Source organism: Cryobacterium sp. AP23 (genome assembly GCF_054075385.1).
In genome coordinates this window covers 2,150,940-2,208,610 of the sequence record NZ_CM133415.1, presented here as the reverse complement: position 1 = coordinate 2,208,610, position 57,671 = coordinate 2,150,940, and the positions used below count along the sequence as shown (strand labels likewise).

44 protein-coding genes and 3 tRNA genes (2 of these 47 cut by a window edge) are annotated in these 57,671 nt (G+C 68.2%); 33 read left to right on the top strand and 14 right to left on the bottom strand.

The window, feature by feature from the left end; all coding sequences use genetic code 11:
* Positions 1 to 2,077 carry the 3' portion of a DEAD/DEAH box helicase gene (locus tag ACU5E9_RS10430; protein WP_456809843.1) on the top strand. The gene continues 122 nt to the left of window position 1, outside the view, so 2,077 of the gene's 2,199 nt are visible here — the last part of the coding sequence; its start codon lies beyond the left edge, outside the window; it ends in the stop codon at positions 2,075 to 2,077.
* A 62-nt stretch (positions 2,078 to 2,139) separates the two neighbouring features.
* Here the strand turns inward: ACU5E9_RS10430 and pstS are convergent, their stop codons facing one another.
* Positions 2,140 to 3,222, bottom strand: a complete 1,083-nt coding sequence (gene pstS / locus ACU5E9_RS10425) for a phosphate ABC transporter substrate-binding protein PstS (protein ID WP_456809842.1) — start codon at positions 3,220 to 3,222, stop codon at positions 2,140 to 2,142.
* A 94-nt stretch (positions 3,223 to 3,316) separates the two neighbouring features.
* Between pstS and ACU5E9_RS10420 the strand changes: the two genes are divergently transcribed.
* The 9 genes from ACU5E9_RS10420 (at position 3,317) to ACU5E9_RS10380 (ending at position 13,622) form a co-directional block, all read left to right on the top strand.
* Positions 3,317 to 3,934, top strand: coding sequence for a hypothetical protein (locus ACU5E9_RS10420; RefSeq protein WP_456809841.1), 618 nt, complete (start codon positions 3,317 to 3,319; stop codon positions 3,932 to 3,934).
* A 120-nt stretch (positions 3,935 to 4,054) separates the two neighbouring features.
* Positions 4,055 to 4,765, top strand: coding sequence for a YcnI family copper-binding membrane protein (locus ACU5E9_RS10415; RefSeq protein WP_456809840.1), 711 nt, complete (start codon positions 4,055 to 4,057; stop codon positions 4,763 to 4,765).
* 8 nt (positions 4,766 to 4,773) lie between these two features.
* Entirely contained in the window at positions 4,774 to 5,412 is a 639-nt protein-coding gene (locus tag ACU5E9_RS10410) for a copper resistance CopC family protein (protein WP_456809839.1), read from the top strand.
* 114 nt (positions 5,413 to 5,526) lie between these two features.
* Entirely contained in the window at positions 5,527 to 7,536 is a 2,010-nt protein-coding gene (gene recQ, locus ACU5E9_RS10405; protein ID WP_456813527.1) for a DNA helicase RecQ, read from the top strand.
* 200 nt (positions 7,537 to 7,736) lie between these two features.
* Positions 7,737 to 9,830, top strand: a complete 2,094-nt coding sequence (locus ACU5E9_RS10400; RefSeq protein WP_456809838.1) for an acyl-CoA dehydrogenase family protein — start codon at positions 7,737 to 7,739, stop codon at positions 9,828 to 9,830.
* 151 nt (positions 9,831 to 9,981) lie between these two features.
* A complete protein-coding gene (locus ACU5E9_RS10395; RefSeq protein ID WP_456809837.1) occupies positions 9,982 to 10,950 on the top strand; it encodes an ABC transporter ATP-binding protein in 969 nt (322 codons plus the stop codon).
* Positions 10,947 to 11,780: an ABC transporter permease subunit gene (locus tag ACU5E9_RS10390; protein ID WP_456809836.1), complete on the top strand. Its 834-nt coding sequence runs from the start codon at positions 10,947 to 10,949 to the stop codon at positions 11,778 to 11,780. Before ACU5E9_RS10395 ends, ACU5E9_RS10390 begins: the two co-directional genes overlap by 4 nt.
* A 64-nt stretch (positions 11,781 to 11,844) precedes the next feature.
* Positions 11,845 to 12,801 (top strand): prolyl aminopeptidase, encoded by a 957-nt coding sequence (gene pip, locus ACU5E9_RS10385; protein WP_456809835.1) that lies wholly within the window; start codon positions 11,845 to 11,847, stop codon positions 12,799 to 12,801.
* Between the two features lie 158 nt (positions 12,802 to 12,959).
* Positions 12,960 to 13,622 (top strand): hypothetical protein, encoded by a 663-nt coding sequence (locus tag ACU5E9_RS10380; RefSeq protein WP_456809834.1) that lies wholly within the window; start codon positions 12,960 to 12,962, stop codon positions 13,620 to 13,622.
* Between the two features lie 10 nt (positions 13,623 to 13,632).
* Here the strand turns inward: ACU5E9_RS10380 and ACU5E9_RS10375 are convergent, their stop codons facing one another.
* From ACU5E9_RS10375 to ACU5E9_RS10365, 3 genes are read right to left on the bottom strand one after another with little or no spacing between them, the layout of a single operon-like run.
* On the bottom strand, positions 13,633 to 14,745 hold the full coding sequence (locus ACU5E9_RS10375; RefSeq protein ID WP_456809833.1) for a glycosyltransferase: 1,113 nt from the start codon (positions 14,743 to 14,745) through the stop codon (positions 13,633 to 13,635).
* Positions 14,745 to 15,989, bottom strand: a complete 1,245-nt coding sequence (locus tag ACU5E9_RS10370) for a glycosyltransferase (RefSeq protein ID WP_456809832.1) — start codon at positions 15,987 to 15,989, stop codon at positions 14,745 to 14,747. The genes ACU5E9_RS10375 and ACU5E9_RS10370 overlap by 1 nt, the downstream gene beginning before the upstream one ends.
* A gap of 1 nt (position 15,990) precedes the next feature.
* The gene (locus ACU5E9_RS10365) at positions 15,991 to 17,598 is read right to left on the bottom strand and encodes a sugar transferase (protein WP_456809831.1); all 1,608 of its coding nucleotides are present in this window, start codon (positions 17,596 to 17,598) and stop codon (positions 15,991 to 15,993) included.
* 468 nt (positions 17,599 to 18,066) lie between these two features.
* On the opposite strand from ACU5E9_RS10365, the gene ACU5E9_RS10360 reads away from it, so the two are divergent.
* The 12 genes from ACU5E9_RS10360 (at position 18,067) to ACU5E9_RS10305 (ending at position 35,133) form a co-directional block, all read left to right on the top strand.
* Positions 18,067 to 19,131, top strand: coding sequence for a Gfo/Idh/MocA family protein (locus ACU5E9_RS10360; RefSeq protein ID WP_456809830.1), 1,065 nt, complete (start codon positions 18,067 to 18,069; stop codon positions 19,129 to 19,131).
* A 157-nt stretch (positions 19,132 to 19,288) separates the two neighbouring features.
* Entirely contained in the window at positions 19,289 to 23,191 is a 3,903-nt protein-coding gene (locus tag ACU5E9_RS10355; protein ID WP_456813526.1) for a DUF4082 domain-containing protein, read from the top strand.
* A gap of 136 nt (positions 23,192 to 23,327) precedes the next feature.
* Positions 23,328 to 24,374, top strand: coding sequence for a dTDP-glucose 4,6-dehydratase (locus tag ACU5E9_RS10350; RefSeq protein ID WP_456809829.1), 1,047 nt, complete (start codon positions 23,328 to 23,330; stop codon positions 24,372 to 24,374).
* Positions 24,374 to 25,522 (top strand): DegT/DnrJ/EryC1/StrS family aminotransferase, encoded by a 1,149-nt coding sequence (locus ACU5E9_RS10345; RefSeq protein WP_456809828.1) that lies wholly within the window; start codon positions 24,374 to 24,376, stop codon positions 25,520 to 25,522. Before ACU5E9_RS10350 ends, ACU5E9_RS10345 begins: the two co-directional genes overlap by 1 nt.
* Positions 25,515 to 26,156 carry a NeuD/PglB/VioB family sugar acetyltransferase gene (locus ACU5E9_RS10340; protein ID WP_456809827.1) on the top strand — a complete coding sequence of 214 codons (642 nt, stop codon included), beginning with the start codon at positions 25,515 to 25,517 and terminating at the stop codon, positions 26,154 to 26,156. The genes ACU5E9_RS10345 and ACU5E9_RS10340 overlap by 8 nt, the downstream gene beginning before the upstream one ends.
* An 8-nt stretch (positions 26,157 to 26,164) precedes the next feature.
* Complete coding sequence (locus ACU5E9_RS10335; protein WP_456809826.1) at positions 26,165 to 27,376, top strand: glycosyltransferase family 4 protein; 1,212 nt, start codon at positions 26,165 to 26,167, stop codon at positions 27,374 to 27,376.
* A complete protein-coding gene (locus tag ACU5E9_RS10330; protein ID WP_456809825.1) occupies positions 27,373 to 28,842 on the top strand; it encodes a lipopolysaccharide biosynthesis protein in 1,470 nt (489 codons plus the stop codon). Before ACU5E9_RS10335 ends, ACU5E9_RS10330 begins: the two co-directional genes overlap by 4 nt.
* Entirely contained in the window at positions 28,839 to 29,951 is a 1,113-nt protein-coding gene (locus ACU5E9_RS10325) for a DegT/DnrJ/EryC1/StrS family aminotransferase (RefSeq protein ID WP_456809824.1), read from the top strand. The genes ACU5E9_RS10330 and ACU5E9_RS10325 overlap by 4 nt, the downstream gene beginning before the upstream one ends.
* A gap of 44 nt (positions 29,952 to 29,995) precedes the next feature.
* Positions 29,996 to 31,084 carry a glycosyltransferase family 2 protein gene (locus tag ACU5E9_RS10320; RefSeq protein ID WP_456809823.1) on the top strand — a complete coding sequence of 363 codons (1,089 nt, stop codon included), beginning with the start codon at positions 29,996 to 29,998 and terminating at the stop codon, positions 31,082 to 31,084.
* Between the two features lie 7 nt (positions 31,085 to 31,091).
* Entirely contained in the window at positions 31,092 to 32,342 is a 1,251-nt protein-coding gene (locus ACU5E9_RS10315; protein WP_456809822.1) for a rhamnosyltransferase WsaF family glycosyltransferase, read from the top strand.
* Positions 32,339 to 33,127 (top strand): hypothetical protein, encoded by a 789-nt coding sequence (locus ACU5E9_RS10310; RefSeq protein ID WP_456809821.1) that lies wholly within the window; start codon positions 32,339 to 32,341, stop codon positions 33,125 to 33,127. Before ACU5E9_RS10315 ends, ACU5E9_RS10310 begins: the two co-directional genes overlap by 4 nt.
* Positions 33,124 to 35,133: an O-antigen ligase family protein gene (locus tag ACU5E9_RS10305; RefSeq protein ID WP_456809820.1), complete on the top strand. Its 2,010-nt coding sequence runs from the start codon at positions 33,124 to 33,126 to the stop codon at positions 35,131 to 35,133. The genes ACU5E9_RS10310 and ACU5E9_RS10305 overlap by 4 nt, the downstream gene beginning before the upstream one ends.
* On the opposite strand, the gene ACU5E9_RS10300 is transcribed toward ACU5E9_RS10305, so the two are convergent.
* Positions 35,123 to 36,283 (bottom strand): glycosyltransferase family 4 protein, encoded by a 1,161-nt coding sequence (locus ACU5E9_RS10300; protein ID WP_456809819.1) that lies wholly within the window; start codon positions 36,281 to 36,283, stop codon positions 35,123 to 35,125. The genes ACU5E9_RS10305 and ACU5E9_RS10300 overlap by 11 nt on opposite strands.
* A 305-nt stretch (positions 36,284 to 36,588) precedes the next feature.
* Between ACU5E9_RS10300 and ACU5E9_RS10295 the strand changes: the two genes are divergently transcribed.
* Entirely contained in the window at positions 36,589 to 38,085 is a 1,497-nt protein-coding gene (locus ACU5E9_RS10295; RefSeq protein ID WP_456809818.1) for a DUF4082 domain-containing protein, read from the top strand.
* A gap of 168 nt (positions 38,086 to 38,253) precedes the next feature.
* Here the strand turns inward: ACU5E9_RS10295 and ACU5E9_RS10290 are convergent, their stop codons facing one another.
* From ACU5E9_RS10290 to ACU5E9_RS10275, 4 genes are read right to left on the bottom strand one after another with little or no spacing between them, the layout of a single operon-like run.
* Positions 38,254 to 40,134: a glycosyltransferase gene (locus ACU5E9_RS10290; protein ID WP_456809817.1), complete on the bottom strand. Its 1,881-nt coding sequence runs from the start codon at positions 40,132 to 40,134 to the stop codon at positions 38,254 to 38,256.
* 7 nt (positions 40,135 to 40,141) lie between these two features.
* Entirely contained in the window at positions 40,142 to 42,016 is a 1,875-nt protein-coding gene (gene asnB, locus ACU5E9_RS10285; protein ID WP_456809816.1) for an asparagine synthase (glutamine-hydrolyzing), read from the bottom strand.
* Positions 42,017 to 42,021: 5 nt separating this feature from the next.
* Entirely contained in the window at positions 42,022 to 43,377 is a 1,356-nt protein-coding gene (locus ACU5E9_RS10280) for a glycosyltransferase family 4 protein (RefSeq protein ID WP_456809815.1), read from the bottom strand.
* A 44-nt stretch (positions 43,378 to 43,421) separates the two neighbouring features.
* Positions 43,422 to 44,006 (bottom strand): acyltransferase, encoded by a 585-nt coding sequence (locus ACU5E9_RS10275; RefSeq protein WP_456809814.1) that lies wholly within the window; start codon positions 44,004 to 44,006, stop codon positions 43,422 to 43,424.
* Between the two features lie 362 nt (positions 44,007 to 44,368).
* Between ACU5E9_RS10275 and ACU5E9_RS10270 the strand changes: the two genes are divergently transcribed.
* From ACU5E9_RS10270 to ACU5E9_RS10260, 3 genes are read left to right on the top strand one after another with little or no spacing between them, the layout of a single operon-like run.
* Positions 44,369 to 45,151, top strand: coding sequence for a hypothetical protein (locus ACU5E9_RS10270; protein ID WP_456809813.1), 783 nt, complete (start codon positions 44,369 to 44,371; stop codon positions 45,149 to 45,151).
* A complete protein-coding gene (locus ACU5E9_RS10265; RefSeq protein WP_456809812.1) occupies positions 45,105 to 46,433 on the top strand; it encodes an MFS transporter in 1,329 nt (442 codons plus the stop codon). Before ACU5E9_RS10270 ends, ACU5E9_RS10265 begins: the two co-directional genes overlap by 47 nt.
* Positions 46,430 to 47,449 (top strand): TolB family protein, encoded by a 1,020-nt coding sequence (locus tag ACU5E9_RS10260; RefSeq protein WP_456809811.1) that lies wholly within the window; start codon positions 46,430 to 46,432, stop codon positions 47,447 to 47,449. Before ACU5E9_RS10265 ends, ACU5E9_RS10260 begins: the two co-directional genes overlap by 4 nt.
* A gap of 24 nt (positions 47,450 to 47,473) precedes the next feature.
* Here the strand turns inward: ACU5E9_RS10260 and ACU5E9_RS10255 are convergent, their stop codons facing one another.
* From ACU5E9_RS10255 to ACU5E9_RS10240, 4 genes are all read right to left on the bottom strand, one after another.
* Positions 47,474 to 48,265 (bottom strand): transglutaminase-like domain-containing protein, encoded by a 792-nt coding sequence (locus ACU5E9_RS10255; RefSeq protein WP_456809810.1) that lies wholly within the window; start codon positions 48,263 to 48,265, stop codon positions 47,474 to 47,476.
* Between the two features lie 132 nt (positions 48,266 to 48,397).
* Positions 48,398 to 48,470 (bottom strand) — tRNA-Phe (locus ACU5E9_RS10250).
* Between the two features lie 67 nt (positions 48,471 to 48,537).
* Positions 48,538 to 48,614, bottom strand: a tRNA-Asp gene (locus ACU5E9_RS10245).
* A gap of 68 nt (positions 48,615 to 48,682) precedes the next feature.
* Positions 48,683 to 48,755, bottom strand: a tRNA-Glu gene (locus ACU5E9_RS10240).
* A 315-nt stretch (positions 48,756 to 49,070) separates the two neighbouring features.
* Here ACU5E9_RS10240 and ACU5E9_RS10235 point away from each other — a divergent pair.
* Together ACU5E9_RS10235 and ACU5E9_RS10230 are read left to right on the top strand one after the other, a co-directional pair.
* On the top strand, positions 49,071 to 50,507 hold the full coding sequence (locus ACU5E9_RS10235; protein WP_456809809.1) for a peptidoglycan DD-metalloendopeptidase family protein: 1,437 nt from the start codon (positions 49,071 to 49,073) through the stop codon (positions 50,505 to 50,507).
* Positions 50,500 to 51,981 (top strand): C40 family peptidase, encoded by a 1,482-nt coding sequence (locus ACU5E9_RS10230; RefSeq protein WP_456809808.1) that lies wholly within the window; start codon positions 50,500 to 50,502, stop codon positions 51,979 to 51,981. The genes ACU5E9_RS10235 and ACU5E9_RS10230 overlap by 8 nt, the downstream gene beginning before the upstream one ends.
* An 89-nt stretch (positions 51,982 to 52,070) precedes the next feature.
* On the opposite strand, the gene ACU5E9_RS10225 is transcribed toward ACU5E9_RS10230, so the two are convergent.
* A complete protein-coding gene (locus tag ACU5E9_RS10225) occupies positions 52,071 to 52,562 on the bottom strand; it encodes an inorganic diphosphatase (protein WP_456809807.1) in 492 nt (163 codons plus the stop codon).
* A 46-nt stretch (positions 52,563 to 52,608) separates the two neighbouring features.
* Between ACU5E9_RS10225 and tilS the strand changes: the two genes are divergently transcribed.
* The 5 genes from tilS to folP all read left to right on the top strand — a co-directional run.
* The gene (gene tilS, locus ACU5E9_RS10220) at positions 52,609 to 53,640 is read left to right on the top strand and encodes a tRNA lysidine(34) synthetase TilS (protein ID WP_456809806.1); all 1,032 of its coding nucleotides are present in this window, start codon (positions 52,609 to 52,611) and stop codon (positions 53,638 to 53,640) included.
* Entirely contained in the window at positions 53,627 to 54,187 is a 561-nt protein-coding gene (gene hpt, locus ACU5E9_RS10215; protein ID WP_441648794.1) for a hypoxanthine phosphoribosyltransferase, read from the top strand. The genes tilS and hpt overlap by 14 nt, the downstream gene beginning before the upstream one ends.
* A gap of 118 nt (positions 54,188 to 54,305) precedes the next feature.
* A complete protein-coding gene (ftsH, locus tag ACU5E9_RS10210; RefSeq protein WP_456809805.1) occupies positions 54,306 to 56,318 on the top strand; it encodes an ATP-dependent zinc metalloprotease FtsH in 2,013 nt (670 codons plus the stop codon).
* A 10-nt stretch (positions 56,319 to 56,328) separates the two neighbouring features.
* Positions 56,329 to 56,898: a GTP cyclohydrolase I gene (gene folE, locus ACU5E9_RS10205; protein WP_456809804.1), complete on the top strand. Its 570-nt coding sequence runs from the start codon at positions 56,329 to 56,331 to the stop codon at positions 56,896 to 56,898.
* Positions 56,899 to 56,911: 13 nt separating this feature from the next.
* Positions 56,912 to 57,671: the 5' portion of a dihydropteroate synthase gene (gene folP, locus ACU5E9_RS10200; RefSeq protein WP_456809803.1), read on the top strand. It continues 47 nt past the right edge of the window; 760 of the gene's 807 nt are visible here — the first part of the coding sequence; its start codon is at positions 56,912 to 56,914; its stop codon lies off the right edge, out of view.

Below are 57,671 nucleotides of genomic sequence, written 5' to 3'. Positions count from 1 at the left end.
CCGCGCTGACGAGGGTGCCCCCAAGAAGCAGCGTTGGAACGCCGACGAGCGCGCCGCGCGTTCGGGGGAGCGCTCCTCCTCCGACCGTCCCGCCTACGGCGACCGTCCCGCGTACGGCAACCGCACCGAGCGTCCGGCCACCGGGCAGCGCTCCGAGCGTCCCGCCTACAACGACCGCGCCCCGCGCGGCGACCGTCCGGCCTACAACAACGACCGCGCCCCGCGCGGCGACCGTCCGGCCTACAACAACGACCGTCCCGCCCGTGGCGGCGACCGTCCCTCGTACGGTGACCGTGCCCCGCGCACCGACCGCCCTGCCTACAATCAGGACCGCAACAACGACCGTCCGTCCTATGACCGTGCCCCGCGCACCGACCGCCCGTCGTACAACAACGACCGTCCGTCCTACGGCGACCGCGCCCCGCGCACGGATCGTCCGGCCTACAACAACGACCGCCCGGCCCGTACCGAGCGTCCGTCGTACGGCGACCGCGCTCCGCGCACGGACCGTCCGGCCTATAACAACGACCGCCCGGCCCGTACCGAGCGTCCGTCGTACGGCGACCGCGCTCCGCGCACGGACCGTCCGGCCTACAACAACGACCGCCCGGCTCGCAGCGAGCGTCCGTCGTACGGCGACCGCGCCCCGCGCACGGATCGTCCGGCCTACAACAACGACCGCCCGGCCCGTACCGAGCGTCCGTCCTACGGCGACCGTCCGGCTCGCACCGAGCGTCCGTCCTACAACGACCGGGGCAGCGACCGTCCGGCCCGCAACGACCGTTCGTACTCCGACGGCGGACACTCCAGTAACTTCTACCCCGACCGCGACTCCAAGCCCAAGTTCGCCGCCGGCGACGACGTGGTGCTCGAGCGCCTCGAGGCCATCGCCACGACGGCAGCGGATGTCGACGGCGTGACCTTCGGCGACCTCGGCCTCGGTGGCAACATCGTGCGCGAGCTCGCCCTGCTCGGCGCCCCGACCCCGTTCCCGATCCAGGCCGCGACCATCCCCGATGTGCTCGCCGGCCGCGACGTGCTCGGCCGTGGCAAGACCGGCTCCGGCAAGACCATCGCCTTCGCCGCCCCCATGATCGAGAAGCTCATGGAGAACAACGGCGCCAAGGACCGAAAGATGGCTCGCAAGCCCCGTGCGCTCATCCTGGCCCCCACCCGTGAGCTCGCGCTGCAGATCGACCGCACCGTGCAGCCCATCGCCCGCAGCGTCGGACTCTTCACCACCCAGATCTACGGCGGCGTTCCGCAGTACCGCCAGGTCAGCGCCCTCCAGCGCGGCGTGGACATCATCATCGGCACCGCCGGTCGCATCGAAGACCTCATCGAACAGGGTCGCCTCGACCTGTCCGAGGTTGTCATCACCGTCCTCGACGAGGCCGACTACATGTGCGACCTGGGCTTCCTCGAGCCGGTGCAGCGCATCCTGCGCGGCACCAAGAAGGGCGGCCAGCGCCTGCTGTTCTCGGCCACGCTCGACAAGGGTGTTGCCTCGCTGGTCAAGGAGTTCCTGACCAACCCGGCCGTGCACGAGGTCGCCGGTGAAGATCAGGCCTCCAGCACGATCGACCACAAGGTTCTCCTCATCGAGCACCGCGACAAGGCCTCCATCATCGGCCAGCTCGTCGACCGTCAGGGCAAGACGCTCATCTTCAGCCGCACCCGTGCGTACGCTGAGCAGCTCGCCGACCAGCTCGAAGACGCCGGCGTCAAGGCCACGAGCCTGCACGGCGACCTGAACCAGGCCCGCCGTACCCGCAACCTGCAGATGCTCACCAGCGGTCGCGTCAACGTTCTCGTTGCCACGGACGTCGCGGCGCGCGGCATCCACGTGGACGACATCGACCTGGTCATCCAGGCCGACATGCCCGACGAGTACAAGACCTACCTGCACCGCGCCGGCCGCACCGGCCGCGCCGGCAAGTCCGGTACCGTCGTGACGCTGATCCCCAAGCAGCGTCGTCGTCGCATGGAGGACCTGCTCGACCGGGCCGAGATCGAGTCCAGCTTCACCACGGCCACGCCCGGTGATTCCTCGATCACCGCTCTGGCCAACCTGTAACACCAGCACGATCCACGAAGGGCACCCGCGCCGCGGGTGCCCTTCTCGTGTTTAACAACCGGTTATCTGATGGTCGCGACGGCGTCGAGGACCTGGGCGGAGAAATCCGCGGAGAGGGGGGCGGAGCCGGCACTCTCGGCGGCGGCGGCCTGGCCCTCGGGGCTGGCGACGTAGCCGAGGTAGGCGGAGACGAGTTCGGCCTGGTCGGCGTCCGCGTATTCCTCGCAGGCGATCAGATAGCTCACCAGCACCAGCGGATACACCCCCGCGGCGGTCGACGTGCGGTCGACGTCGACGACGAGGTCATTGGGGTTCTCCCGCTCCACCAGCGGCGAGGCGTCGATGATGGCGGCAGCGGCCTCGGTGGAGTAGTCGACGAACTCGGTTCCGACCTGCAACGCGGCCACGTCGAGGTCGCCGACGCGGGACGCATCCGCGTAGCCGATCGTGTTGTTGCCGTTGCCGACGGCGCTCACGACGCCGGAGTTGCCCTGCGCGCCCTCACCGGGATACGGGAAGGCGTCTGCGGGTTCGTTCGCCCAGATCTCCGGCACGTTCTGGTACAGGTAGTCGGCGAAGTTCTTCGTCGTGCCGGAGTCATCCGAGCGGTGCACCGCGGAGATCTGTTCGTCCGGCAGGGTGGCGTCCGGGTTGAGCGCCGCGAGGGCGGGGTCGTTCCACCGGGTGATGGCGCCGGAGAAGATTTTGGCGATACTCGCCGGGTCCAACCGCAGATTGTCGACCCCGTCGACGTTGTAGACCAGCACCAGCGGCGACACGTACACCGGCAGGTCGATGGCCGCGGAACCCGGTGTGCAGGCGGCGAACTCGCCGGCGAGCTCCTCGTCGCTGAGGGCGGAGTCCGACCCGGCGAAGTCCACGCCGCCGCCGATGAACTGCTCCCGGCCGGCACCGGAGCCGGTCGGGTCGTAGTTGATGGTGACGCTGCCGTTGGCGCGTTGGAACTGGGACACCCAGACATCCTCGGCCGACGCCTGGGCGCTCGAGCCGGCCCCGTCCAGCGTGCCGGAAAGCGAGCTGGCGCCTTGGCCGGCCTCGTTCGCGGCGCAGCCGGACAGGAGCAGGGCGGCCACCGTGGCTCCGGTGCCCAGGAGTACGGCAGGGTTCCTCTGGATTGCAATCACGTTCCCATTCTGCCTGACGCACGCTCCACGCCCCCGGAAGGAACCCGTCGGCGATGGACTGGTAGATTCGTTGCAGGCTCTGAGAGGGAGAATCATGACGACACGCTGGGCGCGCTTCGCCCGTGGGTGGATCGTCGCGGGGTTCTCGACCTTCGTCGCGGCCCTCTCGCACACCCTGGGTGGCGGTGCCGTGCCCGGCCTGCTCGCCGTGGTCGTGTCCCTGGCCTTCGCCGGCATCGTCTCGATCGCCCTCGCCGGCCGCACTCTTTCTACCTGGCGGCTCACCGTCGCCGTGCTGCTGAGCCAGCTGGTCTTCCACGGGTTGTTCTCCTTCGGTGGTGCGGGCGGGCGCCTGTCTGCCACGGATGTCGGCGGCCACGCCCATGATGCCGGCCAGGCCGTGCTGCTGATGCCGGCCGGCGCCGCGACCGGAGCCATGGCCGGGAACCACGGCGCCCTGATGACGGCCGCCCACGTCCTCGCCGCCGTTGTCACCGTCGTGGCGCTCCGTTTCGGTGAACGCGCCTTCTGGGGCCTGTTCAGCACGGCCGCGATGGCGTGGCGCGCCCTCGTGGCGGTGCCGGCGCCCGTTCCGATCTGGCAGCGCCCGGCCGTCGCGTCGCAGTTCCTCACCCGGGTGCGGCGACCACAGCGCCTCGCCCCGCTCAGCGCCATGCGCCATCGTGGTCCGCCGGTGTGCCCCGTCGCCTGAGAGCCTCCTCTCACCCGCGCTGCACATCCCCTTTATCTTGACCGAGCCTGCCCAGGCGCGCCCGCCCCACGTGGGCCGCGCGCCGCGCATCCGGTCAGCCACCAACCGCAAGGACCCACCATGAAGTTCTCCACGCCCGTCTTCGCCGCCACCACCCTGGCCGGCGCCGCCCTGCTCGCGCTCTCCGCCCCGCTGGCCGCCAGCGCCCACATCGAGGTCGACCCGTCGTCCACCGCCGCCGGCTCGTACAGCCTGCTCACCTTCTCGCTCGGCCACGGCTGCGACGGGTCGGCCACCACCGGCATCACCATCGACATTCCCGAGACGATCACCAGCGTCACTCCCACCGTCAACCCGGGCTGGGACATCAACAAGGTCGCCGTCGACCTGGCCGACGCACCGGACGACAGCGACGACAACGCCCCCGCCACGCGCGTGAGCCAGGTGAGCTACACCGCCCAGGCCCCGCTGGCCGACGGCCTGCGCACCACCTTCGTGCTCAGCCTGCAGATCCCCGAGGACGCCGCGGTCGGCGACACCCTGGCCTTCCCGGTGCTGCAGTCATGCGAGGTCGGCGAAACCGACTGGAGCGAGGCCATCGTCGAGGGCGAAGCCGAGCCGGCCCACCCGGCCCCGTCGCTCACCGTCACCGAGGCGACCGCCGAGTCCGGCCACGGCCACGGCGCCACCGAGGCCGCGGCCGACGACCACGCGACCACCGAGACGGCCACGGATGACGTGGTCGCCCGGGTCCTCGGCATCGGCGGTCTCGTGGTCGGCGCGGTCGGTCTCGTGGTGGCCGTCGCGTCCCGCCGCAAGAACGCGGCCTAGGCATCCCGATGTCAGGCATCCATACCGGTCGCCGCCACCGGGTGTGGGCGCGCTCGGCTCTGGCCGGGCTCGCCCTGGCGGTCGCGAGCCTGGGGCTCTCGGCGGCCCCGGCGTTCGCGCACAATTACGTGGTCAGCACCACCCCGGCGGCCGGCTCGGTCGTGACCGTGCAGCCGGGGACGATCTCGGTCACCACGAACGACAACCTGCTCGACCTCTCCGGGGATGGCGGCGGAAGCGCCATGCAGGTGAGCGGGCCGGCGGAGGCGCCGCGTTATTACGGCACCGGCTGCGCCTCGGTGTCCGGGCCGACGCTCGGGGCGGAGGTGCAGCTCGGCCAGCCGGGGGAGTACACCGTCGTGTGGCAGACGGTGTCGACTGACGGGCACTCGATCTCGGACACCTTCACGTTCACCTGGCAACCCGACGCAAGCCAGGTGCTCGACGAGGGTTCGGCCACCGCGCCGACCTGCGGCACCAGCGGCCCCAGCACCGACGCCGCCGACACGGATGCTGCCGCGAACGAGGGAGCCGCCGACACCGGCTCCGGTGTGGGTGTCGACGACCTGCTCTGGATCGGCGGCGCCCTCGTGGCGGTGCTCGCCGCGATCGGTGTGACCCTGCTCGTCCTGCGCCGCCGCCCGTAGGCTCGCGAGCCGTGAGCTGGGCCCCGAAATCCTCGAGTTCGGGGTGCCCGGCTCACGGTTCGCGGCACTGTCGGTGGCCGCGGGTAGAGTTGGCGGGTGAGTTGGAACGCCGAAATGCCGTGGGACCCTGACGAGTTCGAACCACCGGACGACTTCGATGCCCCACCGCCCCCGGACCCCTACGGTCAGGGCGGCTCCGCCATGCCCGCCGGCCAGGGCGCCGGCCCCGTCGACTTCGATGCCCCCGTCCGCGGCGGCGCCACCCTGCTCGCCCCGCCCGCACCCAAGCGCGCCACCGCCAAGTTCGCCACCGCCGCCGAGGCGCTGCACACGGTCTTCGGGTACGACTCCTTCCGCGGTGAGCAGGCCCAGATCATCGACCAGCTCATCGATGGTGGCGACGCCGTCGTGCTGATGCCCACCGGTGGCGGCAAGAGCCTCTGCTACCAGATCCCGTCGCTCGTGCGTGAGGGCACCGGCATCGTCATCTCCCCGCTGATCGCCCTCATGCAGGACCAGGTGGATGCGCTCACCCTGGTCGGCGTGCGCGCCGCGTTCCTCAACTCCAGCCAGGACTCCGCCTCCCGCAGCCAGGTCGAACGCGACTACCTCGCCGGCAACCTCGACCTGCTCTACGTCGCCCCGGAGCGGCTGAGCAACGAGGCCACTAAACGGTTCCTCGACCGGGGCACCATCGCGCTGTTCGCCATCGACGAGGCGCACTGTGTGTCCCAGTGGGGCCACGACTTCCGACCCGACTACCTCGCCCTGTCCGAACTCGCCGACCGCTGGCCCGACGTGCCGCGCATCGCGCTCACCGCCACGGCCACCGACGCCACCCACAAGGAGCTCACCGAGCGCCTGCAGATGGGTGAAGCGCAGCACTTCGTCGCCAGCTTCGACCGGCCCAACATCCAGTACCGCATCGTGGGCAAGGCCGAACCGCGCAAGCAACTGCTCAGCTTCATCAAGACCGAGCACCCCACCGACGCCGGCATCGTCTATGCGCTCAGCCGCAAGACCGTCGAACAGACCGCCGAGTTCCTGCGCGCCAACGGCCTGAACGCCTACCCGTACCACGCCGGCCTCGACCAGGGCCTGCGCGCCCGCACCCAGTCCAGGTTCCTCCGTGAGGAGGGCGTCATCATCGTCGCCACCATCGCCTTCGGCATGGGCATCGACAAGCCGGATGTGCGCTTTGTCGCGCACATCGACCTGCCCAAGTCCGTCGAGGGCTACTACCAGGAGACCGGCCGGGCCGGCCGCGACGGCCTGCCCTCCACCGGCTGGCTCGCCTACGGCCTGCAGGACGTCGTGCAGCAGCGCCGCATGATCGACGAGTCGCCCGGCGACCTCGCCCACCGGCGCAAGATGAGCGCCCACCTGGACGCCATGCTCGCGCTCTGCGAGACCGTGCACTGCCGCCGGGTCAACCTGCTGCGCTACTTCGGCCAGGCCAGCGAACCCTGCGGCAACTGCGACACCTGCCTGGTGCCGCCGGAATCCTGGGACGGCACCGTGCCGGCCCAGAAGCTGCTGTCCACGATCGTGCGCCTGCTGCGCGAACGCAACCAGCGCTTCGGCGCCGGCCAGCTCATCGACATCCTGCGCGGCAAGACCACCCCGCGCACCACCCAGCACAGCCACGACCAGCTGGCCACCTGGGGCATCGGCGCCGACCTCACCGACCAGCAGTGGCGCGGAGTGGTTCGGCAGCTCCTCGCCCAGGGCTTCATCGCCACCTCCGGCGAATACGGCACCCTCATCCTCACCGACGCCGCCGCCGAGGTGCTCGCCGGTCACCGCACCGTGCAGCTGCGCAGCGAACCCGACCGGCCCCTCAAGCGCACCCCCGCAGCCAGGGCCGCCACCGCCAAGGCCGGCCTGGCCGAGCTCAGCCCGGAGCAGGAAACCCTGTTCCAGGCGCTCCGGGCGTGGCGCAGCACTACCTCCCGGGAACAGGGTGTTCCCGCGTACGTCGTGTTCGGCGACGCCACCCTGGTGGCCGTGGCCGCCGCGAAGCCGCGCACCCTGGCTGACCTCGACGGCATCACCGGCGTCGGCGCCAAGAAGCTGGACTCCTACGGGGAGGCCCTGCTCGAGGTCGTCGCCGCGAACGCCTGACCGGGCGCGGGCCCGACACATCCGCTGATCTTTGTCGCCCATCGTAGGTACAGGCACCGCCTTCTTGTAGAAGAGCTACAGTTCGAGCGCGGGGGCCCGCACCGTTTTTTGTAGCCCCGTCACGCACTATTTCCGCCCCGGAGCCGAGCGACCTAACGTGGTCGAACCGCACCAGCCGCGCGTAGACGTAAGGACCAATGATGGTTGACACTGCCCAGCGCCCCACCCCTCAGCCGCAGAACGCGGTCGAGACCGACACCGGCCCGGTCAGGGTCGCCGGCGACCCGGATGCCCCGCACATCGACCTGCCCGCTCTCACCCGCACCCTCCTCGGCACCTGGGCCGACGTGCGAGTCGCCGCCCGCGAACTCACCGCCCGCCCCGACCTGCAGCGCATCGAAGGCCTCTCCATGGCCGACCACCGGCAGCGGGTACTCGGCCAGCTCAAGATCCTCGCCGACAACGGCCATGTGCACCGGGCCTTCCCCTCCTCCCTCGGCGGCTCCGACGACCACGGCGGGAACATCGCCGGCTTCGAAGAACTCGTCACCGCCGACCCCAGCCTGCAGATCAAGGCCGGCGTGCAGTGGGGCCTGTTCGGCGCCGCCGTCATGCACCTGGGCACGACCGTGCACCACGAGAAGTGGCTGCCCGGCATCATGAGCCTCGACGTTCCCGGCGTCTTCGCGATGACCGAGACCGGGCACGGTTCCGACGTCTCCGCCATCGGAACCACCGCCACCTTCGACGTCGAGGCCGGCGATTTTGTGCTGCACACCCCGTTCCGCGCGGCCTGGAAGGACTACCTCGGCAACGCCGCCATCGACGGCACTGCCGCCGTCGTGTTCGCCCAACTCGTCACCCTGGGCGTCAACCACGGCGTGCACGCGTTCTACGTGCCGCTCCGCGATGAGACCGGCGCGTTCCTGCCCGGCATCGGCGGCGAGGACGACGGCCTCAAGGGCGGCCTGAACGGCATCGACAACGGCCGGCTGCACTTCGATGCGGTGCGGGTGCCGCGCGAGAACCTGCTCAACCGCTACGGCGATGTCGCCGTCGACGGCAGCTACACCAGCCCGATCGGCAGCCCCGGCCGGCGCTTCTTCACCATGCTCGGCACCCTGGTGCAGGGCCGGGTCTCCCTCGACGGCGCTGCCACCCAGGCCTCCGCCCTCGCCCTCACCATAGCCATCCGCTACGGCAGCGAACGCCGCCAGTTCACCGCCGGCAGCGACACCGACGAGGAGGTCATCCTCGACTACCAGCGGCACCAGCGCCGGCTCATCCCGCGCCTGGCCACCGTGTACGCCCAGACGTTCGCGCACGACGAGTTCCTGGTCAAGTTCGACCAGGTCTTCAGCGGCGCCGCGGCAACGGATGCCGACCGCCAGGACCTGGAAACCCTCGCGGCCGCCCTCAAGCCGCTGTCCACCTGGAACGCCCTCGACACCCTGCAGGAGACCAGGGAGGCCTGCGGCGGCGCCGGGTTCCTCGCCGAGAACCGGTTCGTGGGCCTCCGCGCCGACCTCGACGTGTACGCCACCTTCGAGGGCGACAACAACGTGCTGCTCCAGCTCGTGGCCAAGCGGCTCCTCACCGACTACAACCGCAAGTTCGCCGGCGCCGATGCCGGCGCCCTGGCCCGGTACGTCGTGCAGCAGACCGCTGGCCGGGCCTACCACGGCACGGGCCTGCGCACCCTGGGGCAGACCGTCGCCGACTTCGGCTCCACCGCCCGCAGCGTCGGCCAGCTGCGGGAGACGGGCACCCAGCGTGCCCTGCTCACCGACCGGGTCGAGGCCATGATCGCCGGAGTCGCCCAGGCGCTCCGCAACGCCACCAAGCTGCCCAAGAAGGAGGCGGCCGACCTGTTCAACTCCCACCAGAACGAACTGATCGAGGCCGCCCGCGCGCACGCCGAGCTGCTCCAGTGGGAGGCGTTCACCCGGGCCGTTGAATCCACCGAGCACGCCGGCACCCGGCAGGTGCTCACCTGGCTGCGCGACCTCTTCGGGCTGCGACTGATCGAGGAGCACGCGGCCTGGTACCTCATCAACGGCCGGCTCTCCGGCAAACGGGCTCTGGCGGTGACGGCCTACATCGACCGCATCATCGCCCGGCTGCGCCCGCACGCCCTGGACCTCGTCAACGCGTTCGGCTACGCCCCGGAGCACCTCCGGGCGCCCATCGCCTCCGGCGCGGAACGTGCCCGCCAGGTCGAGGCCCGGCAGTACTACCGCGACCAGCGCGCCGCCGGCACCGTCCCCGTCCCCGAGAAGCCCGCCCGGCGGTAGCACGGAGGGTGCCGCCCGGCCGGAAGGATGAGGCTGGGCGGCGCCGAACCATCCGCTCGACGGATGCGCAACCCAGCACCCGCCCCTAGTGTCGGTGTGGGGGTCGACGCGGCATGCGTCCGTCCCCGCCAACGAAGGGGCACGATACCGGATGATCCACGCAGAATCCCTGACCAAACGCTACGGCAGCAAGACGGCGGTGGACGGCATCGACTTCACCGTTCAGCCCGGCCGGGTGACCGGGTTCCTCGGCCCGAACGGCGCCGGCAAATCCACCACCATGCGCATGGTGGTGGGGCTGGACCGCCCGACGTCCGGCTCGGTCACCGTGAACGGCAAGCAGTACCGAGACCACAAGGCGCCGCTGCGCGAAGTGGGAGTGCTGCTGGACGCCAAGGCGATCCACACCGGCCGGAGCGCCTACAACCACCTGCTCGCCATGGCCGCGACCTCCGCCATCCCCGCCAGCCGCGTGCGGGAAGTCATCGAACTGACCGGACTGGAATCCGTCGCCCGCAAGCGTGTCGGCGGCTTCTCCCTCGGCATGGGCCAGCGGCTCGGCATCGCCGCGGCCCTGCTCGGCGACCCGGCCACGCTGATCCTCGACGAACCCGTCAACGGGCTCGACCCCGAGGGCGTGCAGTGGGTGCGCCAGCTCGTGCGCCACCTGGCCGGCGAGGGCCGCACGATCATGCTCTCCTCGCACCTGATGAGCGAGATGGCCGTGACCGCCGACCACCTCATCGTGCTCGGCCGCGGCCGGGTCATCGCGGATGCGCCGGTGGCCGAGCTCATCGGCGCCGCCACCCGCAAGGCCGTGCGGGTGCGCACCCCGTGGGCCCCCGAGCTCGCCGAACTGTTCCAACGTCCTGACGTCACCGTCACCCGCACCGACAGCGACCTGCTCGAGATCGTCGGCGTCTCCGCCGCCGAGATCGGTAACCAGGCCGCCCGCGCCGGCATTGCGCTGCACGAACTCACCCCGGTCAGCGCGTCCCTCGAGGAGGCCTACATGGCCCTCACCCAGAACGACGTCGAGTACCGCACCGGCGGAAGCCCGGGCGACCCCGGCGCCGACGACCCACAGAGCGCCACCGACCTGATGGAGAGTGTCCGATGAGCACCATCACCCCCACAATCGTTCCCGCCCCCACCTTCGTGGCCTCCGGCTCCGGCCTCAGCTTCACCGGCCTGCTCCGCTCGGAGTGGATCAAGCTGCGCACGGTGCGCTCCACGCTCTGGTCCTACGCCACCGTCATCGTGATCTCGGTCGGCATGGCCGCGCTCATGGCGGCGTCCTACGGCGTGGGCGGCGGCCAGGTGCCGGCGGATGCCCAGGTGGCGTTCGTCGCGCAGGCCGCCACCTTCGGAGTCTTCTTCGGCCAACTCGTCGTCGCCGTGCTCGGCGTGCTCGCCATCAGCGGTGAGTACACGACCGGAATGATCCGTTCGAGTGTCACCGCGGCGCCCCGGCGGTTGCCCATGCTGGCCGCCAAAGCGGTTGTGCTGTTCGTCTGCACCTTCGTGGTCGGCCTGGTCAGCACCGTCGCCTCCTACCTCGTGGCGTCGCCGATGCTGGCGGGCAAGGGAATCTCGGCGGGCATCACCGACCCCGACCTGTTCCTGCCGCTGCTCGGCGGGGCCCTCTACCTGGCCCTGGTCTCGGTCTTCGCCCTTGGCATCGGCGCGATCCTCCGCAGCAGCGCCGGCGGCATCGCCGCGGCCCTCGGCATCCTGCTGCTGCTCCCGATCGCAATGCTGATGATCCCCGCGGAGTGGGCCGCCGATTCGATGCCGTACCTGATCTCCACTGCCGGCCTGGGCATCTTCGGCCTGAATGCGTTCGGTCCGCCCCTGGCGGAGCTGTGGCAGAACGTGCTCGTCGTGCTCGGCTGGGTGACCGTGTCGCTCGCCGGCGCCGCGGTGCTGCTGCGCCGCCGCGACGCGTAGCACCGCCAGAGCGGAGGGCGAGCCTCGGGTCCCCGCGCCGGGCGGGGGCCGTAGGCTGAAAAGCATGAGAGAGTTCTACCCCGAGATCGAACCATACGACACCGGCATGCTCGACGTCGGTGACGGCCACACCCTCTACTACGAGGTGTCCGGCAACCCGGACGGCAAGCCCGCCGTGTACCTGCACGGCGGGCCGGGCGGCGCGTCCAGCGCCACCCAGCGGCGGGTGTTCGACCCGGAGAAGTACCGCATCGTGCTGTTCGACCAGCGCGGCTGCGGCCGGAGCACGCCGCACGCCAGCGCACCGGATGCGGACCTGTCGGCGAACACCACCTGGCACCTGGTCGCCGACATCGAACGTCTCCGCGAGCACCTCGGCATCGACCGCTGGCTGGTCTGCGGCGGATCCTGGGGCAGCTCCCTGGGCCTGGCGTACGCGGAGACCCACCCGGAGAAGGTCACCGAGCTGGTCCTCCGCGGCATCTTCACCCTGCGCCCGATCGAACTGGACTGGTTCTACGAGGGTGGCGCCGCAGCCATCTACCCCGACCTGTGGGAGGGCTTCATCGCGCCGGTCCCGGTCGACCAGCGCGGCCGCCTCATCGAGGCCTACAGCCGGCTGCTGCACGACCCCGACCAGTCCGTGCGGGAACGCGCCGGCGTGGCCTGGTCCACCTGGGAATCGTCCACCATCACCCTGCTGCAGCACCCGGAGACCATCGAACGGTTCACCGAGCCGGCCTTCGCGGTGGCCTTCGCCCGGATCGAGAACCACTACTTCATGAACAAGGGCTGGTTCGAGCCGGAGCAGCTGATCCGCGACGCCCACAAGCTCGCCGACATCCCCGGTGTCATCGTGCAGGGCCGTTACGACATGTGCACGCCCGCGTTCACCGCCTGGGCGCTGCACCAGGCCTGGCCGGAAGCCGATTTCCGGATGATCCCCGACGCCGGGCACTCGTTCGAGGAGCCGGGCATCCGCGCCGCCCTGCTCGACGCCACCGACCGGTTCGCCGGCTGACGCCGCGGGAGCTGCATTTAATGCGGCCCGGCAGCGGGCACTGCCCCTGCACCGGTGTGCCTGGGGCCTTGGCAGCAGGCCGTGACCGTGTCTAAATGACAGCACGAGCCGTCCGATCGGCTCATGACCCGACACGTACTCTTCGGCAGGAGCGCGCCATGCCCACCCGCGATCCATTCGACACCGACACGCCCGCACACCGGTTCTGGCGGATGACCAGCGTGGCCGGTTTGGTCGCTGTCGCGTTTTCCCTTCTGGGCGCGACCTTCTGGCTGTCGCGGGTTGAGGCCCCGACGGTGGCCGCTGCGTCAGGGCTGGCAGAGTTCCTGAATGCGTCGGTATCATCACCGCCGGGACATTCTGCTGTGACCCCGGCGGCCCCGCCCCGGTCGGGGGCCCAGGGGTCACCGTCAGGTTCGGCCGCGCTCTCGGAGCTACCACCGGTCCCGCTGACGGAGGAGGTCGCGCCGGTGCCCGGTGTGGTTTTCAGCATTGACGGCATCGAAGCCATCGATGGAGGCCTCGCGGCGGTGGGCACGCCCGGGTTGCGATTCACCCTCACGGTTCGAAACGACACTGACGCGGTCGTGGCACTGGGCTCCGCTACCGTGCGACTGTATGCCGGAACACCACTACAACCGGCCACTAACGTGGCTGACCCGGGTGGTGTGCCGCTCCCACCCAACCTGGAGGCGGGTGTGATGGGACTGGGCGTATTCGACTTTGCAGTTCCGGCCGAGCAACGCAGCCAGGTCCGGATCGTGATCGAATACGCGGCGGGCGTCCCGATCGTTGTGTTCGAGGGAGCAGCCCCGCGCTAGCGTTGCGGTTTCACCCTGGGCCGTGGCTTCCGCTTGGCGCCACGCTCGCAGGGGCCGTACCGGGATCGACCACAGGCACTACTCCCGCTGGCCGGGTCTGTCCTCGTTGGCGCAGTAGCGCCAAAGCGTCCGAATAGGCGTCACGATGTTTGGCGGCAATCAACGGCCATGCCCGCGCCGACAGATCAGGGTCAGGGTCGGGGCTCGCGGCGCGTTCCGCGCGGCACCACGCGAGCGCCTCGCTCAGCACAGTAGCATTCACGGGTCCACTGTACGTGTACACCCAGCCGTGCCCCACTTCCGCGCGGAGTGCCTCTGTCGTTGGCGTTGACGGCACCAGGACAGGACGGCGCAGCGATAAAGCGAGCACTGCCGCGCCTAAGTCATGCATCTCCCGATACGGCAACACGACCAATTCGGCCTGGGATACCTCGGCGGCCAGTTCGGAGTCGGTGACGTGCCCCAGTGCCACCGTGACTCTGTCATCCGGCTGGGCCGCGAGCAGCACTTCGGCACCGAGGTCCGTGGTGGTGGGACTGCCGACAACCCGCACTGACACGGGACCCAGATCCGTTTCGGTTCCCAGAGAGGTGAACGCCTGAATCAAATCGGGCACCCCCTTGCTCGGCCGGATGACACCAAAATAGACGAAGAGCCCCGGCACGGATGGCCGGAGGCCGGCCGGGTCGAACCAGTCGCGGTAGTCGCCGTGTTCTATGGTGCGCACAGGAGCACCGTCGGGGACCGCAGTGCTCGGGCTGAGGCGGACCCACAGTGTGGTTTGCCGGTTGAAGCGGTCGACCAGCTCTCGCTCGTAGCGATTTGTTGATTCGTGCCCGGGCAGGTTGTGCACCGTGCGCACCACTGCGGTTCGGCTACGCAGTAGCCGTAGCCGAAGCAACAAGGCACGAAACAGTATCCGACTGATCCCGCTGCGGCTTGCGGTCGAGCTGTGAAGCAGCGCATCCGGCCAATGGGCGTGGAAAACGTCGTAATGATCGGTGAGCGCCCGCCACCAGCTGAAGCCGAAAACTTCGGGTTCCGGCCCGAGGTGCTCAGTGAGTTGGATGAGATATGGATCTGTGGTGCCGTGTCCGCTCGGATAGGACTGGAGGACGCGCATCACGCGGAGCCTCCCATCACGGTGGGCTCGGGCGGTGTGCGCACCGCGGGGCTCCGGATCAGCTGTCCGGAGGGCGCGGCGTCGGTGGCCTTCGCGCTTCGGGCGGCGACGAGGCGTTGGGCGAGGTCCTCGTAGCAGTCCGTGACGCGTCCCCAGTTGTACAGTGCCGCTGCGCGACGTTGCAGCCCGTTGCTCACTTCTTGCGTGTGATACGGATGCAGCTCGGCATCTTCGATCAGCGTGGCGAGAGTGGCAGGGTCCTTGAAGTATGCACCGTACACGCCGAGGAGGTCGCGATTGCAGGGAGCTTCCCAGGCAATGACGGCGGTGTGTGCCCCCATCGCGCGCAGGATCGCGGCATCAGTGCCGCTGTCCTGACGGCCGTGGAGGTAGCTCACGGAATGGGCGTAGACCTGGTCGAGTTGGTTCTGATCGGTCAAGTCACCAAGAAGTATCACCCGGGGATCATCGGCGAGTCTGAGGATCCTGCGCAGCGAGGCGCCGGACCGCGGCAGCGCGCCCACCACTGCAAGGGGGTGGCTGGCGGTGCTGCGTCGGTAGCCGTCGATGATGGCGTCCAACTTGCTGTCGCCGACACGGGGAGCCACAACGAGGTGGTACCCGTTGGGCGTGAGCCCCAGCCCGGCAAGGTCGGTGCTCGGAGGCGCGTGCAACACCCGGGTGCCGTGGCTGATCAGTTCGGTGGGGATCATGTACTTCTCGCGGTAGTAGTCGACGGTTCTCTGTTGTTCCGCGATGAGGGCGTCGGCGTGCCGCACCGAAGTCTGCTCGGCCCATCGGCGGTAGCCGCGGCGGGCGGCGCCCCGGTCCGGTGCCTCATCGACGGCATCCACATGCACCGTTGTGGGGATGCCGCGGAGGTGCAGCGCCGGCATGAACGAGGCATTCGCCGTAGTGAACACGAACGCGGCGTCGGGGTCGGGAACCGCGCCAACACGCCGGCCAGCGAGGGCCTGGCCGAACGACGCGAGGTACCGAGCGGGCAACGCTGGAAGCCGGACAAGCCGCAGTCCTGAATCTGAGCCGTGCTCCAGACCGTCGCGGCCGGAGGAACGGCGAAAGACCGTCACGGCGTGCCCGCGGTCGACCAGCCGTCGCCCGACCTGATCGACGACTGTGTCCTGCCCGCCACCCGTTACAGGAACCCCACGGGCGTCGATCATGACCAGGCGCAAGGCCCGTTCGCTGGACCTGGTGCCCTGGTCGCCGTTCGGCCCGGCCATCTCAATACGCTCCCATGGGCCGCACGATGATTTTGACTGTGCGCCAGATGATCATGAGATCGCCGGCCAACGACCAGTTCTCGACGTAGTACAGGTCAAGTCGGACGCTCTCGTCCCATGTGAGGTCCGAGCGCCCGTTCACCTGCCACATACCGGTGAGGCCAGGCTTGATGTACAGCCGACGGTGCATGTGGGACTCGTAGTTTTCCACCTCGGCCGGCAGCGGCGGGCGGGGACCAACGACGCTCATCTGGCCCATCAAAATGTTCCACAACTGGGGCAGTTCGTCCAGCGAGTACTTGCGAATGAAGCGGCCGACGGGCGTTATCCGAGGATCGTTTCGGATCTTGAAGAGAACACCCGCTCCCTCGTTCTTGTCGAGCAAGCCGGCGAGGTCATCTTCGGCACTGCGCACCATAGAGCGGAACTTGAGCATATGGAATGGGCGCCCGTTGCGGCCGAGACGTTCCTGGCGGAACAGGGCAGGTCCGGGGCTGTCGACTTTCACGAGCAGCGCGATAAGTGCGAGCAGAGGGCTCAGCAGCACTAAGGCGGCCGAACCGAGAGCGATGTCCAGCGCGCGCTTCATCACGTGCTTCGCCCCATCATATTGAGGAATCTCGACATGGATCAGCGGGAGTCCCTCGACCGGACGGAAATGAATGCGCGGGCCGGCTACATCGGTCAACCGGCTGGAGAGCACGAGTTCCGCGGAGGTTTTCTCCAAATCCCAACCGAGATTGCGGATGAACTTGTTGCCTAGCTTGGGGTGCCCGGCCACGATCACGGCGTCCACCTGCAGCAGCCGGGCCGCCGAAGCGACATTTGCGAAGTCCGCCACGACGGGAACAAGGTGCTCGCCCACCGCGACGGTGCCGGTTTTCGAACCCTCGAGCGCCGCGCCAACCACGTGGTAGGCGGCACCGGACTTGTCGTCGATTTGCCGTACCACGTACTCCACTTCGTCCGCATCGCCGACCACGATGGCCCGGGCGAGGTAGTGCCCGAACCGGCGCTGCCGTATCAGCCATTTCCGCCACAGCCAGCGCTCGAGAACGAGGGCGGCCACACCCAGAGGCAGCGCCAACACAAAGTACGGGCGAGCCGTGTCCACCTGCAGTAGAAGGAAGACGATGGCCAGCATGCCGAAAGCGAGTGCGCTGGCGTTGATCATGAGTTTGTATTCGGTGGCCCCGACCCCCACGATGCGAGGATCCCTGGTCCTGAAGGTGGCGAGTGTGGTGATCCACGTGATCGCAACTAGTGCCGGGGTCAGCCAATAGCCGCGGGGTATCTCTGCGGCGCTGGCGATCGGCGCACCCAGGAGGAAGCGGGCCAGGAACGCCGTGGTGATGACGGCGATGACGACGCCGGCGTCCGTGAATCTCAGCTTCGTGCGGTACTGCCGGGCCCATGCCGCGCCGGAGAGGGCAACGGGCGGTTCGGCGCCGACTGGTTCGACGACGGGCCGGGGGAGGGCCTCCGGCATGGCTGGCAGCGCGTGCACCCGGGGGACCGGGATGGCGGCCGTGCGGACCAAAGAAAGCGGGGTCCGGTAACCGCCAGGCATTGCTCCCGTGAGGGGGGAACGCGGTTTGGGCGTACTCATCGGCAGCCAACCTCTCCCACATGGGCGGAATATGCCGGGAGAAATGGCACGTTCTCCGGGTAGGGCAGTGGCGCGATCAAGGGTCGACGAATAGGCCGACCCGTCATAGACAATTTCACGGTGTGGTCCCTGCGTTTCGGGTTTACAGGTTCAAACGGGTGATGGGTCAGATGTGCGCGGGCGGGTAGGTGGGCACAGCACGGGGAACTGACAGATTCTCAGCAACTCACGACGCGACCATACCCTGCAAACCATTCTCGGCGCTGTGACCAGAACGGGGGCAGGTTTGCCGGAGCCGGGACGGCGGAGCGGACCCGGCATCCCCCCGGTTGGGGGCAAGCGGAACCAGGTAGACGGTGGCACTGTGTGCGACTGAGTGACTCTCATGTTGTGAGCGTGGCTCTCGAGTCGGTCGCCGGCTCGCACCGACCCACGAATCCGTTGTCCATCCCGAGCAATGAGGATCATGTGACTGACAAGCTGCGCGCCGCCGTGATAGGAGCCGGATACTGGGGGCCGAACCTGGCCCGAAACTTCCGGGCCAGCAACCGCTGGGAACTGGCCGCGATCTGCGACCTTGATCGGGTCCGGGCGACCCGCCTGGCTGACCAGGGCGGAAATCCCCGTGTCGAGACCGACCTCGCCGCCGTGCTCGCTGCCGACGATATCGATGCCGTCGCCATCGCTACGCCGGCGGGGACCCACCATCGCATCGCGATGGCGGCTCTCGCCGCGGGAAAGCACGTGCTCGTCGAGAAGCCTCTCGCCGACACCGTTGAGCGCGGGGAGGACATGGTGCGCCTGGCCGGCGAGCGCGGCCTGGTCCTGATGGCCGATCACACGTACTGCTACACGCCGGCCGTGCTCAAGATGCGTGAGCTGATTGATGAGGGAGCGTTGGGCGAGATCCTCTTCATCGACTCCGTGCGCATCAACCTGGGTCTGATCCAGCCGGACGTGGACGTGTTCTGGGACCTTGCCCCGCACGATCTTGCGATCATCGACTTCCTCCTCCCCGGCGGGCTGCGGCCGTTGACGGTATCAGCGGTCGGCGCGGATCCGCTCGGGTCTGGAAAGGCCTGCGTCGGCTACCTCACCTTGCCTCTGGCGAACGGGGCAATGGCTCATGTGCACGTGAATTGGCTCAGCCCGACCAAGATCCGCCAGATGATTGTCGGGGGAACCAAGCGCACCCTGGTCTGGGACGACCTCAATCCGCAGCAGCGACTCAGCGTCTATGACCGCGGAGTCGACCTGGACCTTCAGGCACTGGACGGTGTGGAGCGCAGTGCCGCCACGGTTTCGTATCGGCTGGGCGACACCTGGTCGCCCGCTCTGCCGGAGAAGGAAGCCCTCGGTTCGATGGTGGATGAATTCGCTGAGTCCATCTTCTCTGAGCGCCCAGCCCGCACCGACGGTCACGCGGGCCTGCGCGTGCTCACGATTCTCGACGCCGCACGGCGCAGCCTCGCCGGGTCGGGTGCCGCCGCCGACGTCGGCGCCGACCTCGCCCTGGCCGGAGACCTGCCGTGACCCGCACTCTGTGCCGCCCGACAGTCAAGCCCCGTTCGGGGGTGTGTGGCTGATGCTTGCCCGTGGCACTGTCGCTCCTGTGAAAGCCCGTCCTGTTCAGCCCAGAGGCATCCGTTCGCTGGCCTCGCGTTTGTCTGCGCTGATCCTGGCGTTCGCGATGGCCGGCGCGCTCCTGGTGGCGCTGCCAGCGCCCGCGCAAGCGGCGACTGGGTGTGCCGCCGCTTCGAACCCGATCACCTGCGAGAACGCCCTCACCGGCACCAACCCGTCGGTGTGGGACATCGACGGCTCTGGCGACGCCAGCATCCAGGGCTTCTCAACCGACATCAGTGTCAACGTCGGGGGGACGATGGGGTTCAAGATCGACACCGATGCCCGCGCGTATTCCATCGCGATCTACCGCACCGGGTGGTACCAGGGTCTCGGAGCTCGCAGAATCGGCAGCGTCACACCGTCGGCGACCCTGCCGCAGAATCAGCCGCAATGCCTCAGTGACGTCGCAACTGAGCTCTACGACTGTGGCAGCTGGGCCTTGTCGGCCTCATGGACCGTGCCGTCCGATGCCGTGTCCGGGGTCTACGTCGCCCTCCTCACCCGCGCCGACACCGGCGGCAAGAGTCACATCACCTTCGTCGTCCGCGACGAGGCGAGCCGCTCCGCCGTACTCTTCCAGACGTCGGACCCGACCTGGCAGGCTTACAACACGTATGGCGGCTCAGACTTCTACGAAGGCGCGGCCAACGGCCGGGCGTACAAGATCAGCTATAACCGGCCGGTGGCCACACGGGATGGAATCGGCGGACGCGACTTCTATTTCAGCAACGAATATCCGATGGTGCGCTTCCTGGAACGCAACGGCTATGACGTGTCCTACTTCAGTGGGGTGGACACCGACCGGTACGGCGCTGCACTGAAGAACCACAAGGTGTTCCTCTCCGTTGGCCACGACGAATACTGGTCCGCCGGGCAGCGTGCGAATGTCGAATCGGCCAGGGACGCGGGCGTGAACCTGCAGTTCCTCTCCGGCAACGAGGTCTACTGGCACACCAGGTACGAGGCCGCGACGGTGGGCACCCCTACTGCCTACCGCACGCTGGTGTCGTACAAGGAGACCTGGAGCAACGACAAGATCGACCCGTCCGCCGAATGGACCGGCACATGGCGGGACCCCCGCTTCGCCTCCCAGGCCAACGGCGCCGGTCGGCCGGAGAATCAACTGACCGGCACCCTGTTCCAATCGAATTTCTCCGACCTCCCGGTGACTGTCTCCGCTGCCGAGGGAAAATACCGTCTCTGGCGGAACACGAGCCTGACCAACCTCGCGGCCGGATCGACGGCCGTGCTCGCCCCGCACACGGTGGGCTACGAATCGGATGAAGACCTCGACAACGGATTCCGGCCGGCCGGGCTGATCACCCTGTCGACGACTACCGGGGCCGTTGCCGAATACCTGCGGGACTTCGGTTCTGTCGTGACGCCCGGCACAACCACCCATCACCTGACGCTCTACCGGGCGCCGAGCGGCGCGCTCGTGTTTTCCGCCGGCAGCGTGCAGTGGACCTGGGGACTCGACCAGACCCACGACGGCAACGGGGCGCCAGCAGACGCGCGCATGCAGCAGGCCCAGGTCAATCTGCTCGCCGACATGGGCGCACAGCCCGGGAGTCTCGCCTCCGGCCTCGTCGCGGCGACGGCCAGCACGGACACGACAGCGCCTACGGCCACCATCACCAGCCCCGCAGCCGGCGCCTCTGCGGCCAACGGGTCATCGGTGACCGTCACGGGCACCGCGGCCGACACCGGCGGTGGCACCGTCGCCGTTGTCGAAGTCTCCACCGACGGCGGTACCAGCTGGCACCGCGCGACCGGTACGACGGCCTGGACCTACTCCTACCTTCAGCAGGGCGTCGGCGCCGCAAGCATCCGCGTACGCGCCGTCGACGACAGCGCCAACTATCCCACCACTCCGCTCATCCGTGCCGTGACCAGCGCCGGCCCGTTCTCGGTGTTCGGGCAGCAGACGCCGGCGACGCCGGATGCCGGGGACGGCTCAAGCGTCGAACTGGGCTTGCGTGTAACCGCCAGCCAGAGCGGCTTCATCGCCGGAGTCCGGTTCTTCAAGAGCGCCGCCAACACCGGGTCTCACACGGGCACGCTATGGAGCGCCGCCGGCGCCCGCCTGGCCACCGTCGCATTCTCGAACGAAAGCGCGTCCGGCTGGCAGACGGCCACCTTCGCGACACCCGTCGCGGTCACGGCAGGCTCAACCTACGTGGTGTCGTATTCCGCCCCGGCCGGTCACTACGCGGTTGCCACCGAATACTGGTCGTACCGGGGAATCACGGCGGCCCCACTCACGGTGGCCGGCGGATTCGGTGCACAACCTGCCGGGGTGTACAACACCACTGTCGGGGAATTCCCCAGCAGCGACTACCGGCAGGGCAACTACTTCGTCGACGCTGTCTTCACTGCCGCCGACACCTCGGGCCTCGCTGCGACAAGCCAGTGGCCGCTCCCCGGAGCGGCGAGCGTGCCGGTCAACACCACGATCAGCGCAGTGCTCTCCCGTGATGTGACGCCGGCCTCCGTTGCCTTCTCGGTGAAGGACCAGCTCGGCGCGACGGTGAGCGGCAGTGTTGCCTACAACGCGACGACTCGCACGGCCACGTTCACGCCGACGACGGCCCTGAGCGGGTTCGTCACCTATTCGGTGGCCATGTCGGCCACCGCTTCCGTTGGTGGAGGTGCGCTCACCACCGGTGGCACGTGGTCGTTCACCACCGTGCGGCCGCCACCCGTAGACGGTCTGTGCCCGTGCAGCATATATACGGATGCGACGGTGCCGACGATCCTGCAAGTCTCCGACCGGACCCTGGTCACGCTCGGAGTGCGTTTCTCCAGCGCGTCGGCCGGGACCATCTCCGGAATCCGGTTCTACAAGAGCGCGGGCAACACAGGAACCCACACCGGGACGTTGTGGACCTCCGGTGGTACGCAGCTCGCCACCGCGACCTTCAGCGGTGAAACCGCGTCGGGTTGGCAGACAGTGAACTTCGCCACACCGGTCACGATCACCGCGGGCACCACCTACGTCGCGTCGTACGTCAGCCCGACGGGCACATACTCCGCTACACCGGGTGAATTCAGTGGAGCCGGCGTAACCAGGGGACCTCTCACGGCCGGCACCAGTGCGGGCGCATACACCTACTCCTCTGGATTCCCCAGCGCATCCTCCGGTGCGAGTTACCTCGTGGACGTCGTCTTCACCGACACCGCCGCACCCATCTCCGTGACCAGCCTGAGCCCGGCGGACGGGGCGATCGACGTCGACCCGGCCACGGCCGTAGCTGCGGTGCTCTCCACCGCTATCTCTCCCGGGTACTCGCTGCGGGTCATGGCGGGATCGACAGCCGTGGCCGGCGCGACGAGCCTGTCGGCGGACGGAAGGACTGTCACCTTCAGACCGACGCAAGCCCTCGCCAATGATGTCTTGTTCACGGCGACGCTGAGCGGAGTTTCCTCCACGACCGGGGCGGCCATGCCAACGAGGAGCTGGAGCTTCCGGACCAGGCCCGCCGCGGGCGCCACCACCTATTCATTAATCGGCACAGCCACGCCAACTGTGCTCTCCGCAACGGATGACACGTCGGCGGTGGAGGTGGGAATGACATTCTCCTCGTCCCAGCCGGGGACGATCAGGGCAATCCGCTTCTTCAAGGGCGCGGGCAACACCGGGACCCACACCGGCTCGATCTGGTCGGCGGCGGGTGCCCGACTGGCGACTGTGACCTTTACGGGCGAGACGGCAAGTGGATGGCAGACCGCCCAACTCAGCACCCCGCTGTCCATCACCGCTGGCCAGCAGTACACCGTCTCCTATTTCGCGCCGGTCGGCCGGTATTCCTACACGCCGTCGTACTTCTCGCAGGCGCGCACGAGCGGCCCGTTGACCGCGGCGGCGACTACGAACGGGCGCTATCTTTACGGCCCGGCCGGCGGACGCCCGTTGTATTCGTGGAACGCCTCCAATTACTTCGTAGACGTGGTCTTCGCCCCCTAGCAGGCGAAGACCCGCCGTCAACGATGTCCAATGACCGACACAAGCAGGAGTGACTCATGAGCGAAATACCGGGGGCCGCATTCCGGGCGGATGAACGCCGGATCCACACTGTCGCTGCAACAGAACGGCTCGGTCGGTGACCGGTCAGGAGCAGGACCCCGCCGCTCAGCTGGGCGGAAGCCGGGTGCTCGTCACCGGAGGCGCCGGCTTCATCGGAAGCCACCTCGTCGACACGCTACTGGCGCGCGGCGCGGCGCATATTGGCATTCTCGATAACCTCGTCAACGGCACGCTGGAGAACCTGGCCCATCTCGACGACAATCCGGCCGTCACCGTGATCACCGGCGATGTGCGCGACCCAGAGGCACGAGCCGCAGCGCTTGCGGAGGTCGACATCGTCTACCACCTGGCCTGCCTCGGGGTACGCCACAGTCTGCACGACCCGGTGGAAAATCACCTCGTCAACGCGAGCGGGAGCCTGGACATGCTGATCAGCGCCAGGGAGAGCGCGGTGGACCGGTTCATCTACGTCAGCACCAGCGAAGTGTTCGGAACGGCCCAGTACGCCCCGATGGACGAACGGCACCCCACTTGGCCAGAAACCGTCTATGGCGGAGGCAAGCTTGCTGGAGAGGCCTACGCCCGGGCGTTCCATCGCACCTACGATATGGACACCGTCGTCGTGCGCCCGTTCAACACGTACGGGCCACGCAGCCATTTCGAGGGCGACAGCGGCGAGGTATTGCCGCGCACCATCGTTCGGTTGCTCGCCGGACACCGGCCCCTGATCTTCGGCGACGGCGAACAGACCCGGGACTTCATGCACGTGTCAGACACGGCGAACGCGCTGGCGCTGCTGGCCCACGCGCCTGGCGCAGCGGGCCAGACGCTCAACCTCGGATCAGGAACCGAGGTCACCATGAACGACCTGTGTGCGGCCGTCGCGGTCGCCGCCGGCCGCCCGGATTTGGCCCCGGAGCACGTCGAGGCCCGGCCGGGCGACGTGCGCAGGCTCATCGGCGACCCTACCCGGATGCGGGAGCTGACCGGCTTCGAACCGCGCGTCGGCTTCGGCGACGGCGTTGCCGAGCTCGTCGAGTGGTTCTCGAACAATCGGCAGACCCGCTCGGAGATGCTCGACCGGGTCGCGGACCGGAATTGGCTGACCGGGGTGGTGGCGTGATGGACCGCATCAATGTGATGAAGCCGTGGATGGGGGCGGAGGAGATCGCCGCCGTCACCGAGGTGATCGAGTCCGGCTGGGTCGCCCAGGGGCCCAGGGTCGCCGCCTTCGAGGAGCTGTTCGCGCGGGCGATGGAGGTACCCCACGCTGTGGCCACGTCCAACTGCACGACGGCGTTGCACCTGGCACTCGTGGTCGCAGGCATCGGCGCAGGCGACGACGTGGTCCTCCCGTCGTTCTCCTTCATCGCCACTGCGAACGCCCCGTCATACGTGGGCGCCAGGACCGTTTTCGCCGATGTCGACGCGGCCACGGGCAACGTCACCGCAGAGACCCTGCGGGCTGCGTTGACCAGCCGCACCAGGGCCGTGATCGTGGTCGACCAGGGTGGTGTCCCCGTCGACCTTGACGCGATCCGGGTCCTCTGCGACGCCCGCGGAATCGTCGTCATCGAGGACTCGGCTTGCGGAGCCGGCTCTACCTACCGGGGCCGGCCGGTCGGTGCGGGCGCAGACCTGACCGCATGGTCGTTCCACCCGCGCAAGATCCTCACCACCGGCGAGGGCGGCATGCTCACGACGACACGGCCCGACTGGGCAGCACGGGCGCGACGCCTGCGGGAACATTCGATGAGTCTCTCGGCCACAGAGAGGCACGCCTCCGTCATGCCCACGGTAGAGGAGTACCCCGAGATCGGCTTCAACTACCGCATGACCGACCTGCAGGCAGCGGTCGGGATCGTGCAGCTGGGCCGCCTGCCCGAGATCGTGCGGCGGCGCCGGGAAATCGCCGGTGTGTATGCCGAGGCATTGAGCGGCATTCCGGGCCTCCGCCCCGTCACCGACCCGGCCTGGGGAACGTGCAACTTCCAGTCCTTCTGGATCGAGGTGGGGTCGGAGTTCCCCCGCTCGAGAAACCAACTGCTTGAGGAGTTCGCCGGTGCGGGCATCTCGGCGCGGCCCGGCATCATGGCCGCCCACCGGCAGCCCGCATACCGGGACCGCGACACCGGCGCTGCGCCCCTCGGCGTCACGGAGTGGCTCACCGACAACACCCTGATCCTGCCCGTGTACCACCAGCTGACTGAAAACGACCAGGATCGTGTCATCGACTGCCTGGTCACGCAAATGGTGACCCGCCATGGCTGACCTGCTGTTGATCGGAGCGAGTGGCCTCGCGCGGGAAGTGCTGGCCGTGTTGACCGGCGCCGGAGACCCGCGACGGGTCGCGGTGCTCGACGATCGGGCCGAGCTGCACGGCACGCTGCTCGGCAGCACACCGGTGCTTGGCACCATCGATGAAGTGGGCGAGCATCCCGGGGCCGCCATTCTGATATGCGTCGGCCGGGGAACAAGACGCGAGACCATCGCTGCCCGGCTGACGCTGCTGGGCATTGCGGAACACCGGTACACCTCCGTCGTGCACCCCGCCGTCGACATCCCCGCCGACTGCACAGTCGGCGCGGGAAGCGTCCTGCTGGCCGGCGTCGTGCTGACGGCGGCGGTCACCGTTGGCCGCCACGTCGTGGCCATGCCTCAAGTGACGCTGACCCACGACAACGTCGTGAGCGACTTCGCGACCCTCTGCGCCGGGGTGACGCTCGGCGGATCGGTCCGGGTGGGTCGCGGGGCGTACCTGGGGATGAACGCCAGCGTGCGCGAGAACGTCACCGTGGGCACAGCAGCGGTTCTCGGCATGGGCGCGGTGCTTCTGAACGACCTTCCGGATGGGGAGACCTGGGCGGGGATGCCCGCACGGTCGCTCGGCAGGCGGGCGCAGTGAGGATCCTGGTGTCACCGGCCCGCATGGAGATAGGCGGCAGCCAGACCAACGCGGTCGAGCTTGCTCGCGGCGTGGCCGACCTCGGGCACGACGTGTCGTTGTTCGGGCCCGATGGCCCGCTGATCTCGGTCGTCAACGACCTCGGCCTGGACTACACCGTCGCTCCGGACGACCAGCGGTGGCCCTCGCGACGAAACATCACCGCGCTTACCACCCTCGTTCGAACGCGAAAGACCGAACTCGTGCACGGCTACGAATGGGGTCCGACTATCGACCTCGCATTCGGCCCGCACCGCCTTCTCGGCACCCCGCTCGTGAGCACCGTGCTGTCGATGTCAGTGCCCGACTTCCTGCCCAGGCACTGCCCGCTGGTCGTGGGAACCAAGGAGCTGGCGGATCAGCATGCCAGGCACTTCCCCCGCGTCGTCCTGATCGAGCCGCCCGTGGACACGACCCGGAACGCTCCGCGCGACGTGGCGACTGCCAGGCGCCGCTTCGGTTTCCGGCCGGAGGACCTGGTGCTCTCCGTGGTCGGCCGACTCGTCACCGACCTGGACAAGCTGAGCGGAGTGCAGGACTCCATCCAAGCGGTCGACGAGCTGGCGGCCGACTACGCGGTGCGGATGCTCGTCGTGGGCGACGGCCCCGGACTCGCAGACGTGCGCCGGCACGCCGACACCGTCAACACCCGACGAGGGCGAGAGGTAATCACCGTCACCGGCGGTCTGCTCGACCCGCGGGACGCCTACGCTGCCGCCGACGTGGTGCTCGGCATGGGAAGTTCTGCCCTTAAGGGGCTGGCCTTCGCAAAGCCCCTCATCGTGCAGGGCGCCGCCGGATTCTGGTGCCTCCTCGAACCGGCGACGCTGCATCGGTTCCTGGACGAGGGCTGGTACGGTCACGACGGCGCGGGAATCGCTGCACTCCTGACGACCCTGCGTCCCTTGCTCAACGACACCCGGCGGCGCCTCGAGCTCGGGGCGTTCGGCCGGGACCTGGTTGTCGAACGGTTCAGTTTGGCCAGGGCAAGCCGCGAGCTGGCCGACGTGTACGCGGCTGCGCTGGCCGCACCTGGGTCCCGGGCAGCGACATACCGCGGACTGACCGGATCCGGAATCCGGCTCGCCCGCTTCAAGTTCGCCATGGCCCGCCACCGCGCCGCGGCGGCAATCACCGGAGCGGGGCGCGTACCCGTCCCCGCGAACGGGGCCGGCCGATGACCCCGGTCGAGTCGGCCCAGGTGCGCGGGGCGCTGGGGTGGAGCACGATCAGCACCCTCCTCCTCAGAGTGGGCACCTTCGCCGTGGGCATTGTGCTCGCCCGGATCCTCACGCCGGAGCAATTCGGTGTCTTCGCCGTGGCCCTCACGGTGCAGGCCGTGCTGATCACCCTTGCCGACCTCGGGCTGAGCGCAGACCTGATCCGCACCCCAGACCCGAAACGAATCGCCCCGACGGTGGCCACCTTCGGCCTCGCCGCCGGTGCCGTCATGACCGCAGGCATGGCCCTTTCCGCGCATTCCGTGGCGTCGCTCCTTCGCAGCCCGGCTGCCGGGGACGTGATCGTCGTCCTGTCGTTCACCCTGCTCCTCGGCGGTGCCGGACTCGTTCCGTACTCGATGCTCCAGCGTCGATTCCAACAAAAGCGGTTGTTCTTGATCGCCGCTATCGACTTCGTCGTCGGTACCACCATCACCCTGTTCCTGCTCTGGGCCGGCTGGGGCGTGATGGCTCTCGCGGTCGGCCGGGTCGCTGCGCAGACCGTCACCCTGATCCTCCAGTTCGCGCTCTCCGGCGAACGCCCCCGGTACGGCGTCGATCCTGCGGTTGTTCGCCCCGTCCTCGCCTTCGGGCTGCCGATCGCCGCGGCGAACCTGCTGTCCTGGGCGCTGCTCAACATCGACAATGTCGTCATCTCCCGCATTAGCGGCCCGGTCGCGCTGGGATTCTACTTTCTGGCGTTCAATATTTCGAGCTGGCCGATGACCGCGCTGGGGCAAATTGTCAGGTCGGTGGCCCTGCCCGCCTTCTCGCGGACCGTCGTGACGCGCAACGACCCCTCCCTGGCGACGGCGACCTCGCTCACCTGGGCGGTCGCGGTACCGGCCGGCGCCTTCCTCGCCCTCCTCAGCGGACCCCTCATCGCCATTGTCTACGGCGACAAATGGGCCGCCGCCGCACCGGTGCTCGCCGCGCTTGGGCTGTTTGGCGCCGTCAGGGCCATTTTCGACCTCATCGTGTCGTACCTGCTGTCCAGGGGGTCGTCGAGGGTGGTCCTGGCCATCCAGGCGCTGTGGTTCGTCCTGCTCGTGCCCGCCACCATCTTCGCAACGCTGTGGTGGGGCATCGAGGGTGCGGCCTGGGCCCATCTCGCTGTCAGCGTCGTGATCATCATGCCCGCGTACCTGATCGCCGCCGGCCGCTCCGGCGCGAACGTACGGATGCTGCTGAGCCTCGGCTGGCAGCCGATCGCAGCAATGATTCCCGCCGCGCTCACCGTCCTCGGCGTAACCCAGCTCCTGCCGAACGACCTGCTGGCACTGATCATGGGTGGGCTGGCCGGTGGCATCGTCTACCTCATCCTGATCTACCGGTGGGTCCGTCAGCGCATCCCCACCCGCCCTCGACCAACCGACTCAGACCCCGTCGTTTCACCGAACTCGCCCGTGGAAGAGAGAAACTCATGACCGAAATCACAAAGATACCGCTGGTAGATCTCCAGCTGCAGCACGCCGCCATCGAGGACGAGGTCCGGGAGGGCTTCGATCGTGTGCTGGCGAGCGGGACCTACATCCTCGGTCCGGAAGTGGTGGCCTTCGAGGCTGAGTTCGGCGCCTATTGCGGGGTCGGCCACGTCGCCGGCGTGGGAAACGGGACAGACGCCCTCGAGTTGGCGCTGCGGGCCGGCCGGATCGGCCCCGGCGATGATGTCATCGTGCCCGTCAACACTTACGTCGCCACCGCAGAGGCCGTCCTCCGCTCCGGAGCAACCCTGCGTCTGGTCGACTGTGACGAGAATTACCTGATCGACGCCGAAGCGACGTCCGCTGCACTCGGGCCGCGGGTGCGCGCCATCATCGGGGTGCACCTTTACGGGCAGGCCGCGCCGATGGAGACCCTGCGCGCCCTCGCGGGAGAGAACGTCCTACTAGTCGAAGACGCTGCGCAAGCACAGGGCGCGCGACGACACGGCAGCCGGGCCGGCTCGCTGGGGGACATCGCCGGCACGAGCTTCTACCCGGGTAAGAACCTCGGAGCCTACGGAGACGCCGGGGCCGTGATGACAGGCTCATCAGACCTTGCCGAACGCGTGCGCATGATGCGTAATCACGGCGGTGTCCGACGGTACGAGCACAACCTGATCGGCGTCAATTCCCGGCTCGACGGTCTGCAGGCCGTCGTACTCCGGGCCAAGCTTGCCCGGCTCGACGGCTGGAATCAGTGGCGCCGGGACGCGGCCGCGGTGTACGACGAACTTGTGGCCGCCCTCCCCGAGGTTGTGGCTCCCCGGGTCGTGGCGGGCAATGAACACGTGTTCCACCTGTATGTCGTCAGGGTGCCGAACCGGGACGCGGTTGTGAGCCGGTTGAACGCCGTCGGAATCGGAGCGTCCGTTCACTACCCGGCGCCGATCCACCGCCTGCCGGCCTTCCAATTTCTCGGACAGGGCGACGGCGAATTCCCCGTGGCCGAGAAGCTCGCGGGTCAGATCATGTCCTTGCCGATCTTCCCCGGAATCACACGTGGCCAGCAGGAACTCATTGTCGATGAACTGCGGCGGGCGCTCGAAGCATGAGCGCGATACGACAGGCCACGGGCAGGCCGGAATCAAGGTTCCGGTTGCGCCCGAGCGACGTGCGGTCCGGGCGTGCGCTGCGGCAGGCGCCGCGTCGTGCGCCGGTGGTGACTGTGGTGATCCCGAACTACAACTACGGGCGCTTCCTGGCCGCGGCAGTACACAGCGCCGTGACCCAGGTGGGCGTGCGCACGGAAGTGATCATCGTCGACGACGCCTCCACAGACGACTCCGTCGCAATCGCCACCGCCCTGGCCGAAGCGGATCCACGGGTCCGCGTCATTGTCCGCCCGGTCAACGGCGGACCGGTAGCCACCTTCAACGACGGACTGGTCGCCGCGCAGGGGGAGTACCTTGTGCGGCTCGACGCGGATGACCTGCTCACGCCCGGTTCTCTCGGTCGGTCGACGGCTGTCGCGGAGGAGTACCCCAGCGTGGGTTTCGTGTACGGCCACCCGGTGCACTTCTCCGGCCGGGTTCCGGAGCGGCACCGTGGCACTGCAACGGCGTGGACGGTGTGGCCAGGTCGCGGCTGGTTGGAACTGCGCTGCCGTTTGGGGGTCAACTGCATCACCTCGCCGGAGGTCCTGATGCGCCTGAGTCTCGTACACAGAGTGGGCGGACAGCGCGACCTTGCCCATACCCATGACATGGAAATGTGGTTCCGGCTTGCCTGGCACGCTGACGTGGCCTGGATCAACGGCGCGGATCAGGCCTGGCATCGGGAACACGACGACAGTCTGTCCGCTCGTGAGGTCGACGTGCTCACCGACCTGCGGGAGCGGGCCGCCGCCTTCGATGTGCTCTTCGCGGATGTACCCGGTGGCGATGACCGGCTGCAGGCGGACAGGTTCCACCGAATCGCGCGTGCAGCCCTCGCCAATGAGGCCGTCGCCCGGGCTGCCCAGGCCTATTCCGCCGGGCACGGCGACGGGAAACAGACCGATCTGCTCCTTGGCTTCGCGGCCGAACTCGATGTCGCACCCGCAGCGATCGAGCACCTGCCCGTGCTGCGTCGGGCGCAGCGGCTCGGCCACAGGGCCAAATGGTCGCCCTACCTGTTCACCCGCGCCGTGGCTTACCGGGGTACACGAGAAATCCGCAGCTTGCGCTGGCGGTCAACCGGACTATGAGGGAATCATGACTGTCACAGAGAACGCGCGCAAATTGTCCGGTGTCTTGCGCCGGGAGGGGTGGAACGGGGTCGCCCAACGGTTGGCGAGGCGGGCGACCAAACGCTGGGGCGGGGACAGCGAGCCGATATTCCTGCGCGCCACAGATGTGGTGGATTCATCGATGGTCGGGATCCCCCCTGCTCGGCCCGCCCGTGCGTCCGGCGAGAGTCTCCGGATCGGCTGGGTACTCACCGCACCGGGTCCGGCCTCGGGCGGACACACCACGATCTTCAGGTTCGTCGAGGCCGTCGAGGCGGCCGGACACCGGTGCATCCTTTACGTGTACGACGGTCAGGGAGGAGCGGCACGTCAGTACGAGGAACTCATCCGGACCTGGTGGCCGAGGGTACGCGCAGAGGTCCGCGATGTGTCCGAACTAGGCGCACCAGGAGAAGACATCGATGCCTTCGTTGCGACGGCGTGGCCGACGGCACACATTCTCGCCGGGCGAGACAACATCCCGGGCGCCCGCTTCTACCTTGTCCAAGACTTCGAACCGTACTTTTACCCGCGCGGAAGCGCCTACGAATTAGCGGAGGACACCTACCGATTCGGATTCACTCCGCTAACGGTCGGCCGGATGGTGGCCGATGAACTGCACAGCCGGTTCGACGACCAACCGATCGTGGCGGAGTTCGGCTGCGACCGGGAGCGGTACTCGGTCCTCGATCACACGCCCAGGGATGCCGTGATCTTCTACGCCAAGCCCGGTACGGCCAGGCGCGGCTACGAACTCGGCCTGATGGCGCTCCAGCTCTTCCATCAGGCCAACCCGGCCGTGGAGATTCACACCTTCGGGGTCACCGCCAGACGGCTTCCTTTTCCTGCAACTGTGCACGGGCATATGAGCCCGGTCGAGCTCAACAGACTGTACAACCGGTGCGGGGCCGGCCTGGCACTCTCCTTCACCAATATCTCCCTGATCGCGTTCGAACTGCTGGCCGCTGGCGTCACCCCCGTCGTCAACGACTCGGCCGGCACTCGCGCCGACCTGTCCAACCCACACGTCGCCTGGACCCGCCCCACTCCGCGAGCAGTAGCAGAGGCGCTGGAGATTGCGCTTGCCAGCCACCGGATCGCGGGCCCGGATGCGCTCGCCGCCAGCGTCGCCGAGGTGTCCTGGGCTCCAGCTCAGGCCACGGTGCTGCACGCAATCGAAGAGGCCTGCACCAGACCGAGAACGAAATCACCACACACAGCAGGAGGACGACTATGACGCTCAGAAAGCTCTGGCAGATGCTCACCCGCTGGAGGTGGGTCGTCGTGCCCGGCCTGATCCTGGCAGTGGCCGGTGGGGTGGTCGCCGGGGTCATGTCACCCGTGAGCTACAAGGTGCAATCGAGCTATCTGTTCCTCTCGCCCGTCTTGGGCGCTGACGGCACCGCGGGCAACCCCTTCCTGCAACTCGGCAACGGGGTCTCGACCACGGTCGACATTCTCGCGGTGTCACTGTCCGACGTGATCACGACCGAGCAGTACACCGACAACGCCCCAGACCTCACCTACACGACGTTCAGGGACAACTCGCTTTCCGCGCCCCTTCTGGCTATCACTGTCGAGGACGTCAGCCGCACGAACGCCTATGCGACATTGGACTCCCTCGGAAAGGATCTAGGAATGCGGCTCGATGCCCTTCAGGAGAGGGCGGGCGCGCCACGGAACCAATGGGTCACCACCACCCAACTGACGCGCGACCCGAAGGCCGTAATCAGCTATGCGGTCCCCATCCGCAATGGAGTCGGAGTCGGGCTCGGCCTGGTCCTCCTGACCATCCTTGTGATGGCGCTCGCCGAACGGCGCCGGAGCCGCCGGGTGACCCCGCGTGACGACGGGACCCAGTCGGTCACGGGACCGCGCGATCCTGAACCGGACGTGGAGACGACCCGCAGCCCGGCGACATCCGCTGACGAGGCGCGACCTGAACCGGATCTGGATGACCACGAGCTGGTGGACGATTACGTCCTCGTCCCGGAACCATCGGAAGGCCGTCGGCACCGATGACCGGCACCCTGCAGCCGGGCACGGTGGCCGGTAGCGCGCCGCCACGGCCGCCGGCCCGCGAGGCGTCGACGCGGATATCCTATGACCCCATGGTCATCCTGCAGGTCTATGTGGTCGTGCTCATCGGGTCGCCGTCGATCTACGTGATTGGGCCGCTCGGCGCTGCCGGAACCCCCGCGACAATCCTGGGGGTGCTCTTTCTGATGTTGTGGCTTGTCGGCCTGGTCACCAGACAGAATCGGCTCCTGCAGGCGACGCCGGTGCACTGGGCGTTGGCCGCGGTGTGCGTCGCCACCGTGCTGGCGTTCGTTGCGGGGATGTTGCGCCCGATTACCGCCGCCGAGGTGTCGTCCGCGGTACGGGGACTAATCATGCTGGCGTCCTGGGCCGGGGTGATCCTCCTAGTCGCCGACACCATGCGTAGTCGCGCCCGGCTGGACGCGTTCCTCCGGCTGCTGGTCCTCATGGGCGCATTCCTGGCCGGGCTCGGAATCGTCCAGTTCATCTGGGGGGTGAACTTCATCGAGCTACTTCATCTCCCCGGGCTCGTGGCGAACGAGGACGGAGGTTCGTTGTATTCCCGGTCGGGGTTCCCGCGAGTGAGCGCGACGGCGTTGCACTCCATCGAGTTCGCCGCCGTCCTCGGCATCATCCTGCCGCTGTCGGTCTACCTCGCCTTCACGGCGACCAGACGACGCGCCTGGCAATGGGCCCAGCTGGGCCTGATCGGCGTTGCAATACCGCTGACGGTTTCCCGGTCGGGCATGCTGGGCCTGATCATCGGCGTCCTATTCGCCCTGTGCGTCGCGACCAACCGTCAACGGATGTGGATGCTGGTGATCCTGCCCGTGGTTGCGATCGCGTTCCGTGTCGTGATGCCCGGCCTGCTCGGAACGATCAGGGAGCTGTTCCTGGATGCCGGACAGGATCAGTCCATTGACGGCCGGGTGCGCGACTACGAGGCGGTCGAGGCGTTCTTCGCGCAATCCCCGTGGGTGGGCAGGGGGCCGTTCACATTCCTGCCGAGTATGTACCGCACCCTCGACAACCAGTTCCTCGGTATCTTGGTCGAGCAAGGCATCATCGGGTTGATCGCGTTCGTGTGTCTGCTCGTTGTTGCCATCATGCTCTGCTTCATGACCGGGCTGCGAGCCCGCGACCGGCAACGCCGGCTACAGGCGTTCGCGCTGGCGGCGAGCCTCACTTCTGCCGCCGTGTTATGCGCCACGTTCGACGTCTTTGGGTTTCCGATGGCGATGGGCGCGCTGTCGCTGGTCTTGGGCGCGGCCGCGGCCGCGTGGCGCCTGCGGCAGAAGGGGATGGGCCGGCCAAACCGGCCAGTCCGACGCCCGAGGGTGCTTCGAGGCTGGACAACGAGCGCCCTAACAGCCGCAATGGCCCTCGGCCTCGGCGCCGGCGGCTACGTCATTTCCCAGGCCACCGGGGGGTTCGAAGCCCAAGGTTCCCTGCTCCTCGGTATTCCGTCGGCCACAGGGCAAAACAGTTATGACAGCAAGACCGATGTGCCTGGCATGAGCGACGTCGTCGTGTTCATCATGAACAGTGCCCCGGTTGCGGCGTCCCTGGCCGACGACGGCGTCGAGGACTATACGGTCGCAACCGGGCAGGGCAGTCTGGAAAGATATACCGAGGTGCTCGGGAACAGCCCTCTGGTCTGGATCAGCACTCGGGCGTCGACGCCTGAGGCCGCCGCCGATGAGGCCCTGCAGGTGCTGCGAGAGGTCAAGAACCAGCTTGCGATGCTGCAGAGGGATAGGGGCATCCCATCCGGCGTCCGAGTTCTCGCCACGGACGACTTCATCACCCCGGACGTGTTTACCCGACCGGTGTCCCGCGCGCCCGCGCTGGGCGGGCTCGTACTGCTCGTGGTCCTCTGCGCCCTGCTCTGCGTGGGAATTCTCCGCCGGGTTCCCGCAGCGTCGCGGGAGGAACCGACGCATCGTGCTGCCAGTCGTCCGCACGTTCGCGACAGAGCTATGCGGTGAGGTGGGCTGCATCGGCGTAACATTCGAGCAAGACCTCACCGGCTCGATCCCAGGACAGGAACTCGCGCCGCGATGTTCCGTGCGTCGACAGCCGGTCCAGGAGCTCGGCGTCTCCCGCCAAGTGGACCAGGTGCGCGGCCAGAGCAGCACGATCTCCGATGGCATGTTCCAGAAAATCGGCCCCTTCGACGCCGAGGGCGCCCGCAGCCGTGCTGACCAGCGGAACACACCCGCTGGCCTCCGCCTCGAGGGTGACCAGCGCACTGCCTTCCGTCCAGGTTGGCAGCAGCAGAACGTCGGCGCTGCGCAACAATGCCGGCACGTCGGTCACAAAGCCAAGGGCGGTGACGCTGGGCAGGTCCAGCAGCTCACGAATGGCCGCGGCGTAGTCGGGCTGCAGCGCACCGGCGATCAGGAGTTCCGCATTCGGCAGGCTCGCCAGACGCCAGGCCTCGAGGGCGACGTGCAAGCCCTTTGTCGGATCGCCCCGGCCGACGAAGACGGCGCGGAAGGGCCTTTGCTCGCGCACTGCCGGGCGTGCCTCGAACTGAGTGAGGTCGCAGCCATAGCGATGTTGCAACAGGGAGCGTATGGGAAACCCCTCGGCGATGAACTCGTCGCGAGCGTAATCGGACGGCACGAGCACGGCGGTGGCCGCGTCGTATTCCTCGCGCTCTCTGGCCAGGACGTCTCGGTTGGACGCGTGCGAGTGGGCGGTCGGCAGAGGCACGCCGGCATCGGTCGCTGCAAGCTCGGATTGCCTGATCACACTCGCCGTGTGCGGATTGGGCGATTCGCGCAAGGCGGGAATCCCCAGCGCGCGCGCGGTGGCGAGAGTCCGCAGGCACCCCCGCGGCCAGGCGTGCACGATGTCGATACCGGCCGCATGCCTGGACAGCCAGCCGGACACGACGGCGTCGTGGTACTCGTAGGCACGCTGGACACCGATGGCTCGGTGCGGGAGTCTGAGCGGACCCACGCTCAGCGTGGTGTGGACGGTGACATTCGCAGGAAGTTCGAGCGAGCCAATCGAGGTGGCAAAAAGTTCGACCTGGACGCCGAGGCGCACCAGCCCGAGAACCTGCTGTCTGGCAGTGAGAGCGATTCCAGGACGATCCAATGAATGCGGAAAACTGTACAGAACTCTCATGGCCGCTCTCGTCGCGTCGGGGTGTGATGGAAACGTGCCAGGCGCCACACTGCCTTGCGCCAGAGCACGACCAGATACTAGCCAGAACCCGCGAATTCGGTATTGGGGAAGTTGCAGGCTATGCTCAAAAACGTGAGCATTTCTTAATTCTGCCCCCATCCGGGGGGCAGAAAACGCTTGCATCACCCCCCAAATGGGTTACAGTAGTTCAAGTTTTGATCACGACGCGGTCGAAATTGGCGTGTCGTAGGTTCTGTGAATGGGCTTGTGATCGGCGCGCCCGATCCAGAAAGGTTCTCAGAACCATGAAGCAGTTACTACATTCGGGTACGCGGGAACGCTCGCATACACGTCGCACCACCATCGCCACGGCATTCGCCGCCGCGGTGGCCGTCAGCCTCACCTTGGGGTCGACGGCAGCATTTGCTGCTGACACCCAGGTGGGCAGCAGTGTTCCGCAGGCCACCACTGCCACCACGAGTCTCTTTGCCTCCGCCAAGCCCGCCGTCGCCGCCGTCTCCGACAGCGAACCGGTAGAACTCGGTGTTGCACTGAAGACCTCGACTGCAGGGTCGATCTCTGCGATCCGCTTCCATAAGGGTGCTGGCAACGGGGGCACTCACACGGGCACCGTGTGGTCCATCGCGGGCAAGAAGCTCGCCTCCGCCACCTTCACCAATGAAACTGCCACCGGTTGGCAGACGGCAAAGCTCGCCACCCCCCTCTCGGTCACGGCTGGACAGACCGTCGTGGTGTCCTACCTCGCACCACAGGGCCACTACTCTTACTCGGCCGATTACTTCAATTCCGCCAAGACCAGCGGAGCCCTGACCGCCGCCGCTGGAGACAACGGACTTTACAAGTACGGCTCCACCGGTGGCTTCCCCACCAAGACCTACGAGTCCGCGAACTACTTCGTTGACGTCGACTTCAGCCCCAAGGCTGAGACGGCACCGGCTCCGGCACCGACCGCGGTTCCGGCACCTGCTCCTGCCCCGGCTCCCGCCCCGGCTCCTGCCCCGGCACCGGCATCCGGATGGCCGAGCGCCAGCACCACCGGCGTTCCCTCCGGCGTCACGCTGAAGCCGTCCGGCAGCATCACCATCACGACGCCTGGCGCGGTCGTGGAGGGTCTCGACATCAAGGGCGACGTGCTCATTCGCGCAGCTAACGTCACTCTCAAGAACTCCAGGGTGACCGGTCGAGTCGACACCGGTGACTCGGCGGGCAAGTACCCTGGCACGCTCATCCAGCGCGTCGAGGTCATCGGCCCGTACAACAGTGCCGCTGACGGTGGCTTCCCCGCCGTCGGATACACCGACCTCACCTGTGACGGCTGCAACATCCGCGGCTGGGGCAAGGGCGCCGGCCTCGTAGCCAACGTCACCATCAAGAACTCGTGGATCCACGACCTTGTTGTGCACGGAGACCCGGCAAACGGTGGCAGCCACAACGAGGCCATCATCAGCCTCGGCGGCACCAACTTCAACATCACGGGTAACCGCCTGGATGCGGGTTCGGCACCGAACTTCTCGGCCTCACTGGCGCTGTACAGCCAGATGGAAACCATCCGGAATGTGGTTGTCGACCGTAACCTCTTCAACGGTGGCGGATACTGCCTGTACGCCGGGAGTACGAACGGCAACACGGCCAGCAACTCGAAGTTCACGAACAACACCTTCGGAACCTCGGTGTTCCCGAAGTGCGGTTCCTACGGCCCCGTCACCTCGTACACGTCCGGCAACGGAAACGCGTGGTCCGGAAACGTCATGTCCAACGGCACGGTGGTGAACCCCGGCTAATCTGCACGGGCCCGCGTCGGCACAACGCCGGCGCGGTGCAGCAGCCACCCGCATTAGCAGGGTAGGCCAGCAGACCCGCTGATCAAAACGATACGAGGCACCCGAAGCTCAGGCTTCGGGTGCCTCTGTCGTGGATTTCTTGACTCCCTAGGTTGTGCCAAGCGCGGCTCAGGTGCGTGAACTCTCATCGCGCTCCCACGTCGTGTATCGAGCTCGCGTGGCCAAGACACGGGCCAGAGCCACGATTGCGACGTACAGGGCGATATCGAGTAGTGCCGTCGGTCGCCGTCTGAGCAACGCGACCAGGTCGCGGGCCTGGCCCCGCTGCCCGTCGGATAACCCGATCGATCCGTCCGCGGTGACCACTTCCGCCTGGGTGCGGTACGAACGCCGCATGATTTTCATCAGGTCCGCCGTTGTGCGGGGGATGCGCACGGAGACGGGCTCCGTCTGTACTATCGAGATTTCGTCATCGGCGAAGAGCGCGTCGATGAAGGTGTCGTCTGAGACCAGTTCGGGGAATTCGCCGAACCGGGCCCGACCGGACTCGGACAGGGCGTAGGCGCCCGCACCCCACAGCCGGCCGGTGATCGAAGGCAGCTGGGCTCGAACGGCGTACCACCGTCGCATCGGCCAGCCGGCGGCGGCGGTGTCGAAATGAACCGGCGGTCGGGCTGCCAGGGTGACCCCGCTCTGCAACAGCCGGGAGGTGTCCCGCACTGCGCGCCCCGTCATGACCACGTCCGCGTCGAGGTAGATGCGTGGCCCCGGCCCCGCGAGCAGGTCGCCGGCCCGAAGCGCAAGCACCTTGGAGGCCTGATCGAGTTCCACAACCCGTACACCGGCGAACCCGCGTGCGATTGCCGCGGTTGTGTCCGTGCATCCGTTGCAGGCCACGATGACACGCACCCGCCCGGCTGTGGCGAGGTCGCCGAGTGCGGCAAGCGTGCGGCCGATCACGGCCTCCTCGTTGTAGGCCGCGATGATGACGTTCCCGACCGGGTCGGGTCGGTCGGGCAGCTCGTGCGAGCCGGGCAGTATCCGGACGGCAGACGCGCCCGGCAGCCGCGATCCCGGTGATTTTTCGGTGATGTGTGCACCCGGCAGGTCCGCGCGGATGCGGCGGGAGAATAGCGCCCGCAGCGCCAGCCTGGCCCCCGGGTCATGCGGTCGGAGTAGCCCATGCAGAACTGCAACGGCCCAGAACGCCGCGACCATCAATCGCCCGCTGGCCCGTCCGCCGTGCCACTTGCCGAAGTACCGAACCTTGTTCAGCTGGAGGAGGGCGTCCAGAGCCGGGGAGCTGCCCGACCCGCCCCCGGCATGGATGACTTGCGCTGTCGGGCAATAGAGCACCGACGCCCCGGTTTCGCGAATCCGGCGACAGTAGTCCGTCTCCTCCGAATACAGGAAGAACCGCTCTGCGTCCCACTCACCGACGTCGCCGATAAGGCGGGTTTGCACCAGAAGGGCCGCTCCCGTAGCCCAGTCCACGGCGTGGGCGGACACGTAGTCCCCGGGCTGCCGCACAGTCTCGGACAGCCAGCCTGGTCGAGCGGGCCAACGATCCCCGAAGAACGCGTCACCCAAGGCGCGGCCCAGCGTGGGTTCCCTCCGCAGCGACATCTGCCTGGCTCCGGTCTCATCCACAACAACGGGCACGGCAGCACCGGCCGTGCGTGAGGCCTGTAGGAGCGTACCGATCGCCCCGGGCCCGAGCACGAGATCGGGGTTCAGGAAGAGCGTCGCTTCCGCTGCCGGTACGTTTGCGAGCCCCACGTTGAGGCCGCCGGAATAGCCGAGGTTGCCACCCGCATCGACCACCGTGACGTTGGGTCGATGAGCCACGAGGCTTGGCAATCTGCTTGTTTCGGCATTGTTGTCAACGATCACGACCGCGTAACTCAGCTCGCCCGCTGCGGCCGGCAGCGAATCGAGGAGGCGCGGAAGGTCGTCATCGCTGTCATAGGCCACAAGGATGATCGCGCAGTCGATCGCGGGCGCCGGACGTCCGGTCAATTCCGCAGCTGTGCTCGCCGTGTTCGTCATGGTCAGGTCAGACCCTGTCGGGAGCGGCCGAGTGGCGGGACGGCACCGCCGAACCGAAGAACGTCTCGTGCCATACCTCAAGGCTCATCAGAGTCCAGATGCGGCTCTCCTCATTGAACCGGCCGCTCTCGTGCCGTTCAAGCAGCGCCTGTACCGCCCGCCGGTCGAACGTCTGCGCTACGAACGAATCGGTCCCGGTCAGCCGGTCCCACATCGACTCCCGCAAGTCTGACCGGAACCAGTCGCGCAGCGGCACCCTGAAACCCGCTTTCTTGCGATCGACGATTTCCGCGGGCAGGTAGTGGCGAGCGACTTCCTTGAGCACCCACTTGGTCGTTCCGTGACGCACCTTCATCGACGACGGCAGCCGGAAAGCCAGATCGACCAGTCGGTGGTCGAGCAGCGGAGGCCGCAGTTCGAGAGAGGCGGCCATCGACATACGGTCGCCGCGTTCCAGCAGATTGTCCGGGAGCCACCCGTCCAGGTCGGCGAGCAACATTTGGCGGATGACGTCGCCCTCCGGCAACGCCATCGCTCGCTCAGGTCCGGGCTCACCGCCGAGCAATTCGCGCCGTTCGCCGGCGGTAAACGGCGCGAACCAGGTGCGGTGCCGCTCGCCGGGAGTGCTGGCCGCGGCGGCCCGAAGCGCGATCCGGGCCCGAGACATCCGGTCGGGCAGCCGATGGTCGAGTATCCCGGCAACTCCGGCGCGCAGGGGTGCGGGCAGCCGCCCCACGGTGGCAACGCTCCGGGCAAGCGCATATTTCGGGTAGCCGGCGAAAAGCTCGTCGCCGCCCTCGCCTGACAGGACCACCCGGACGGATTGCCGCGCGGCCTGGGCGAGCCGGAAGACCGCGATGTCGGCGGGTTCCGACACCGGGGCATCGCGGTGATAGGTGAGTTCTGACCAGAGCGACTCGAAGTCGCCCGCTCGCACCAGCACCTCCTGGTGATCGGTGCCGACATGCTCACTCACCGTGCGCGCCCAGCGGAATTCGTCGGTCCGGGCGTCACCGAAGCCGGCTGCGAAAGTGCGCACCCGGTGACCGGGCTGCAGTTCGGCTGCTTTGGCGACGATCAGGCTGCTGTCGACCCCGCCGCTGAGGTAGGCGCCGACGGGCACATCCGCGACCAGCGCCGACCGCACAGCGGTAGTGACGGCCTCATCGACCGCGGCGACGGCCGACTCGGGTGTCCAGCTGGCGGGCGGGTCCTCCGGTGCCGGCCGCCAGTACCGCTTCACGACGACACTGCCGTCCCTGCTGACCTCGGCCCTGTGCCCCGCCGGCAGCTTGCTGACGCCGTCGAACAGGGTGTCGGGGGCCGGTACCGATCGGCCGGCGAGGTAACTGTCCAGACTGCCCGGGTCGACCCCGGGGAGCCGACCCAACCCGGGGAAGATGGCCTTGATTTCTGACCCGAAGACCAGCTGCCCCGGCGTGAGAGCGTAATACAGGGGGAGCACCCCCAGGCGATCGCGAACCAAGTGGGTGATGCCGGTCTCGCGGTCATGCAGGGCGAAGGCGAACTGGCCGACGAGGGACTCGATGAACCCGATTCCGTGGCGGCTCACCCCGGCGAGGATCACCTCGGTGTCCCCGTTGGTGTGGAACGGGTAATTCAGGTCCGCCCGCAGGGCGCGGTAGTTGAATACCTCCCCGTTGAAACTGATGATCCAGCGCCCGGAGGCGCTGGACATCGGCTGCCGAGAACCGGCGATGTCGATGATCGACAGCCGATTGTGAGCCAATCCGACGGCGCCCTCAAACCAGACATCGTGGTCGTCTGGACCCCTGTGCGCCAGGGTGCGCGCCATTGCGGCCAGGACGCGCGGATCGACGTAGCCGCCGTCGAACCTCTGAATTCCTGCGATCCCACACACGGGGGCTACTCCAGCACCGTCGTTGTGGCCACGCGGCCACGGGCGCCGTGTCCCGGGCGCCCGCGGGTGACGAGGAATCGTTCGAACGCGGCTGGATCGTCCAGCGCAACGGCGGACGGGTCGCCGGTCACCGTGCCGCGGGTGAATGGCCATGCGTCACTGAGGGCAGGGTCCGGGGTCCGGTTCAGCACTCTGTCGATGGCTCCGACGTATGCCTGGGCCTGGGCCTGCCAGTCGAGCACCTGTTCGGCGCGCTGCCGTGCCGCCTTGCCGAGCGCTGCCCGCCTCACCGGGTCGTCCAGGAGCCGTTCGACCTCGTCGGCGAAGGCCGAGATGTCGCCGGAAGGGACGTACACAGCCGCCTCCCCGCCGGACAGACGGGTTTCGGCCAGGTCGAAGGACACCGATGGCAGCGCGAACGCCATGTACTCCATCGTCTTGTTCATCGTCGACAGGTTGTTCAGGGGCGTGTTCAGGTCCGGGCCGAGCCCGATATCGGCCGCGCTGAGATACTCGGCGATGGTGTTCGGTCCCACTCGACCGGTGAACGTGACGTACGGGTCGAGCCCCTCGCGCGTGCACTGGTCCTTCAGGGCCTCGAGGCAGTCGCCGAAGCCCATGATCACCACTCGCAGGTCGGTGCGCCCGCGCGCGTTCACCAGCTCGTCGGTGAGGGTGAGCACCTGGTCGACACCGTCCTGCGGGCCCATGATACCGAGGTAGACCAGGACCGGACCGGCGTGCTGGCGGATCCCCGACGCCGGGTACTTTGGACGCATCACTGTGGTGTCCGGGCCGCTGCGCACCACGGTGACGCGTTCCGAAGGCACCTTGCCGCGGCGTACGGCAATGTTCCGGTAGGAGGCGTTGGTGGAGATCACGTGGTCGGCGACTCTGAAGGTCATCCGTTCGAGCCACTTCAGACCGTTGAACTGGGCGCGTGCCAGAGCGGAGCGGGGGCGGCCGAACCGGGACAGGAACAGCTCCGGGTTCAGGTCGTGGTGGTCGAACACGAAGCGCACGCCGCGCCGCTTCCACAACCACGCCAGCGCCCAGTACGTGTCGGGCGGGTTGCAGGCCTGAATGACATCGAAGCCGTGCTCCCGCCAGACGCGAACGGACAGGAGTGCCGTGCGCAGCCAGCAATAAACGAACTCGACGACGAAGCCGAGCGCGCCCTTCGCCTCCGGCGGCGGCAGGTACTTGTAGATGGCGATACCGTCGATGACCTGACGGGCCGGGTCGTGTGGTCCCTTGGGGCAGATCACCGAGACCGAATAGCCCTGGGCGGTCAGCGCCTGGCATTCCAGCCAGACCCTGCGGTCCAGGGGGACCGGAAGGTTCTGGACGATGATCAGCACGCGCGGCGCGCGCGACGTCTTTTTCTGTCGTGCAGCTGCGTGGATCATAGGAGTGTCAGGATCCCTTCGTGTTCGCGGTAGGTCTCTCCGGTGACGGGGCAGGTGAATGATCCGGGCCCGCTTTGCTCCAACGGAACGCCGCTCCGGCCTACCCAGCCCACCTGTCGTGCAGGCACGCCGACCACGAGCGCGAAATCGGGAACGTCCCTGGTGACGACGGCGCCCGCGGCGATGGTCGCCCACCGGCCGATGGTGAGGGGGGCGATGCACACCGCCCTGGCGCCAATGGATGCTCCGGTGCGCACCGTCACGCCGACGAGGTCCCAGTCCTCCGCGGATTTCCGAACGCCGTCGACGGTGATCGCCCGCGGGAACTGGTCGTTGGTGAGCACGGCGGCAGGACCGATGAACACACCGTCCTCGAGGAGGGCGGGCTCATAGAGCAGAGCAAAGTTCTGCACCTTGCAGTTCTTGCCCAGAATCACCCCCGGCCCGATATACGACCCGCGACCGAGGATGCAGCCCGGGCCGATCCGGGCGTACTCGCGCACCTGGCTCAGATGCCAGATCATGCTGCCGGGGCCGACCTCGGCCGTCGGGTCGATGTCGGCGGTGGCCGAGAGAGCCATCAGTCGTTCCCCGCACGCGGGCTCATGATGGGAAGAGATTGTCGCCGACGGGGTCGGCACAGCACAGACGTGTTCACGTGGTCCCCTGCATTTCGGGTGTACAGGTAGCGGATGAGGACGGGCCGCTGGGTGGTGACCGCCCCCGAGCACGCAAAGGGTGACGAACCCTCATTTGTGCTCACGGAGGACAGTAGCCTGGGCTCAACGGCCTCGCTGCGACCCGTCCGGGGGGCACAGCTCTCGGTGCCGGTTGCCGTCGGCAGGAGGCCCGGATGTCCCTCGAACGCGGGCCGCCAACAGAGGCGAACCCGGTTATGCTGCCCTCGCTCCCACCCGACGAACCTTAGATTCGAGGCAGAAAAGTGATCAAGAATACTCGACGCCTCCGGATGGCCGCCGGCGTGGGTGGGCTTGCCGTCCTGGTCGCGGCGGTGATCGGAATCGCCCTCACCACCCCGCCGTCTGGAACAGCGGTCACGGCCGGTTCGAGTACTGCGCCGTCGGAGCGTGGCATCGAAACGCCTCCCGCAGACACCTCGACCGGCCTTCCCTCGTCCGGTCTTCAGTCCCCGTCTGCCGTCCCGTCAGCGGCGCCCGAAGACGCTGCCGGACCGACTCCCGGCCCGGCAGCACCGGCACCGACGCCATCACCGGACGCCTCGGTGGATACCCCGCCGGACGCCGCGGCCGAGACCCCACTTGAGCCGGCGACCGAAATCCCGCCCGCCGAGGCCGACGTCGCAGAACCGGAACCTAACCTGCCCCCCTCCACTCCGATTCCTTCGCTGCTCACCGGCCCGCTGCCCGATTCAGCCACGGCGGAGAACAAAGTTGTCGACGGGTTTCCTGCGGGCATCCCCGTGGCCACCCGTTCCACGGTCTCCACGTCGGACGTGACCGTAGACAACGAACGCGTGCGTGCGTCTCTCACCGCGACCACCCCGACGGCGGGAATCGATGTGCTCGCCCAATACGATGCCGCCTTCTCGACCTACGGTTTTTACTCGGCCGACACTCCGGCGGTGGGCGGGTCGACAGCCAGGGAATACAACCGCGGCGCCGAGTCCGTCACGGTGACAGTGACGCCCAGCGACAGCGGTGGGAGCGGGTACAGCATCCTGGCTTTGCTCGTCGCTCCCGAGTAACAGGCACTGGCCCGTGTATATCTCTTTCGCCGACCGCGCGAGCAGAAGGGACGAGCCGTCCAGCAGGGGGAAAGGCGCCACAAGAGTTTCTTCCGTCGTCGTCAGCCTCGGCGTCGTCAGCCTGCTGACCGACATCTCATCTGAGTCCGTGGCAGCTATTCTGCCCCTCTACCTCACGGGCGTGCTCGGCCTCACCATGGTCGCCTACGGCTTCATCGACGGTATCTACCAGGGAATCAGCGCTATCGTGCGGATCGGTGGCGGCTGGTTGTCTGACCGCACCGACCGGCCCAAATGGGTTGCATTCGCCGGTTACGGTGTCTCCGCCATGGCCAGGGTGTGGCTCATCTTCGCCAGCGGTTTCGGCTCTGTGGTGGGCGTCGTCGCCGTCGACCGGCTCGGCAAGGGCCTACGCACCGCACCGAGAGACGCGATGATCACGGCGTCGTCGGATCCCGCGATCCTCGGCCGGTCTTTCGGCGTGCACCGGATGCTGGACACCATCGGCGCCGCCATCGGGCCATTGCTGGCGTTCCTCATCCTATTGCTGATCCCCACCGGTTACGGCACAGTGTTCGTGCTGTCGGCGGCCTGTGCCCTGCTGGGTGTGTTGATGCTGGGCGTTCTTGTCCCCGGCCGGATTCGTCGACCGGGAACGGATGTCGCGGAATCGGGAGGTGTGGCCCGATCCCCATTCCGGTGGCGGAGCCTGGCCGCCCCAGAGTTGCGCAAGGTGCTCATCGTGGCCGGCGTGTTCGGCCTGTGCACGGTTGGAGACGGGTTCATCTACCTGGTGCTGCAGTCGAACACCGACTTCGCCGCGGCCTGGTTTCCCCTGCTCTATGTCGGTACGAATGCCGTCTTCCTGGCCCTCGCCGTGCCCCTCGGCCGGCTGGCCGATCGGTACGGGAGGGGCCGGATGTTCGTGCTCGGCCACGCCGCCCTCCTCGCGGCCTATTTGTGTGCGCTCGCCCCGATAGCGGGGATGATGCAAACGGTGTCCTGCCTGGTGCTCCTCGGCACCTTTTATGCGGCGACCGATGGGGTGCTCGCGGCCCTTGCCGCAGGGGTCGCTCCCCAGGGGGGCACCGCCAGCGGTCTCGCGGCCGCCCAGACCGTGGTCGCGTTGGCACGCTTCCTAGCCTCCACGCTGTTCGGCGTGCTCTGGTTCGCCTTGGGTCCGGCAATGGCGCTGGCCATCTTCGCCGTGGCAATCGGTCTCGCGATCCCCATTGGACTGGTGCTGCTACGGCAACCCGTAGCCGAACGCAACAGGTCATGAGGATTCAGCACGTGGTGGTGGCCGCCGCGGCTTGTGTCCTTCTCGGCGGCGCAGTCAGCTTCGGGGCGGTGCAGTACGCCGCATTTCGGGCAGCGAGCGACGCACCGAGCTCGGTCGACACCGCGGACTTCGACACCGAGTCGACTGCCGCCAGAGTCCTGTTCCGCAACACTGCCCAGGGCGCGGGTTACGGCTACGTCGCAGACGTGCCGCTGGCCGACCCGGCCGGCGCTCGGGCCGTGAGCCCGGTGGCCTGCGAGCGCGTCGACGCCACCGTCGGGGCGGAGTTATGCCTGAGCATCGATCGTGGGGTGGTGACGACATTCACGGCAACCCTGCTCGATGGCTCCTGGCGGCCCATTCGTAGCTGGCCGCTGCCCGGGGTGCCGAGCCGTACCCGATTCTCGGACGACGGGGGTTCCGTGGCATTCAGCGCGTTCATCACCGGGGAGTCGTACGCCACGGTGGGTTTCTCCATCGCGACCAGGATTGCGCCGCTGGATGGTTCGTCTGCGATAGACGCGATCGACCTGGAAGACTTCGCCCTGTCAGTGAACGGCCAGCAGGTGACGAGCGCCGACCGGAACTTCTGGGGGGTGACCTTCACGCCGGACGACAACACCTTCTACGCCACTGCCGCGTCGGGAGGGCAGACCTGGCTGGTCACGGGGGATGTGGCCAGCCGCACCCTTGTCGCGGTTCGGGGCAACGCGGAATGCCCGTCGCTGTCTCCGGACGGCACCGCGGTGGCCTACAAGACCCGGATAGACGGCGCGCCCGCCGGGCAGTGGGCCATTGCCGTGCTCGACCTTGAGACCAATCGGGAGACCGTGCTGCCGGAGACCCGCAGTGTCGACGACCAGGTCGAGTGGCTGGACGACAGCACTCTTCTCTACGGCCTCCCCAGAGCGGATGCGCCGGGGGACAGTGACATCTGGTCCGTCCAGGCGAGCGGAGACTCCGCTCCGGAACTTTTCATCGAACACGCCTGGTCGCCCGCCGTTGTTAGACCCTGATCAGAGACTGTCCCTCCGGCGGGGTCAGCCCAACCGCGCCAGCTCGCTCACGTCGTCGCGGGGGAGCACGTCAGCGACGGCCGTCACCCGGAGCACGTTCAGAAGTACAGCGGCTCCCGCCGACGACAGGAACGCGGTATCGGCGGCATCCCGGCCGGTGGCGATGCGCATCAACGACTGCCGGGGAGCGAGCCCGGTCGCGTCGACAACCTGCCAGGCGCCGTCAAGGTAGGCCTCGGCCACGGCATGGAAATCCATCGGCGAGAGGCCGGGCGCGTATACCGACACCAGTCGGGCCGGCACGTCGTGGGCGCGGAGGAACGCGATCACCAGGTGGGCGTAGTCACGGCAGACACCCTGCCGGGCCAGCAGGGTTCGCACGGCGCCGTCGGTGGGGAGGCTCGCCCCGGGCACATAGGCAAGGTGCGCCCCGACCCAGGCGGTGACGGCGGTGAGCAGGTCGGTCCCGCTGAGTCCGCGGAACTCGGCCTGGGCGGTGGGCCACAGGTGGTCCGACTCGCAGTAGCGGCTCGGGCGGAGGTAGCGGACGATGTCGATGTCCTCGACCTCGGGGGCCACGGACTCGCCGGTGACCTCGACCGTGTAGTCGATGTCGACCCGGCCGGCCTGCACCGAGATGAGCTGCAGGCGGGTCCCGTGCTGGTCCAGGGTCTCCCGGTAGGAGAGGGGGGCGCCATCCTGCACGATGCTGAGCAGTTCGGTGGCGTTGGCATCCGCGGCGACGGTGATGGACAGGACCAGCTCGGCGGGCCCGAGGGCCTCCAGCTCGAGATGTGCGGATGCGCTGCGCTTCATGCACCGATCGTCGCACAAATCAACCCGCGAGCCGTGACAAAAGCCCCGGAATCCGGGACATTTGGGTGTTTAGCTCCCGGCTCGGGGCATAAAAAAATGGCCACCTGCGGTAGAAGCCCGCAGATGGCCAAGTGGCCCCGACCGGCGTCGATCCGGTGACCTTTCGATTTTCAGTCGAACGCTCTACCAACTGAGCTACAGGGCCAGAAGGCAACTACGAGAGCACCTTCTGTAAGGAGAAAAGCCCCTTCTTTCGAAAGGGCTTGTCGCCTTGGCGACCCTGACCGGACTTGAACCGGCGACCTCCGCCGTGACAGGGCGGCGCGCTAACCAACTGCGCTACAGGGCCAAACTGTGAAACTTTCGTGCGGTGATGCTGTGCTGCTTTTCGTGCATTGTACAACCTACAGTATTACGTGACCCCAACGGGATTCGAACCCGTGCTGCCGCCGTGAAAGGGCGGTGTCCTAGGCCACTAAACGATGGGGCCGAACTTCTGCGGAAGCTGATGACTTCCGACGCATAATCATAAGATGCAAAAGCCGGAATGCCCAAATCGGCGCGCACCGCGGTTTGCCGCGCGCGCTCCCGAGGGCCCGACTCCCGCGTCATTCCGGGCCTGAACGCGTTTCGAGCCGTGCGGCGCCTCGGCGTGTCGCTTCTCACCGCGCCCGCAAATGGTTCGGCTTTTGGCGCCTGCGCGGGTTAGGTTTTGTGCGGAGCCCGGGCTATCAGCCGGGTTTGTTATTGTGACGAGTGTTACCACAGTGACGGATGTGACTAACGAAAGCCCGATCGGGGAGTTATGAAGAGCACGGCAACCGTGATCAGCCACGGCATCAAGGCTGGTCTGCACCGGCTGCGACCGACCCTTCGCCAGCACACCCCGCGCGGCACCCCGCGTGCGGGTGCCTCGCGCCGACGGGGACTGGGCGTCACCGCTTTCGTCGCCGCCATCACCCTGGCCGCGAGCCTCGCCAGCCCGATCAGCCCGGCCATGGCCATCGACTACCCCAGCTGGGAAGACCTCCAGGCCGCGAAGTCCAACACCGCCGCCGCCGCGGCCCAGGTCACCGAAATCCAGAACGCCATCGCCGGCCTGCAGGCCGAGGTCGCCCGGACCCAGGCCGAGGCCGAGGCCCGCGGGCTGGAACTGCAGGATGCCCAGGACAAGTTCGACGAAGCCAGCCTGCGCGCCTCGGATCTGCAGACCCAGGCCGACGCCAGCAAGACCCAGGCCGACGCGGCCACCCGGCAGGCCGGCCAGCTCGCCGCGCAGCTCTACCGCACCGGCGGCACCGACCTCAGCGTGAACCTGTTCATCGACGGCCAGGAAAGCGGCGAAGGCGCCGATGAACTCCTCAGCAAGCTCGGCAGCATGAGCAAGCTCGTCGAACGCAGCACCGATGTGTACGACCAGGCCCAGACCGCCAACAACACCGCGCAGTCGCTCGGCGACCAGGCCGCCGTCGCCCAGGCCGAGCGGGAGACCCTGCGGATCGCCGCGGAGGCCGCGATGGTGGCAGCGCAGCAGGCAGCGGATGCCGCCGCCGGCGCCCTGGCCGAATCCGAGGCGAAGAGCGTGGAACTCGAAGCGCAGCTGCAGTTCATGCAGGACGCCGAGGCCACCACCGCCGCGGCGTACCAGGCCGGCGTGATCGAACGAGCCAGGATCGCGGCAGAGGAAGCCGAGCGGGCCAGGCAGGCCGCCGCTGCAGCCGCGGCGGCGGCCGCCGCCGCCTCAGCGTCGTCGTCCTACTCGTCCAGCGGCGCCGCAACCGGCACCGCCGGCGCCGGCCTGCCCGGCGGCCGGATCGGCAGCCAGGGCTGGGCGGTCCCCGGCGGCGGGCGCATCACCGCCGGCTACGGCCCCCGAGCGGTGCTCTGCGGCGGCGGCGCGTGCAGCGGCGGATACCACTACGGCACCGACATCGGCACCGGCTGCAGCGCCCCGATCTACGCCGCCGCCACCGGCACCGTCGTGTACGCCGGCCGCTACGGCACCTACGGAAACTTCGTCCTGATCAGCCACGGCAACGGCGTCGAGACGGGCTACGCCCACATCCGCGACGGCGGCATCTTCGTGTCCGTGGGCCAGCGCGTCGACGTGGGACAGAACATCGCCAGTTCCGGCACCACCGGCGCCTCCACCGGCTGCCACCTGCACTTCGAGGTTCGCACCGGCGGCAACCGCATCAACGCCGTTCCGTTCATGTCTGACAGGGGAGTACCTATTGGCTAAGAACACCGCACCCACCAGCCGGTTCCGGCGCAACTCGGCCGTCATGCTGTCGGCCGCCGTCATCGGCTCGGTCACGGCCGCCGCCGGCGTCGCCGCCCCGGCCTTCGCGGACGAGGACTTCCCGAGCTGGGACGAGGTGGCCAAGGCCAAGGAGAGCGAGGCCACCAAGGCCGCGGAGATCGAGAATCTCACCGGCCTGCTCGAGGGACTGCAGGATTCCTCCGCCGCCGCCTCGCGCACCTCGCAGATGACCGCCGAGGCGTACCGGATCACGCAGGACGACCTCGATGCCGCCACCGCCCGCGAGGAAAGCCTGACCAAGCAGTCCGCCGTGGCCCAGACCGCCGCCGACACGTCGAAGATGCGCGCCGGCCTCATCGCCGCGCACCTGGCCAAGACCGGTGCCCAGGACCTCTCCCTCAACCTGTTCATCAACGGCGACACCGCCGATGACCTGCTCAGCCAGCTCGGCACCGCCAGCAAGCTCAGCGAGCAGTCCGAGACCATCTACCGGCAGGCCGTGCAGGACAAGAACACCGCGGAGTCGCTCATCGCGCAGGCCGCCGCAGCCACCGCGGAGCGCAAGCGCCTCAGCGAGGAGTCGAAGGAGAAGTACGACTCAGCCAACGTCGCCGCGGTGAGCGCCCAGGCTGCCCTCGACGTGGAGCTGAAGAAGTCCGCCGAACTGTACGAACAGCTGGCGCTGCTCAAGGACACCACCGCCGAGGTCGAGCGCGAATACCAGACCGGCCTCGACGCCGCCGCTGCCGCAGCCGCCCTGGCGACCGCGCAGGCCGCCGCCGCCGCCGCCGCCGCGGCGGTCGCCAACGACCCGCCCAAGGAGTCCGCCCCAGCGGCGACCTCGGCCCCGGCCGCACCGGTGGCGGCCGCACCGGCGGCGCCGGCTGAGCCGGAACCCGAGGCGGCGGCCCCGGCGGCTCCCGCCCCGGCTGAGCCGGAACCCGAAGCCCCGGCTCCGGCGCCGGCCGCCCCGGCCCCCGCGGCTCCCGCCCCGGCCGCTCCGGCCGAGGAACCGGCCAGCTCACCCGCATCCGGCGGCTCCACCCCCGTCGCGGTCGCGCCGGCGGCCCCGAGCGCCTCCGCCGTCTCGACCGCCCTGGCCTTCGCGCAATCCCAGCTCGGCGATGCCTATGCACTCGGCGGTTCCGGCCCCGACGTCTGGGACTGCTCCGGTCTGACCAAGGCCGCCTACGCGGCGGCCGGGATCTACATCGGCACCCACTCCGCGACCAACCAGTACAACACCATGGCCAGCCAGGGCAAGCTCGTCTCGCTCTCCAACGTGCAGGTGGGCGACCTGTTGTTCTGGGGAGTGCCGGGCAACTACTACCACGTGGCGATCTACGTCGGCGGCGGGCAGATCCTCGAAGCGCCCAACCCCACCGCACCGGTGCGGGTGCACAGCATCTGGTCGCCGGGCGAGGTCGCGCCGTACGTGGGCCGGCCGTCCTGACCTGTCGCGTACAGATCTGAGAGCACCAACGACAGAAGCCGCCTCCCGGAAGGGAAGCGGCTTCTGTCGTTGACAGCTGTGTGTCCGGGTCAGTGACCTTCGTCGACGAGCTTCTTGAGCCCGTCGCGCACGATCTGGTCGGCCTCAGCGGCGTCGCCCCAGCCCTCGGTCTTGACCCACTTGTTGGGCTCGAGGTCCTTGTAGTGTTCGAAGAAGTGCTCGATCTCCTTGCGGGTGAACTCCGGGATGTCGGTGACGTCCTGGATGTAGTCCCAGCGCGGGTCGCCCGCGGGAACCGCGATGACCTTGGCGTCAGAGCCGCCGTCATCGGTCATGTTGAACACACCGACGGGGCGCACGGACACGCCGACGCCGGGGAACAGCGGGAAGTCGAGGAGCACGAGCACGTCGACGGGGTCGCCGTCGAGCCCGAGGGTGTTCTCGAAGAACCCGTAGTCGGTGGGGTACACGAAGCTCGTGTACAGCACCCGGTCGAGGTAGACCCGACCGGTTTCGTGGTCCACCTCGTACTTGTTGCGGCTACCGCGTGGGATTTCAATGACTGCGTCGTATTCGGCCATGGCCTGGTATCTCCCTTATGTCGAAGTCTGCGGATAACGTTACTGGATGAAGTCTTCCCGCCGCCCGCGACTGACGCCGGCCATCGCCGACCTGCGCCGGGCGGTGCGGGAACAGCTGCCGGAGACGGGCCTGGTCCTGGTGGCCCTGAGCGGGGGCGCTGACTCGCTGGCCCTGGCCGCCGCAACGGCGTTCGAGGCGCCGCGGGCCGGCCTCACCGCCGGCGCCGTGATCGTCGACCACGGCCTGCAGGGCGGTTCGGCCGGCATCGCCGCCGCCGCCGGCGCCCAGGCCAAGGCGCTCGGCCTTGGCCCGGTGCACATCCTCACCGTGACGGTGACGGATGCCGCCGGCGACGGTCCGGAGGCGGCCGCCCGGACCGCGCGCTACGCCGCGTTCGAGACCGCGCTTGAGCGGTCCGGGGCGGTCGCCGTGCTGCTCGGTCACACCCTCGACGACCAGGCCGAGACCGTGCTGCTCGGACTCGCCCGCGGCTCAGGCGCCAGGAGCCTGCAGGGCATGGCCGCCGCCAGCGGGCCGTACCGGCGGCCGCTGCTGGGCATCCGCCGGGTCCAGACCCGGCAGGCCTGCCTCGACGCCGGCCTGGACGCCTGGTCCGACCCGCAGAACAGCGACCCGCGGTACGCCAGGGTGCGGGCACGGGAACGGGTGCTGCCCGTGCTCGAGGCCGAGCTCGGGCCCGGGATCGCCGAGGCGCTCACACGCACCGCCGAGGTGCTGCGCGAAGACGCCGACGCCCTCGACACCCTGGTGCCCGCCCTCGTGGCGGACAGCCGCGCACCGGCGGCCGGCGGCGTCGGCCTGTCGGTCGCCGCGCTGGCCGCCCAACCGGCCGCCCTGCGCCACCGGATGATCCGCCACGTGGCGGCCGGCGAGTTCCAGGCGACCCTCGAACGCAGCCACACCCTCGCCGTCGCCCGGCTGGTGACCCACTGGCACGGGCAGAATGCGCTCGACCTGCCAGGCGTTAGAGTGGAACGGCAGGGGGGAACGCTCGTATTCTCAGCTCCTCGACACACCCAAAGCAAAGGACCCTTCCGCTCCCATGGAACCTCGTGACATTGACGGCGACCTCACCGAAATCCTGATCGAGGAGACCGAGATTCGCTCCCGGCTCGCCGAGATGTCCCGGCAGATCGAAGCGGACTACGCCGGTAAGGACCTGCTGCTGGTCGGCGTGCTCAAGGGCGCGGTCATGGTGATGGCCGACCTGGCCCGTGAACTCGTGCACCCCGTGACCATGGACTGGATGGCCGTCAGCTCGTACGGTTCCGGTACCCAGTCCAGCGGTGTCGTGCGGATCCTCAAGGACCTCGACACCGACCTGCACGGCCGCCACGTGCTCATCGTCGAGGACATCATCGACTCGGGACTGACCCTCTCCTGGCTGATGGCGAACCTCAAGTCCCGTGGGCCTGCGTCGCTGGAGATCTGCGCCCTGCTGCGCAAGCCCGACGCCGCCCGCGTCGAGATCGACGTGAAGTACCTCGGCTTCGACATCCCCAACCAGTTCGTCGTCGGCTACGGCCTCGACTACGCGGAGAAGTACCGCAACCTGCGTTCTGTCGGCGTGCTCGCCCCGCACGTGTATTCCACCGGAGAATAGCCTCCACCGGAGAATGGCCTCCACGGGCGACTAGGCTCCACCGCGAGACGTCCTCCAGTTCACCTTTGGGCGAACACTCGGTGTTCCCCCAGTACGAGAGCGGTAGCCTGTGACCACCATGAACGTCAAGAAACTTCTGCGCGGGCCGCTCCTCTACATCATCCTTGCGGTCATCGCCGTCTGGGTGGGGTCGAGCCTCCTCACCATGTCGGGCTTCCGCGAGATCTCCACCCAGCAGGGCCTGGATTTCCTGAAAGACGGGAAGGTGGCAGAGGCGAAGATCGTCGACGGCGAACAGCGTGTCGACCTCACCCTCAGCAAGGCCGATTCGACCTACGGCGAGCAGGTGCAGTTCTACTACGTCACGCCCCGCGGCGAAGAGGTTGTCGACGCCGTCACGGCCGCAGACCCGAAGGACGGCTTCACCGACGAGGTGCCCCAGTCCAGCTGGTTCCTGTCGCTGCTGGGCATCCTGCTGCCCGTGCTCCTCATCGGTGCCTTCTTCTGGCTGATGCTCTCGGGCATGCAGGGCGGCGGCAACAAGGTCATGCAGTTCGGCAAGTCGAAGGCGAAGCTGGTCTCCAAGGAGACCCCGCAGGTGTTCTTCACCGACGTCGCCGGCGCCGACGAGGCGATCGAAGAACTGCAGGAGATCAAGGACTTCCTCAAGGAGCCCGCCAAGTTCCAGGCCGTCGGCGCCCGGATCCCGAAGGGCGTACTGCTGTACGGCCCTCCCGGAACCGGTAAGACCCTCCTCGCCCGCGCCGTCGCCGGTGAGGCCGGGGTACCGTTCTACTCGATCTCCGGCTCGGACTTCGTGGAGATGTTCGTCGGCGTCGGCGCGAGCCGCGTCCGCGACCTCTTCCAGCAGGCCAAGGAGAACTCCCCGGCGATCATCTTCGTCGACGAGATCGACGCCGTCGGCCGCCACCGCGGCGCCGGCATGGGCGGCGGCCACGACGAGCGCGAGCAGACCCTCAACCAGTTGCTGGTGGAGATGGACGGCTTCGACGTCAAGACCAACGTGATCCTGATCGCGGCCACCAACCGGCCCGACATCCTCGACCCGGCGCTCCTGCGCCCCGGCCGCTTCGACCGCCAGATCGGCGTTGACGCGCCGGATATGCTCGGCCGCAAGCGCATCCTGGAGGTGCACGCCAAGGGCAAGCCGATGGCTGCCGGCGTCGACCTCGAGGTCCTCGCCCGGAAGACGCCCGGATTCACCGGCGCCGACCTGGCCAACGTGCTCAACGAGGCCGCGCTGCTCACCGCGCGTTCCAACGCCCAGCTGATCGACAACCGCGCCCTCGACGAGGCCGTCGACCGGGTGATGGCCGGACCGCAGCGCCGCACCCGCGTGATGCGCGACCAGGAAAAGCTCATCACCGCGTACCACGAGGGCGGCCACGCCCTCGTCGCCACGGCGATGCGCAACACCGACCCGGTGACCAAGATCACCATCCTGCCGCGCGGCCGCGCCCTGGGCTACACGATGGTGATGCCGCTCGAGGACCGTTACTCGGTCTCCCGCAACGAACTGCTCGACCAGCTCGCCTACGCCATGGGCGGCCGGGTCGCCGAGGAGATCATCTTCCACGACCCCACCACCGGAGCGTCGAACGACATCGAGAAGGCCACCGCCACGGCCCGCAAGATGGTCACCGAGTTCGGCATGTCGTCCGACGTCGGCCCGCTCAAGCTCGGTTCGGCCTCCGGCGAGATGATGTTCGGCCGCGACATGGGTCACCAGCGCGACTACTCCGAGCGGCTCGCCGAGCGAGTGGACACCGAGGTGCGCCAGCTGCTCGAAAACGCCCACGATGAGGCCTACTCGGTGATCAATGCCAACCGCGCGATCCTCGACGACCTCGCTGCGAAGCTGCTCGAGCACGAGACCTTGGACCAGACCGCCCTGGTCGAGATCTTCGCCGGCGTCGAGAAGCTGCCGCCGCGCCCGCAGTGGCTCTCCAGCGACAAGCGTCCCGTCTCCGATGTGCCGCCCATCGCCATGCCGGCCCCGAAGGCGCCCATCGACGGCGCCGCGGTCGACGGTGGGGTCACCAGCGGCGGTGCCGAAACCGACAAGCCCAAGCGCGCCCCGGCCCGCAAACCACGCCCAGCAACAGCGTAGACCGGTGCCCGTGGGAGTCGACCAGCCACGCATCGAGGCGGCCGTCGCCGAGATCCTCGCCGCCATCGGTGAGGAACCCGGCCGGGCCGGCCTGCTGACCACCCCGCAGCGGGTGGCGTCGGCGTACGCCGAGTTCTTCGCCGGCCTGGGCCGGGACCCGCTCGACCACCTGCGCGACACGGTACCGGTCGGTGACCGCACCGGCGACCTGGTGCTGCTGCGCGACATCGAGTTCCGCTCCATCTGCGAACACCACCTGCTGCCGTTCCTCGGCACCGCCCACCTGGCCTACCTGCCGGGCGAGCGCATTGTGGGCCTGGGCAAACTGGCCGACGTCGTCACCACGATCGCGGCCCGGCCGCAACTGCAGGAGCGGCTCACCGAGGAGATCGCCGACGCGCTCGAGGCGGGGCTCGCCCCCCGCGGCGTGCTCGTGGTGCTCGATGCCAGCCACGCCTGCGTCACCACCAGGGGTCCCCGCCAGTCGCGGAGCACCACCGTCACGATGGCGACCCGCGGCGAACTGGCGCAGCCGACCGCACGCTCCGAGGTCATCACCCTCATCGGGGGTTCCCTGTGACCCGGGTGCCACGATGACGCTCGTGATGGGCGTGCTCAATGTCACCCCCGACTCGTTCAGCGACGGCGGGCGGTGGGCGAGCACCGAGGCCGCCGTGCGGCACGCCGTCGACCTGCGGGCAGAAGGCGCCGACCTCATCGATGTCGGCGGGGAATCCACCCGCCCCGGCGCCGACCGGGTGTCGCCCGAGGTCGAGCAGGCCCGCGTGCTGCCCGTCATCACCGAGCTCAGGCGGCTGGGCATCATGACCAGCGTGGACACCCTCAACGCCGGGACCGCCGAACGGTCGGCGGATGCCGGCGTCGACATCATCAACGACGTCTCCGGGGGCCTCGCCGACCCGCGCATGGCGGAGGTGGTCGCCCGCACCGGCCTGCCGTACATCGCCATGCACTGGCGCGCACACGCCGGCACCATGGACAGCCTGTCGACCTACGACGACGTGGTCGCCACCGTCGTGGCGGAACTCACCGAACGCGTCGCCGCGCTCGAAGGCGCCGGGGTGAAGCGCAGCCAGATCATCCTCGATCCCGGCCTCGGATTCAGCAAGGATGCCGGGCAGAACTGGCGGGTGTTCGCCCGACTCGACGCCTTCGCTCCACTCGGCCTGCCCGTCATGGTCGGAGCCTCCCGCAAACGATTCCTGGCCGGTGTGCTCCCCGACGATGCCGCCATCGTGGACCGCGACCTGCCGACCGCCGTGCTCAGCGTGCTCGCCGCCCAGGCCGGCGCCTGGGCCGTGCGCGTGCACGACGTCGCGGGCACCCGAACCG

Excerpts from the sequence above, each read along its gene's own strand:
- ACU5E9_RS10420 (WP_456809841.1), top strand. The coding sequence starts at position 3,317 with ATGACGACACGCTGGGCGCGCTTCGCCCGTGGGTGGATCGTCGCGGGG.
- ACU5E9_RS10415 (WP_456809840.1), top strand. The coding sequence starts at position 4,055 with ATGAAGTTCTCCACGCCCGTCTTCGCCGCCACCACCCTGGCCGGCGCC.
- ACU5E9_RS10410 (WP_456809839.1), top strand. The coding sequence starts at position 4,774 with ATGTCAGGCATCCATACCGGTCGCCGCCACCGGGTGTGGGCGCGCTCG.
- recQ (WP_456813527.1), top strand. The coding sequence starts at position 5,527 with ATGCCGTGGGACCCTGACGAGTTCGAACCACCGGACGACTTCGATGCC.
- ACU5E9_RS10400 (WP_456809838.1), top strand. The coding sequence starts at position 7,737 with ATGGTTGACACTGCCCAGCGCCCCACCCCTCAGCCGCAGAACGCGGTC.
- ACU5E9_RS10395 (WP_456809837.1), top strand. The coding sequence starts at position 9,982 with ATGATCCACGCAGAATCCCTGACCAAACGCTACGGCAGCAAGACGGCG.
- ACU5E9_RS10390 (WP_456809836.1), top strand. The coding sequence starts at position 10,947 with ATGAGCACCATCACCCCCACAATCGTTCCCGCCCCCACCTTCGTGGCC.
- pip (WP_456809835.1), top strand. The coding sequence starts at position 11,845 with ATGAGAGAGTTCTACCCCGAGATCGAACCATACGACACCGGCATGCTC.
- ACU5E9_RS10380 (WP_456809834.1), top strand. The coding sequence starts at position 12,960 with ATGCCCACCCGCGATCCATTCGACACCGACACGCCCGCACACCGGTTC.
- ACU5E9_RS10375 (WP_456809833.1), bottom strand. The coding sequence starts at position 14,745 with ATGCGCGTCCTCCAGTCCTATCCGAGCGGACACGGCACCACAGATCCA.
- ACU5E9_RS10370 (WP_456809832.1), bottom strand. The coding sequence starts at position 15,989 with ATGGCCGGGCCGAACGGCGACCAGGGCACCAGGTCCAGCGAACGGGCC.
- ACU5E9_RS10365 (WP_456809831.1), bottom strand. The coding sequence starts at position 17,598 with ATGAGTACGCCCAAACCGCGTTCCCCCCTCACGGGAGCAATGCCTGGC.
- ACU5E9_RS10355 (WP_456813526.1), top strand. The coding sequence starts at position 19,289 with ATGGCCGGCGCGCTCCTGGTGGCGCTGCCAGCGCCCGCGCAAGCGGCG.
- ACU5E9_RS10345 (WP_456809828.1), top strand. The coding sequence starts at position 24,374 with ATGGACCGCATCAATGTGATGAAGCCGTGGATGGGGGCGGAGGAGATC.
- ACU5E9_RS10340 (WP_456809827.1), top strand. The coding sequence starts at position 25,515 with ATGGCTGACCTGCTGTTGATCGGAGCGAGTGGCCTCGCGCGGGAAGTG.
- ACU5E9_RS10330 (WP_456809825.1), top strand. The coding sequence starts at position 27,373 with ATGACCCCGGTCGAGTCGGCCCAGGTGCGCGGGGCGCTGGGGTGGAGC.
- ACU5E9_RS10325 (WP_456809824.1), top strand. The coding sequence starts at position 28,839 with ATGACCGAAATCACAAAGATACCGCTGGTAGATCTCCAGCTGCAGCAC.
- ACU5E9_RS10315 (WP_456809822.1), top strand. The coding sequence starts at position 31,092 with ATGACTGTCACAGAGAACGCGCGCAAATTGTCCGGTGTCTTGCGCCGG.
- ACU5E9_RS10310 (WP_456809821.1), top strand. The coding sequence starts at position 32,339 with ATGACGCTCAGAAAGCTCTGGCAGATGCTCACCCGCTGGAGGTGGGTC.
- ACU5E9_RS10305 (WP_456809820.1), top strand. The coding sequence starts at position 33,124 with ATGACCGGCACCCTGCAGCCGGGCACGGTGGCCGGTAGCGCGCCGCCA.
- ACU5E9_RS10300 (WP_456809819.1), bottom strand. The coding sequence starts at position 36,283 with ATGAGAGTTCTGTACAGTTTTCCGCATTCATTGGATCGTCCTGGAATC.
- ACU5E9_RS10295 (WP_456809818.1), top strand. The coding sequence starts at position 36,589 with ATGAAGCAGTTACTACATTCGGGTACGCGGGAACGCTCGCATACACGT.
- ACU5E9_RS10290 (WP_456809817.1), bottom strand. The coding sequence starts at position 40,134 with ATGACGAACACGGCGAGCACAGCTGCGGAATTGACCGGACGTCCGGCG.
- ACU5E9_RS10275 (WP_456809814.1), bottom strand. The coding sequence starts at position 44,006 with ATGGCTCTCTCGGCCACCGCCGACATCGACCCGACGGCCGAGGTCGGC.
- ACU5E9_RS10260 (WP_456809811.1), top strand. The coding sequence starts at position 46,430 with ATGAGGATTCAGCACGTGGTGGTGGCCGCCGCGGCTTGTGTCCTTCTC.
- ACU5E9_RS10255 (WP_456809810.1), bottom strand. The coding sequence starts at position 48,265 with ATGAAGCGCAGCGCATCCGCACATCTCGAGCTGGAGGCCCTCGGGCCC.
- ACU5E9_RS10235 (WP_456809809.1), top strand. The coding sequence starts at position 49,071 with ATGAAGAGCACGGCAACCGTGATCAGCCACGGCATCAAGGCTGGTCTG.
- ACU5E9_RS10225 (WP_456809807.1), bottom strand. The coding sequence starts at position 52,562 with ATGGCCGAATACGACGCAGTCATTGAAATCCCACGCGGTAGCCGCAAC.
- tilS (WP_456809806.1), top strand. The coding sequence starts at position 52,609 with ATGAAGTCTTCCCGCCGCCCGCGACTGACGCCGGCCATCGCCGACCTG.
- hpt (WP_441648794.1), top strand. The coding sequence starts at position 53,627 with ATGGAACCTCGTGACATTGACGGCGACCTCACCGAAATCCTGATCGAG.
- ftsH (WP_456809805.1), top strand. The coding sequence starts at position 54,306 with ATGAACGTCAAGAAACTTCTGCGCGGGCCGCTCCTCTACATCATCCTT.